This is a genomic window from Micromonospora sp. NPDC000442, from assembly GCF_042898635.1.
Classification (GTDB): domain Bacteria; phylum Actinomycetota; class Actinomycetes; order Mycobacteriales; family Micromonosporaceae; genus Micromonospora.
The window spans coordinates 1-57,671 of sequence record NZ_JBIAYZ010000020.1 but is presented as its reverse complement, the minus strand read 5'-3'; the positions used below and the strand labels follow the sequence as shown (position 1 = coordinate 57,671).

Annotated in this window: 47 protein-coding genes and 2 pseudogenes (1 of these 49 running past the window's edge); 22 read left to right on the top strand and 27 right to left on the bottom strand. The window is 69.4% G+C overall.

The features are described from left to right. The 6 genes from ACFY2A_RS25280 to ACFY2A_RS25255 all read left to right on the top strand — a co-directional run. A protein-coding gene (locus ACFY2A_RS25280; protein ID WP_387175114.1) for an LVIVD repeat-containing protein crosses the window boundary here: on the top strand, positions 1-787 show its 3' portion. The gene continues 683 nt to the left of window position 1, outside the view; only the last 787 of its 1,470 coding nucleotides appear in the window; the start codon falls outside the window, past its left edge; its stop codon occupies positions 785-787. 105 nt (positions 788-892) lie between these two features. After that, a complete protein-coding gene (locus tag ACFY2A_RS25275; RefSeq protein ID WP_387175112.1) occupies positions 893-2,260 on the top strand; it encodes a rhodanese-like domain-containing protein in 1,368 nt (455 codons plus the stop codon). Continuing rightward, the gene (locus tag ACFY2A_RS25270) at positions 2,257-3,507 is read left to right on the top strand and encodes an MFS transporter (protein WP_387175110.1); all 1,251 of its coding nucleotides are present in this window, start codon (positions 2,257-2,259) and stop codon (positions 3,505-3,507) included. The genes ACFY2A_RS25275 and ACFY2A_RS25270 overlap by 4 nt, the downstream gene beginning before the upstream one ends. A 165-nt stretch (positions 3,508-3,672) precedes the next feature. Beyond that, on the top strand, positions 3,673-5,133 hold the full coding sequence (locus tag ACFY2A_RS25265) for an SDR family NAD(P)-dependent oxidoreductase (protein WP_387175108.1): 1,461 nt from the start codon (positions 3,673-3,675) through the stop codon (positions 5,131-5,133). 759 nt (positions 5,134-5,892) lie between these two features. Further along, a complete protein-coding gene (locus ACFY2A_RS25260; protein ID WP_387175106.1) occupies positions 5,893-6,972 on the top strand; it encodes a trypsin-like serine peptidase in 1,080 nt (359 codons plus the stop codon). Positions 6,973-7,354: 382 nt separating this feature from the next. Then, positions 7,355-9,088, top strand: a complete 1,734-nt coding sequence (locus tag ACFY2A_RS25255) for a tetratricopeptide repeat protein (RefSeq protein WP_387175104.1) — start codon at positions 7,355-7,357, stop codon at positions 9,086-9,088. A gap of 182 nt (positions 9,089-9,270) precedes the next feature. On the opposite strand, the gene ACFY2A_RS25250 is transcribed toward ACFY2A_RS25255, so the two are convergent. Further along, positions 9,271-10,017 (bottom strand): TetR/AcrR family transcriptional regulator C-terminal domain-containing protein, encoded by a 747-nt coding sequence (locus tag ACFY2A_RS25250; RefSeq protein ID WP_387175102.1) that lies wholly within the window; start codon positions 10,015-10,017, stop codon positions 9,271-9,273. A 77-nt stretch (positions 10,018-10,094) separates the two neighbouring features. Here ACFY2A_RS25250 and ACFY2A_RS25245 point away from each other — a divergent pair, with 77 nt between their 5' ends. The 4 genes from ACFY2A_RS25245 to ACFY2A_RS25230 all read left to right on the top strand — a co-directional run bounded on the left by ACFY2A_RS25245 (position 10,095) and on the right by ACFY2A_RS25230 (position 13,498). Beyond that, positions 10,095-11,042 carry an ATP-binding cassette domain-containing protein gene (locus tag ACFY2A_RS25245; RefSeq protein WP_387175100.1) on the top strand — a complete coding sequence of 316 codons (948 nt, stop codon included), beginning with the start codon at positions 10,095-10,097 and terminating at the stop codon, positions 11,040-11,042. After that, complete coding sequence (locus tag ACFY2A_RS25240; RefSeq protein ID WP_363920154.1) at positions 11,039-11,818, top strand: ABC transporter permease; 780 nt, start codon at positions 11,039-11,041, stop codon at positions 11,816-11,818. Before ACFY2A_RS25245 ends, ACFY2A_RS25240 begins: the two co-directional genes overlap by 4 nt. 116 nt (positions 11,819-11,934) lie before the next feature. Then, positions 11,935-12,555: a DUF5701 family protein gene (locus tag ACFY2A_RS25235; protein WP_387175097.1), complete on the top strand. Its 621-nt coding sequence runs from the start codon at positions 11,935-11,937 to the stop codon at positions 12,553-12,555. 547 nt (positions 12,556-13,102) lie between these two features. Then, positions 13,103-13,498: a VOC family protein gene (locus tag ACFY2A_RS25230; RefSeq protein ID WP_387175171.1), complete on the top strand. Its 396-nt coding sequence runs from the start codon at positions 13,103-13,105 to the stop codon at positions 13,496-13,498. A 228-nt stretch (positions 13,499-13,726) separates the two neighbouring features. Here the strand turns inward: ACFY2A_RS25230 and ACFY2A_RS25225 are convergent, their stop codons facing one another. Further along, positions 13,727-14,866 (bottom strand): hypothetical protein, encoded by a 1,140-nt coding sequence (locus ACFY2A_RS25225; protein ID WP_387175095.1) that lies wholly within the window; start codon positions 14,864-14,866, stop codon positions 13,727-13,729. On the opposite strand from ACFY2A_RS25225, the gene ACFY2A_RS25220 reads away from it, so the two are divergent. Continuing rightward, positions 14,750-15,001, top strand: a complete 252-nt coding sequence (locus ACFY2A_RS25220; RefSeq protein ID WP_387175169.1) for a DUF664 domain-containing protein — start codon at positions 14,750-14,752, stop codon at positions 14,999-15,001. The two genes, ACFY2A_RS25225 and ACFY2A_RS25220, sit on opposite strands and share 117 nt — an antisense overlap. 153 nt (positions 15,002-15,154) lie before the next feature. On the opposite strand, the gene ACFY2A_RS25215 is transcribed toward ACFY2A_RS25220, so the two are convergent. The 4 genes from ACFY2A_RS25215 to ACFY2A_RS25200 all read right to left on the bottom strand — a co-directional run bounded on the left by ACFY2A_RS25215 (position 15,155) and on the right by ACFY2A_RS25200 (position 20,882). Further along, a complete protein-coding gene (locus tag ACFY2A_RS25215) occupies positions 15,155-16,171 on the bottom strand; it encodes a LacI family DNA-binding transcriptional regulator (RefSeq protein WP_387175093.1) in 1,017 nt (338 codons plus the stop codon). A 147-nt stretch (positions 16,172-16,318) separates the two neighbouring features. Continuing rightward, positions 16,319-18,802 carry an alpha/beta hydrolase-fold protein gene (locus ACFY2A_RS25210; protein WP_387175091.1) on the bottom strand — a complete coding sequence of 828 codons (2,484 nt, stop codon included), beginning with the start codon at positions 18,800-18,802 and terminating at the stop codon, positions 16,319-16,321. A gap of 344 nt (positions 18,803-19,146) precedes the next feature. Next, a complete protein-coding gene (locus ACFY2A_RS25205; protein WP_387175089.1) occupies positions 19,147-19,803 on the bottom strand; it encodes a response regulator transcription factor in 657 nt (218 codons plus the stop codon). Further along, positions 19,800-20,882 (bottom strand): sensor histidine kinase, encoded by a 1,083-nt coding sequence (locus tag ACFY2A_RS25200; protein ID WP_387175087.1) that lies wholly within the window; start codon positions 20,880-20,882, stop codon positions 19,800-19,802. Before ACFY2A_RS25200 ends, ACFY2A_RS25205 begins: the two co-directional genes overlap by 4 nt. A gap of 152 nt (positions 20,883-21,034) precedes the next feature. Between ACFY2A_RS25200 and ACFY2A_RS25195 the strand changes: the two genes are divergently transcribed. The 6 genes from ACFY2A_RS25195 (at position 21,035) to ACFY2A_RS25170 (ending at position 26,108) form a co-directional block, all read left to right on the top strand. After that, entirely contained in the window at positions 21,035-22,522 is a 1,488-nt protein-coding gene (locus ACFY2A_RS25195; protein WP_387175085.1) for a hypothetical protein, read from the top strand. Between the two features lie 105 nt (positions 22,523-22,627). Beyond that, the gene (locus ACFY2A_RS25190; protein ID WP_387175083.1) at positions 22,628-22,786 is read left to right on the top strand and encodes a hypothetical protein; all 159 of its coding nucleotides are present in this window, start codon (positions 22,628-22,630) and stop codon (positions 22,784-22,786) included. A gap of 7 nt (positions 22,787-22,793) precedes the next feature. Further along, complete coding sequence (locus ACFY2A_RS25185) at positions 22,794-22,955, top strand: hypothetical protein (RefSeq protein ID WP_363920170.1); 162 nt, start codon at positions 22,794-22,796, stop codon at positions 22,953-22,955. A gap of 83 nt (positions 22,956-23,038) precedes the next feature. Continuing rightward, positions 23,039-23,329, top strand: a complete 291-nt coding sequence (locus ACFY2A_RS25180) for an acyl carrier protein (protein ID WP_363920173.1) — start codon at positions 23,039-23,041, stop codon at positions 23,327-23,329. Continuing rightward, entirely contained in the window at positions 23,326-24,681 is a 1,356-nt protein-coding gene (locus ACFY2A_RS25175) for an NAD(P)/FAD-dependent oxidoreductase (RefSeq protein ID WP_387175080.1), read from the top strand. The genes ACFY2A_RS25180 and ACFY2A_RS25175 overlap by 4 nt, the downstream gene beginning before the upstream one ends. Before the next feature lie 8 nt (positions 24,682-24,689). Then, positions 24,690-26,108 carry an amino acid adenylation domain-containing protein gene (locus ACFY2A_RS25170; protein WP_387175077.1) on the top strand — a complete coding sequence of 473 codons (1,419 nt, stop codon included), beginning with the start codon at positions 24,690-24,692 and terminating at the stop codon, positions 26,106-26,108. Here ACFY2A_RS25170 and ACFY2A_RS25165 read toward each other — a convergent pair. Then, positions 26,071-26,319 carry a hypothetical protein gene (locus ACFY2A_RS25165; protein WP_387175075.1) on the bottom strand — a complete coding sequence of 83 codons (249 nt, stop codon included), beginning with the start codon at positions 26,317-26,319 and terminating at the stop codon, positions 26,071-26,073. The genes ACFY2A_RS25170 and ACFY2A_RS25165 overlap by 38 nt on opposite strands. Positions 26,320-26,393: 74 nt before the next feature. On the opposite strand from ACFY2A_RS25165, the gene ACFY2A_RS25160 reads away from it, so the two are divergent. Then, a complete protein-coding gene (locus ACFY2A_RS25160) occupies positions 26,394-27,497 on the top strand; it encodes an alpha-hydroxy acid oxidase (protein WP_387175073.1) in 1,104 nt (367 codons plus the stop codon). On the opposite strand, the gene ACFY2A_RS25155 is transcribed toward ACFY2A_RS25160, so the two are convergent. The 11 genes from ACFY2A_RS25155 to ACFY2A_RS25105 form a co-directional block, all read right to left on the bottom strand. Continuing rightward, entirely contained in the window at positions 27,491-28,774 is a 1,284-nt protein-coding gene (locus ACFY2A_RS25155) for a PLP-dependent aminotransferase family protein (RefSeq protein ID WP_387175071.1), read from the bottom strand. The genes ACFY2A_RS25160 and ACFY2A_RS25155 overlap by 7 nt on opposite strands. Before the next feature lies 1 nt (position 28,775). Then, positions 28,776-29,141 (bottom strand): GTP cyclohydrolase I, encoded by a 366-nt coding sequence (locus ACFY2A_RS25150; RefSeq protein ID WP_387175069.1) that lies wholly within the window; start codon positions 29,139-29,141, stop codon positions 28,776-28,778. Beyond that, on the bottom strand, positions 29,138-30,493 hold the full coding sequence (locus tag ACFY2A_RS25145; RefSeq protein WP_387175067.1) for a cation:proton antiporter: 1,356 nt from the start codon (positions 30,491-30,493) through the stop codon (positions 29,138-29,140). Before ACFY2A_RS25145 ends, ACFY2A_RS25150 begins: the two co-directional genes overlap by 4 nt. A gap of 24 nt (positions 30,494-30,517) precedes the next feature. Next, a complete protein-coding gene (dpgD, locus tag ACFY2A_RS25140) occupies positions 30,518-31,306 on the bottom strand; it encodes an enoyl-CoA-hydratase DpgD (protein WP_387175065.1) in 789 nt (262 codons plus the stop codon). Then, complete coding sequence (dpgC, locus tag ACFY2A_RS25135; protein ID WP_387175063.1) at positions 31,303-32,604, bottom strand: (3,5-dihydroxyphenyl)acetyl-CoA 1,2-dioxygenase DpgC; 1,302 nt, start codon at positions 32,602-32,604, stop codon at positions 31,303-31,305. The genes dpgD and dpgC overlap by 4 nt, the downstream gene beginning before the upstream one ends. Then, a complete protein-coding gene (dpgB, locus tag ACFY2A_RS25130) occupies positions 32,601-33,260 on the bottom strand; it encodes an enoyl-CoA-hydratase DpgB (RefSeq protein ID WP_363920192.1) in 660 nt (219 codons plus the stop codon). The genes dpgC and dpgB overlap by 4 nt, the downstream gene beginning before the upstream one ends. Then, positions 33,257-34,363, bottom strand: coding sequence for a 3,5-dihydroxyphenylacetyl-CoA synthase DpgA (dpgA, locus tag ACFY2A_RS25125; RefSeq protein ID WP_387175060.1), 1,107 nt, complete (start codon positions 34,361-34,363; stop codon positions 33,257-33,259). Before dpgA ends, dpgB begins: the two co-directional genes overlap by 4 nt. Positions 34,364-34,492: 129 nt before the next feature. After that, positions 34,493-34,663 carry a LuxR C-terminal-related transcriptional regulator gene (locus ACFY2A_RS25120; protein WP_387175058.1) on the bottom strand — a complete coding sequence of 57 codons (171 nt, stop codon included), beginning with the start codon at positions 34,661-34,663 and terminating at the stop codon, positions 34,493-34,495. Positions 34,664-34,880: 217 nt separating this feature from the next. Next, positions 34,881-35,810 carry a transcriptional regulator gene (locus ACFY2A_RS25115; RefSeq protein WP_387175056.1) on the bottom strand — a complete coding sequence of 310 codons (930 nt, stop codon included), beginning with the start codon at positions 35,808-35,810 and terminating at the stop codon, positions 34,881-34,883. An 886-nt stretch (positions 35,811-36,696) separates the two neighbouring features. Continuing rightward, entirely contained in the window at positions 36,697-37,698 is a 1,002-nt protein-coding gene (locus ACFY2A_RS25110) for a ParB N-terminal domain-containing protein (protein WP_363920200.1), read from the bottom strand. A gap of 23 nt (positions 37,699-37,721) precedes the next feature. Next, positions 37,722-37,988, bottom strand: coding sequence for a hypothetical protein (locus tag ACFY2A_RS25105; protein ID WP_387175053.1), 267 nt, complete (start codon positions 37,986-37,988; stop codon positions 37,722-37,724). 22 nt (positions 37,989-38,010) lie between these two features. Between ACFY2A_RS25105 and ACFY2A_RS25100 the strand changes: the two are divergent. The 3 genes and pseudogenes from ACFY2A_RS25100 to ACFY2A_RS25090 form a co-directional block, all read left to right on the top strand. After that, positions 38,011-38,220: pseudogene (locus ACFY2A_RS25100) on the top strand (alpha-hydroxy-acid oxidizing protein); the annotation flags it as partial. A gap of 12 nt (positions 38,221-38,232) precedes the next feature. Beyond that, positions 38,233-38,352: pseudogene (locus ACFY2A_RS25095) on the top strand (alpha-hydroxy-acid oxidizing protein); the annotation flags it as partial. Between the two features lie 44 nt (positions 38,353-38,396). Further along, positions 38,397-38,552, top strand: a complete 156-nt coding sequence (locus ACFY2A_RS25090; protein WP_387175051.1) for a hypothetical protein — start codon at positions 38,397-38,399, stop codon at positions 38,550-38,552. 22 nt (positions 38,553-38,574) lie between these two features. On the opposite strand, the gene ACFY2A_RS25085 is transcribed toward ACFY2A_RS25090, so the two are convergent. From ACFY2A_RS25085 to ACFY2A_RS25065, 5 genes are all read right to left on the bottom strand, one after another. Then, a complete protein-coding gene (locus ACFY2A_RS25085) occupies positions 38,575-48,108 on the bottom strand; it encodes an amino acid adenylation domain-containing protein (RefSeq protein ID WP_387175049.1) in 9,534 nt (3,177 codons plus the stop codon). Beyond that, positions 48,108-48,422: a phosphopantetheine-binding protein gene (locus ACFY2A_RS25080; RefSeq protein WP_363920205.1), complete on the bottom strand. Its 315-nt coding sequence runs from the start codon at positions 48,420-48,422 to the stop codon at positions 48,108-48,110. The genes ACFY2A_RS25085 and ACFY2A_RS25080 overlap by 1 nt, the downstream gene beginning before the upstream one ends. 49 nt (positions 48,423-48,471) lie before the next feature. Continuing rightward, entirely contained in the window at positions 48,472-49,605 is a 1,134-nt protein-coding gene (locus ACFY2A_RS25075) for an acyl-CoA dehydrogenase family protein (protein ID WP_387175047.1), read from the bottom strand. An 8-nt stretch (positions 49,606-49,613) separates the two neighbouring features. Continuing rightward, positions 49,614-50,624: a ketoacyl-ACP synthase III family protein gene (locus tag ACFY2A_RS25070; RefSeq protein ID WP_387175045.1), complete on the bottom strand. Its 1,011-nt coding sequence runs from the start codon at positions 50,622-50,624 to the stop codon at positions 49,614-49,616. Positions 50,625-50,720: 96 nt separating this feature from the next. Further along, positions 50,721-50,933: an MbtH family protein gene (locus ACFY2A_RS25065; protein WP_387175167.1), complete on the bottom strand. Its 213-nt coding sequence runs from the start codon at positions 50,931-50,933 to the stop codon at positions 50,721-50,723. A gap of 181 nt (positions 50,934-51,114) precedes the next feature. Here ACFY2A_RS25065 and ACFY2A_RS25060 point away from each other — a divergent pair, with 181 nt between their 5' ends. Then, entirely contained in the window at positions 51,115-52,056 is a 942-nt protein-coding gene (locus ACFY2A_RS25060) for a TauD/TfdA family dioxygenase (protein ID WP_363920211.1), read from the top strand. A gap of 60 nt (positions 52,057-52,116) precedes the next feature. On the opposite strand, the gene ACFY2A_RS25055 is transcribed toward ACFY2A_RS25060, so the two are convergent. The 4 genes from ACFY2A_RS25055 to ACFY2A_RS25040 all read right to left on the bottom strand — a co-directional run. Next, positions 52,117-53,955 (bottom strand): ABC transporter ATP-binding protein, encoded by a 1,839-nt coding sequence (locus ACFY2A_RS25055; protein WP_363920213.1) that lies wholly within the window; start codon positions 53,953-53,955, stop codon positions 52,117-52,119. Positions 53,956-54,063: 108 nt separating this feature from the next. Further along, the gene (locus ACFY2A_RS25050; protein WP_363920215.1) at positions 54,064-54,861 is read right to left on the bottom strand and encodes an alpha/beta hydrolase; all 798 of its coding nucleotides are present in this window, start codon (positions 54,859-54,861) and stop codon (positions 54,064-54,066) included. Between the two features lie 9 nt (positions 54,862-54,870). Continuing rightward, positions 54,871-56,451 (bottom strand): MBL fold metallo-hydrolase, encoded by a 1,581-nt coding sequence (locus ACFY2A_RS25045; protein ID WP_387175165.1) that lies wholly within the window; start codon positions 56,449-56,451, stop codon positions 54,871-54,873. A gap of 135 nt (positions 56,452-56,586) precedes the next feature. Continuing rightward, the coding region (locus ACFY2A_RS25040; protein WP_387175042.1) for an alpha/beta fold hydrolase at positions 56,587-57,671 on the bottom strand (1,085 nt) is incomplete at its 5' end.

Below are 57,671 nucleotides of genomic sequence, written 5' to 3'. Positions count from 1 at the left end.
CCGGGTGCCCCTGCACGATCCGGCCGCCGCGGCCGTCGTCGCCAAGCCGGTGCTGTTTCCCTACGGAGGCAACCCGGGCCGCCCCGGTGAGCGCCCCGTCACACAGACAACTGGCTGCCACGACATCACCGTGCTGCCGACACACCACCTCGCCGCCGCCGCGTGCATGGGTGACGGACTGTTGCTGGACATCGCCAACCCGTACCGCCCCCGCGTCATCCACCGGGTCCGCGACGACCGGCACTTCTCCTTCTGGCACTCGGCCACCTTCAACGCGACCGGCCGCAAGGTGGTGTTCGTCGACGAACTCGGCGGCGGAATGGCTGCCACCTGCAACCCCGAGGTCGGCCCGAAACACGGGGCGAGCGCCGTGTACGACATCGTCGGCGTGGGCCACCATCGACGACTGCGGTTCGCCTCCTACTTCAAGATCCCACGCATCCAGAGCCCGGTGGAAAACTGCGTCGCCCACAACGCCTCACTCATCCCCGCCCGTGGCCGCGACATCCTGGTACAGGCCTTCTACCAGGGCGGCGTGAGCGTGTGGGACTTCACGAACTCCCGGCGCCCACGCGAGATCGGCTACTTCGACCGGGGTCCACTACCGCCCGGCGGGCTGCCGGCCGGCGGCTCGTGGTCGGCCTACTACTACAACGGATACATCTACTCCAGCGACCTGCAGAAGGGACTCGACGTCCTCGCCATCGACGACCGGCGGACCGCGTCGGCCGCCTCGGTACGGCTGACCGAGTTCAACGCCCAGACACAACCCGACTACCGCCGCTGACGCGCCCCCATACCCGGGTGACCGGGGACACCCCCTCTTCATCCAGGCTTTCATGGAATATTGTGAGAGCCTCGTACGGAGGAGCGACCGCCGAGAGGGGTTGCGGTGGGTGTCGAAGTGGGCCGGCTGGTGCCATTGGTCGACGAAGGTCTCGGCAACAGCGCCTATCTGCTCGACGTCGGGAGCGGCCGGGCGCTGGCGGTGGACCCGCCGCGCGACCTTCGAGCCCTACGCGCGGAGGCCCGTCGACGCCGCCTCACCGTGACCTGGGTGGCGGAGACACACCTGCACGCCGACTTCCTCTCCGGAGCCGTGCAGTTGGCCGCGACCGACGGCGCGACGATCCTGGCGTCGACGACCGGGCGGCGGACGTTCCCCCACCACGGGCTCACCGACGGCGACGAAATCGATCTTGGCGGGTTGACCCTACAGGCGTGGTCGACCCCCGGGCACACCGACGAGCACCTGTCCTACCTGTTGCGGGACGGCCCCACCGCAGTGGGAGTGTTCACCGGCGGGTCGCTGATCGTGGGATCGGTCGCCCGCACCGACCTGCTCGGCGAGGACCGGACCGTCGAACTCGCGCACGCCCAGTATGCGTCGTTGCATCGCCTGGCCGCACTCCCCGACCCGACGGAAATCTGGCCGACCCACGGCAGCGGTTCGTTCTGCTCCGCACCGCCCGGTTCGGCTCGGACCACCACGGTCGGCGCCGAGAAGACGACCAACCCGCTGCTGCGCGCACCCGACGTCGACACGTTCACCACGCGTCTGCTCACGTCGTTGGGCTCCTATCCGGCGTACTTCCGTTGGTTGGCCGAGATGAACCGCCACGGCCCGCAGGTGGTGACCGGCACTCCCGAGCTGGCCCGGCTTTCCGCCGACGAGGTACGACGGCTGCTCGCCCACGGTGCCGTCCTGGTGGATGTGCGGCCGGTGACCGACGTGGCGGCGGGGCACGTCCCCCAGGCGCTCGCCATCCCGCTGCGAGCACAGTTCGCGACCTGGCTGGGCTGGCTGGTGCCCCCGGAACAGCCGGTGGTCATCGTCCGTAACCCCGACCAGGCTGAGGAGGACATCCTCTGGCCCGCACTGACGGTCGGGATCGAACACATCGCCGGCGAGCTGGACGGTGGAATGAGCGCCTGGATCGCCGACGGCGGGCCGGTGACCCGTACGGCACTGATCCGAGCACCCGAGATCTCCGGGCCGGTGCTCGACGTCCGGCAGGCCGGCGAGTACGCCGCCGGGCACCTGCCCGGAGCCGTCCACCTCGAACTGGGCGATCTGGCCGCCGCGGCCCCCGACGCCGTGCCAGCCGGACCGACCGTCGTGATGTGCGGTCACGGTGAGCGGGCCATGACCGCGGTCACCCTGCTTGAACGCGCCGGCCGGGCCGACCTCGCCGTCCTGGTCGGCGGCCCGCAGGACTGGGTCGCCGTAACCGGTCAGCGGCTGCGGGAGGGGACGTGAGCGACCGGCAGGCCCCGTTGCGGCTCGGGCTGCGCGCCAACGCCGTCCAGTTCACCTTGCTGGTGGCGGTCAACGCCCTGGTCGGCGGAGTCCTCGGCTCGGAACGCACCGTCCTGCCGCTGATCGCGGAGCAGGAGTTCCAACTCGCCGCGTACACGGCCGCGATGACCTACATCGTGGCCTTCGGGCTCACCAAGGCCGTGACCAACTTCTTTGCCGGTACGTTGTCCGACCGGTACGGCCGCAAGCCGGTGCTCATCGCCGGTTGGCTGGCAGGCATTCCCGTGCCATTGATAATCATCTGGGCCCCCGCGTGGGAGTGGGTGGTCGCGGCGAACGTCCTGCTCGGCGTCAGTCAGGGCCTGGCCTGGTCGACCACGGTGATCATGAAGATCGACCTGGCCGGCCCGCAGCGGCGCGGACTGGCCATGGGTCTCAACGAGGCCGCCGGTTACGCGGCGGTCGCCACCACCGCGCTGGCCACCGGGTGGTTGGCCGCCGAACACGGCCTGCGGACCGCGCCGTTCCTGCTCGCCCTGGCCTACGCCGCCCTGGGCCTCGGCCTGTCCCTGGTGTTCGTGCGGGAGACCCACGGTTACGCCCGGTTCGAGGCGACCACCCATCACGGTCGGCACGAGCAAGGACTGGCCAACACCCGGATTCTCGCCCTGACCTCCTGGCGGGAACCGGCGCTCGCCTCGGCCAGTCACGCCGGGATGGTCAACAACCTCAACGACGGCCTCGCCTGGGGCCTGTTCCCGCTGCTCTTCGCCGCCGCCGGCCTGTCACTGACCGAGATCGGGCTGCTCAGCGCCCTCTATCCCGCCGTCTGGGGGCTCGGCCAACTCGTCACCGGCCCGGCCTCGGACCGCTACGGCCGCAAGCCGTTCATCGTCGTCGGCATGTTCACCCAAGCCGTCGCCCTCGCGCTGGTCGCCATGGTCGACAGCCGCACCGGCTGGGCCGCCGCCGCGGTGCTGCTCGGCGCCGGCACCGCCGCGGTCTACCCCACGCTGCTGGCCGCCGTCGGCGACGTCGCCCACCCCGCATGGCGTGCCCGCGCCGTCGGCGTGTACCGGCTGTGGCGCGACGGCGGATTCGCCGTCGGTGCGCTCCTCGCCGGGGCGGTCGCCGACCTGGCCGGCATTCGGGCCGCCATCTGGGTGGTCGCCGCCGTCACCGCCGCCGCGGGCGTCCTTGCCTGGGTCCGCATGTACGAGACCCACTCCCGCTCAACGCTCGCGTGACCGCAGCGACCGTCGAGGGACAGCGAAGCCAGTTCCCTCTACGGTCTTCGGGCTGGTGAACAGGCGCGGGATGCGTCGAAGCCCGCGCGGTGCGTACAGTTCCGGGTCGGACTTGGGGTGGGCCGGATAGCTCCGGCGCAGGGAACGGGACGAGACAGCGACAACATGACGGCGGACAGAATTACGGAAAACGGTCAATACCGCATTGACCCGGCCCGGCTGGAGACCTGTCTCAGCGTCTTCGAGGCGTTGGAGGACCTGCCTCCCGACCACCCCGACGTGGTGCGGGTGCAGCGGGCCACCGCGAAGCTCTACAAAATGATCAAGCAGCGGCGACGTGAGGAACGGCGGGATGCCATCGCGGCGGCCGACCGCGCGGTGACGGCGGCCACCGCCACCGGCGCCCCGGGCCGGATCGACGATGAGACCCAGGGCAACCCGCTCGCCTCCCCCACCGTAGGTGCCACGGCCGGCGTCCTACACAAACCGCGCGGCTGCTACATCTGCAAGCAGCGCTACCGCGATGTGGACGCCTTCTACCATCAGCTCTGCCCGCCCTGCGCCGCGCTGAACCGGGAGCGCCGCAACGCCCGCACCGACCTGACCGGCCGACGTGCGCTGCTCACCGGCGGCCGAGCGAAGATCGGCATGTACATCGCGCTGCGGCTGCTGCGCGACGGCGCGCACACCACGGTGACCACACGGTTTCCCCACGACGCGGTCCGCCGATTCGCCGCGATGCCCGACAGCGCGGAGTGGCTCCACCGCCTGCGGATCGTCGGGATCGACCTGCGCGACCCCGCCCAGGTAATCGCCCTCGCTGACTCGGTCAGCGGCCAGGGACCACTCGACATCCTGATCAACAACGCGGCGCAGACCGTCCGCCGCACGCCTGCGGCGTACGCGCAACTCGTCGCCGCGGAGGCGGCGGCCCTGCCGGACGGCCCGCTGCCGGAGATGATCACATTCGCCAAACCGGCCGGCCGGGGCGACCCGGCGGGCAGCCTCATAGCCCCACTGAACTCGCCCACCATCACCCCGCACGCGCTCACCGCGCTGGCGCTGACCAGCGGCTCCGTCTCACCGGAACGGATCGCGACAGCCAGCGCCATCGACGCCGGCGGTCTGGTCCCGGACCTCGACCCGGTCAACAGCTGGGTGCAGCGGGTGCACGAAGTGAACCCGGTCGAGCTGCTCGAAGTGCAGCTGTGCAACGTGACCGCGCCGTTCGTACTGATCAGCCGACTGCGACCGGCGATGGCCGCAGCGACCGCCCGCCGCAAGTACGTGGTGAACGTGTCGGCGATGGAGGGCCAGTTCGCCCGCGGCTACAAAGGGCCAGGGCACCCGCACACCAACATGGCCAAGGCCGCGCTGAACATGCTGACCCGCACCAGCGCCCAGGAGATGCTGGCCGACGGCATCCTCATGACCAGCGTCGACACCGGCTGGATCACCGACGAGCGGCCACACCCGACGAAGATGCGGCTGGCGGACGCCGGCTTCCACGCCCCGCTGGACCTCGTCGACGGCGCGGCCCGGGTCTACGACCCGATCATCCGCGGCGAACAGGGCGAAGACCTGCACGGCTGCTTCCTCAAGGACTACACACCCTGCGCCTGGTGATCGCTGCTGCCCTGCCGAAAACCTCATAGTTGCGGGGACCTGCCCGCCCGCACCGACGCCCGCTCGGAGCGGCCCGAACTGGTTCCGACCTTAGGCGGCGCCAGGCCTCTGCCCATTACGAACTACTGGCCTTATGGCAGTAAGCGTGACAATTGGTACGGCTCGAACTCGGGTGGACCATTCTTGGCAGAGTCCGAACCACATTCCCCCAGCTCAGGAACCGATCGTAACGGTTACGGCGGTACGTAGACGCACGGTCTGACACGGCCCGTCATCGTGACACGGCAGAGTCTCCGGACTCGCCGGAGACCCTGCATGATCCTCGATCACTTATTGGTAGGCAACGAAGCAAATTTCAGGCGACAAAGTTTCTCAACGTAGACGAAATCCTTGCCATCAGGCGATGGACTGGGATGGCACGCAGGGCCATTGTGTGTTCGACGGGCAGCCGCTTGAGCTGGGTTGTCGGGGTGATTGGCCGCTGTGGAAGATGCATTGGCGGGTAGCCCAGTCACGTCTTCCCTCATCGATGCGCTTGCCGACATCGGGCCCCGCCGGGCGGGCCACGACAACGACGACTGATCGGCGACTTTGAATCGGTAACTGATCGACGGACGTCTGTCTGCTTTTCGACAGCGGCAGTCCAACGGTGTCCTACCTAGTCCAGGATGGCCGCATGACCAACCGTAGGGGACCGAAACTCGATATCGACCGGGGCAATCCCCGGTATCTCACACGATCCGGGAAGAGGGATGTTCGATGAGAGCAAGAACAATCGGTGGTCGGCGCCTAACGTACCCCATTCTGGCCCTGGCCCTGGCCCTGCCGCTGCTGACCGTCGGCCAGCCGGCGCAGGCGGCTCCGCACGCCGACGCTGACAGCATCCGTCAGGTGGGCACGGCCGTCAGCGCCGAGGCGTGGGCGGCCGGCAGGCAGCGGTACGGCGCGCAGGTGACTGCCGACACGGCGATCGAGGCGTACTGGACGCCCGAGCGGATGCGCAATGCCAGGCCCGTCGAGGAGTCTCCCTCGTACAAGGCCGCGGCACGGCGTTTCGCCCAGAGTGGAGGTACCTCGTCTGCCGCGCCGACCAACCGGTCCAAGCCGGTGGATGTGCCTCCGGTGGCGGGCCTGATGGGTACCCCGGGCATGTCCACGCAGGCCATCAACCCGAACCTCGGCTCCAACCACCCGACCGCCCGGTCCAACGGCAAGGTCTTCTTCAACATGGACGGCGGATCGTGGGTCTGCTCCGGCGCGGTCATCAACTCGGTCGGCTTCAACACCGTGTGGACGGCTGGCCACTGCATCCACGGCGGCCCCGGCAGCAGTCTCGCCACCAACTGGTCGTTCGTCCCAGCGTACGACGATGACCTGGTCAACCCCCGGCCGCACGGCACCTGGACGGCCCGCGAGCTGTGGACCTGGAGCAGTTGGATCGACAGCTCCAACTGGGAGGCCGACATGGCCGTGGCCATCATGAACACCCGGAACGGCGTCCGCATCGTGAACCAGTTCGGGGGCCACGGCTTCCGTACGCACCAGGGCTTCACGGTCGGCATCAACAACTTCGGCTACCCGAGCGGCGCACCGTTCGACGGCGGCAACCTGTTGAGGTGCAGCGGCAACTCGACCCAGTCCGGGGCGCGGATCCGCATCAACTGCGACCTGACCGCAGGCGCCAGCGGCGGCCCGTGGTTGATCAACTGGGATGGGAACTGGGGCTACCTCAACGGGGTCAACAGCACGCTCAACTCGTACACGGCACCGACCTTGTGGTGGTCACCCTATTTCGACGACACCGCGTCGGAGTTGTACAACTTCACCGCCACTCACTGACCGATGTCCGGCGACAGATATCTCGTCCCGGTAGTGCGCCCCTGACCTGAGCGGGCCTTCTCCAATGGCAAATGATCAAGCGACTGGTCGCCATTGGAGCCGGCCCGCGGCGTATCGGACGAGCCGCGGCCAACCCGCCCGCCGGCAACCCCGCCGCACCCTTCACCTGGACCTGATCAACCCCATCTCAAACACGCTCTGAGGCGGCGGGGTACGCGTGTCAGGCGGAACAGTCCCGGGAACTTGCAGCATCACCTGAACAGCGGATCTGGCTCCACCCACAGTCCTCATAATCTGATCCATTGTGGCAGATGAAAAATTCCGGGTGTCAGTGACCGGAGCACACGGGGTAACGGTCGGCAACAGCAACATCCAGCACAATGTGTTTGGCGAACGGTCGACCTTCGGCGCAACCCCCACCGCCGGGCGGCGGGTGCAACTGGTCTATGCGCCGGAGCTCGCGGAGTACCCGGCTAACGGCCCGTTCGCCGAAGCCGCGCGAGCGGCGGTTCGGCAGGCCGGGCACGAGATCGTCGCTCCGGCCGGTGCGGGCTTGGTGGTCTGCATCGTGGGCTTCCACTGGGATCCCCGCGTTGCCGAGGCGTTCGAGGTCGCGAGAGCCACCAATCGTCCCCTGGTCGTCCTGCTGCTGGCGGAGGATTTGATCATTCCGGTCCCCCGCCGGTTCTACGTCGACGACGAGGCTGGCGAGCGGCAGCTCGGGTTCCGGGACCATCTGCGCCGGGTGTCGCACGTCGTCGAGGTCAGCAGTCCCGGCGAGCTCCGTGACCGGCTGTACCGGGCATTGGTGGAGCTGTCCTCCGCGATTCCGGCGGTCGACGACCCGGAACGCCGGGTGCGCGACCTCGACCAGCGGCTGGCCGACCAGGAGCGGCGGCTCGGCCCGGACCATCCAGAGACGCAAGTTGTCCGGAACGAACTGGCCGGCGCCTATCGTGCAGCAGGACAGCTCCGGCGGGCGATCTCCCTGTACGAGCGGACGCTCGCCGATAGCATGCGCGTTCTCGGCCCGGACCATCTAGACACACTGCGTACCCGCAGCAATCTCGCTGGCGCCTACCGGGCCGTCGGTGACGTGCCTCGCGCGCGGGACGAGTATGTCCGGGTCCTACAAAATCGTGAACGTATCCTCGGACCCGATCACCCCGATACGCTGCGTACCCGCAACGACTTGGCCGGCGTGCTGGAGTCCCGCGGCGACTACGAGGAGTCGACGGCCCTCTACCGCGAGGTGCTCGCAGATCGCACGCGGATCCTGGGTCGGGACCATCCCGACACCCTGCGCACCCGCAATGACCTCGCCCACGCGTACGTCTCCCTCGGCCGGTTGGAGGAGGCGATCTCCTTCTACCGCAAGGTACTCGACGACCGGGTTCGCGTACTCCGGCCGGACCATCCGGATACGCTGCGCACCCGAAACAACCTTGCCAGCGTCCTGGAGTCCACCGGCCGGCTCGACGAAGCCACCGCGATCTTCGAGCGCACCCTTGCCGACAGCATCCGCGCCCTCGGCCCTGACCACCCAGACACGTTGCGCACGCGCAACGACCTCGCCGGGGTCTATCGACGGCAGGGCAAGCTCAAGCGGGCCATCCCGATGTATGAGGAGACCCTCGCCGCCTCGATGCGGGTCCTCGGCCGTAATCACCCGAGTACGCTGATCTCCCAGAGCGACCTGGCCGGCTCCTATCAGGACGCCGGTGACCTGACCCGAGCCATCGAGCTGTACACCGAGACGTACGAGGAGAGCGCCCGGGTCCTGGGCCGTGACCACCCCAGCACGCTGGTGATCGAGCAGAATCTCGCGGTGTCCCTGGTGCTGGCAGGCCGCCGGAGCGAGGCGCTGGAACGGCTCAATGACGTGTTGGAGCGCGCCGAGCGGGTGCTGGGCACACATCATCCGGACACCCTCGCTGTGCTCGCCACCCTCGGGACGACGCTGGTGCGGATGGATGAGCTGCCACGCGCCTTGGAGGTGTTCGAATCTGGATTGCGGCGTAGCAGGGAGGCGCGTGGGCCGCAGCACCCACACACAAAGACGATGCGCCACAACGTCGACCTGGTTCGTGAGGCAATGGTCGGCGAGGAGTCCTGACGATGGCCGACTCCGACAACCTGTTCAGCGAGTTCGAGCCCGAGGATTACGTCGACAACAAGCCGATGATCCGGGTGCTGGCGCTGTCCGAGGGGAAGGCCCAGGAGACCATCATCCAGCTGCGCGCCCAGCATGAGACCGGATTTCAAGTGGCATGTGTTGGCGACGGCCGCGGTGGGCGGCTACCCGTTGAGAAACTGCTCCAGTCCGTCCAGAAGGCGGTCGAGCCCGAACCGGAACGAACGTTCCGGATCGCCGATCGCGTTGTACTCCTCGCCGGCCACCTGCCCGACCCGGCCGGAGAGCGGATAGGCGTCGGCGGGCATCACTCGCTCGAGAATCGGCGCGTTGATCTCCCACCATTCGGCGTCGGAGATGCCGGACCGCTCCGCCGTACGGCGTGCGTCCACCGATGCCCGCGCCATCCCGGCGGTGAACCCACTTAGCAGCGTGACCACCTGGTCCATTTGGAGATCGGTGAAACCGGCACCTTCGATGGCCGCGAGCTGCCACTCGTACCGGTCGGAGACGTTCGGACCGATCCACGGCCGGCTGTTCTCCACCTGCAGCAGCCAGGGATGCCGGTGGAACTCATCCCACAACTGCTCGGCGACCCGGGTCATCCGCTGCCGCAGCGTGCCCTCGTGCGGCGGGAGTTCCTGCTCGCCCGCCACCTCGTCCACCATCAGGCCGATCAGCTCGGAGCGGCCGGGGACGTACGTGTAGATGGACATCAGCTTCAGCCCGAGGCGATCGGCGACCTTGCGCATCGAGAAGGCCGGCAGGCCCTCCTCGTCGGCCACCGCGATCGCGGCCCGGATGACCTCGTCGATGGTGGCCCGCTGCTTCGGCCCCCGGGAGCCCTGCGGCGTGCCGAGGGTGCGCCGCCACAACAGTCCGAGCGTGCGGTCGATGTCCTGACTTTCCATGTGCGGAGATTACCCCGTGAGGTGTACGGTGTACCGCGCGACCATTTCCGTAAGGCATACGGAGTTAGGAGCCTGTGTTGACCAACCACGCCTTGACCGCCGACGGGCTACGCAAGAGGTACGGCGACGTGCACGCGCTGGACGGCTTCGACCTGAGCGTGCCCCCCGGTGTCATCCATGGGCTGCTCGGTCCCAACGGTGCCGGCAAGACCACCGCGGTCATGGCGCTGGCCACCCTGATCGACGTGGACGGCGGCAGCGCCAGCGTCGCCGGGTTCGACGTGCGCACCCAGGCCCGTCAGGTCCGGCGCCGCATCGGACTGGTCGGGCAGCATGCCGCCGTCGACGAGATCCTCGGCGGCCGGCAGAACCTGGTGATGTTCGGCCGACTCTACGGCCTGAACTCCGCCGACGCCCGGGTGCGGGCCGACCAGTTGCTCGACGCCTTCGGCCTGACGGACGCGGCGACCCGGGCGGTCTCCACCTACAGCGGCGGGATGCGCCGCCGACTCGACATCGCCGCCGGCCTCATCCTGACCCCTGCGGTGCTGTTCCTCGACGAACCGACCAGCGGCCTGGATCCCCGCGGCCGCAACGAAGTCTGGGCCGCCGTCCGCGAGATCGCCGACCGCGGCACAACGGTCCTGCTGACCACGCAGTACCTCGATGAGGCCGACCAGTTGGCCGCCCGGATCTCCGTCATGAACCACGGCAGGATCATCGCCAGCGGTACGCCGGACGCCCTCAAACGCCAGGTCGGCGGCGACCGGGTGAGCGTCACGGTGCCGCTGCGCGAGCCACTGGCGTCCATCGCGCAGCGGATGTCGGCCGCCGTCGGGGCGCCGCCCGCGATCGACGTCGACACCCGCACCATCACCTTCGAAGTCGGCACCGGCGTGGTCGCGATCGCCGAGATCGTCCGCGCCCTGGACGAGCTCGGCGTCACTCCGGAGGACCTGATGCTGCGCCGCCCCACCCTCGACGAGGTGTTCCTGACCCTGACCGACAAGGAGGTGGCACGATGACGACACTGCGCGCCGGCTGGGTCATCACCCAGCGGGATCTGGCCCACTGGGTACGCCAACCGTGGGCGCCCATCTTCGGCCTGCTCTTCTCGATCATGCTGCTGTTGGTCTTCGGCTTCCTGTTCGGCGGCGCGATAAGCGTCCCGGGCGGCGGCGACTACATCAGCTTCCTGCTGCCCGGGATGCTGGCACTGAGCATGATGTTCGGGGTGGAGGCCACCGCGACCGCGATGGCCAACGACGCCCGCAAGGGCATCACCGACCGGTTCCGCTCGATGCCGATCGGCAGTGCGTCGGTGGCGCTGGGCCGCGTCGGCGCCGACATGGCCAACTCGGCTGTCGAACTGCTGGTCCTGATCCTCGGCGGCCTGCTCATCGGTTGGCGGATCTCGTCGGATCCGGCATCGGCGGCCCTGGCCGTGCTGCTCCTGCTCCTGCTGCGGTTCGCCGTCCTGTGGATCGGCATCTTCCTGGGGCTGACCTTCCGCGGCGAGGGCGCGACGATGGCGGTGCAGGTGCTGGTCTGGCCGATCGGCTTCCTGTCCACCGCGATCGTGTCCGCCGAGACGATGCCCGGCTGGCTCGGCGCCATCGCGGCCTGGAACCCGTTGTCCGCGACCGCGTCCGCCGCCCGTCAGCTTTTCGGCAACCCGACCGGCATCACCGAGGGGCCGCTTGTCGACGGGGCGGTGTGGCTGGCGGTCGGCTGGCCGCTCCTGCTGACCGCCGTCTTCGTGCCGCTGTCGGCGCGTGCGTACCGCAGACTGCGCCACTGAAACCGGCAACGCAGCGTTCGTGCGCCACCGTGGTCCGCGCCGCTCGGCCCACAGCTCAAGCAGTTTTGCCGATGATCCGTGTACCACTTCACGGTCCCGACCCCACAGGAGAGCACATGAGCTTGACCGACCAACTCCACCGCCTGCTCGACGCCGGACTCGCCGACATCACCGGCAGCAGTCCGGCGGAACTCGCCGCCTGCGTCGCCGCGCTGCCGGACGAACCCCAGTCCGTGCTGGCCGTGCACCCCGAGTTGGCCACCGCGCGTCAGCTGGCACCGCTGCTGCGCCGGCACGACAAACCCGGCTTCGTCGTCGACGACATGGTCGACCTCGAGCAGTTCGTACCCATTGACGGCATCGCCCTACCCGACCGCCCGCTCTATCTCGTCCGCGACCCCGACCGCGGCGACGACATGCGCAACTGGAGTCCCAACGAGGCGCTACCGGCCATCCTCGAACGCGGACGAACACCGCTCACCATCAACGAGGGGATCAGCTGGCTGCTCCAGGAACCGAAGGTGCTCGAACCTAGTCACTGCTTCATGACCATCGGCTCTCGCAAACGCACCGGCCACACCCTCGACGCCCGGACCCCCGCCATCTGGATCAGCAGCGGAACCGGACGCGATGGCACCGCCCGACGCAGAGCGCCAAAGATCGGATGGTGCTGGGCCGGCAACCGGCATACCTGGCTCGGTTTCGCCTCCGCGTGCCACCGCAATCCAGTCGATTGATGACGCGACGGCGGCAGCGAATTCGGTCTCCACAGAACCCGGGGGCGGTTCATTCCGCTGCCTGCGCATCCGCTGGGAAATCCGCGACGACATCCGCGAAGCCTTCCTCACCCTCACCTGCGCCATCATCTGCTGCGGTCACGCACAGGGCTCATAAGGGGCCAGACCACCGATGGTGATGGCAACGAGGAACCAGCCGGCAGCCCCAGCACTGCAAACAATGCACCCTGCTGCGAAGAGGGAGCGGACCGGCGATTCGCCGAGTGCGGGTGCCGCTCCTGGGGTGGTGGCTGATCGACGGGATGCTCGATAGTTGGCCGCTGGTCGGGCAGGCCTTCGCTGTCAGCGCCCGCCGGGGACCTCTGACCCGTCGATGACACCCCAGCCTTCATCGCGGTGATAGATCAAACGACTCCTGAGCCTGCCACCCGATCATTCTGCCCGACGCCCGCCAGCATCGCGAAGTACACCGCCCCGCCGCCACACTTGCATGCCGCAGGTGGTGCGCGCGTGCGGCGGGCAGGAGGCGATCCCCGCGTACGCTGCCGTGGTGCAGATCGACCTGGTTGCCCTGATTGTCGAGGAGTACGACCCCGCGATCGCGTTCTTCACCGACGTGCTCGGCTTCGACCTCGTCGAGGACTCCCCATCGCTGACCAATGACGGGCGACCCAAACGGTGGGTCGTCGTCCGGCCCCCGGGTGCCCAGACCGGGATTCTGCTCGCCCGCGCCGACGGAGAACACCAGCGCACCGCCGTCGGTAAACAGGTAGCCGGCCGGGTCGGGTTCTTCCTCCGCGTCGACGACTTCGAGGCGGCCTACCGGCGGATGGGCGAGGCCGGTGTCACCTTCGTCCGGGAACCACGGACCGAACCCTACGGCCGGGTCGCGGTCTTCCTCGACATCGCCGGCAACCGGTGGGACCTCCTCGGCGCCACCTGACATCACCGCACTTGCCAGCCAAACCGCCGGAGTCACACATCCTGATTTGCCGCGGATCGGACTCGGCGCAACGGATTGAGGGGGCACTCCCCCGGTGACCGCCGGGCTGCCTGAGGCCCCGAAGCCTGACCGGCCACGGGCGCAGGTCATTGAAACAAATAGCCGGCGACCGCACGCCCGATCAGCATCCGCCCATCCCGACGACCGGAGCTGATGGCTTGGCTGCCTTCAGTCCTCGAGTGGATCCCAGTGGTTGCTGTAGCGCAGCAGTGATTGGGCCAGGTCGGAGTGAGCGGTCGCCCACACGCTGTCGAAGAGGAACCACTGCTGGTACCCGAATGACCCACCACAGTGCATGGCGACTTGGGCAAGATGGTCGTCGACCTCGATGCGCGATTCGCCGGGGCGTCGACCGTCGACGTACCGGCCCGTCGTGAGAATCGCCATGGCTTCGTGGTGGGCGAGGGTGTGCTCGTTGGACAGGTTGGGCCACGGGTCGGCGTTGAGGTTGAAGCCGGGCCATCTGTTGCATCGCTCCAGCGCCGGCCTGATGGCGTCGTCTTCAGGCGCGACGAGTGCTCGCAAGACCAGCAACTCGGGTGGCCATGCTGCACCGCTGCCGGGGTCCGCGGTCCGCAGATGTCCGGGCAGTTCCCACAACCCGACCCCCGGGAATACCAGCGGCTGGGAGCAAGCGAGGCTCGCGCCGTCGTAAAACGTGAGGAACACCGCGTACGTGCTGGCGCCACCGGTACCGGCGGACGTAACGACTGTCACTGGCACATCCGCGACGAACGACGTCGACTCACCGCCCGCGCCGGGCAACGGCCACGACTGGAGCAGGTATGCCAACCGATCGAGGGCGGTCGCGACCACCTCGTCATCGAGGAAAAAGTAGGCCAGTTCCACCTCGTCGTCATCAGTCCGTACCCGGAGGCTGTGATCGTCGAGGCGGATGAAATCCTCGTCACCCTCGACGTACAAGTGCTCACGCAGGAGCTCGCGCAGCTCGCTGGTCGTTGCCGCCCAAGACAGCACGTGCTTCCGTGCCGCCTCGAAGATCGAATCGAAGCCGTAGACGTCACCGCCCAACTCGTTCTCAACCCACGACTCCGGATCGTCGCAGTCCCAACCTCGTTGGAACCAACTCAGCACCGTCTCGTCCGGCAGCCGCCGGACCCGCTTACTCAACTGACCCGCGACGACATCATCGGCCTGTGGCACCGAGCCTGGGCACACGCCGACGTCACGATCGAGACGCTCCCGATCGACGCGCCCGGCTCGGTGCGGTGGTGGCAACACACGCCGGTGACGCTTCACCACATCCTCGTGCACGTGCTCGCCGAGGTGAACCGGCACGCCGGGCACGCCGATATCGTGCGCGAGCTGATTGACGGCCGGGTCGGCTGGCGACGGCCGAGCGACAACGTGGTCCAGGGCGACGACGCGTGGTGGGCCGACTACCGCGAGAGGCTGGAATCCACCGCACGAGAGTTTGCCTGAGGACGCGCCATCGCGCAGAGAGCAGCGAAATCAAAGCTGACCGAGTGGTAGCAAGAAACCGCGTTTTCCCAGTTCACGGCCCAGATGTGCCAGTCACAGCAGTACGCCGACGGGCGCCATCGGCAATTGCGCAACCGGTGTGGCAGGACGGCCTCAGCGCAGCGTCGACTGCCGCTGGATCAGTTCGAAGTCGACGACTATCCTCCGGGGCGCCGGCTGTTCCTCTCGCGGCACACCGTCGAACTGGAGCTGGATCCGCTCTTCCAACAGGGCGACTGCCTGGTGTGCGATCACGTCGCGTCCGGGGTCGATGGTGCTCAGCGGAGGTCGGGAGTAGTTCGCTTCGTCGATGTTGTCGAAGCCGATCAGCAGGACGTCCTCGGGAACCCGTAGGCCCCGGTCCTGAAAGGCGGCGAGCGCACCCAGCGCGAGTGTGTCGGCGAACGCCACAACCGCGTCGGGCTTGACGCCGCTGTCAAGGATGCGAGCGATCGTCGTGGCGCCGGTGGAGTGGAAATAGTCGGGTACACCGATGATCGCGCGTGGGTCGACGTCGAACCCTCGTGACTGGAGGGCGTCCCGGAAGCCCTGGAACCGCAGCGTTCCGCTGCTCGGCGATGGGTCGTCCTTAACTCCCAGGGGAACTACCGTGGTCGCACCTCGGCCCAGGACGTGCTCGGTCGCCGCACGTGCTCCCTCGACGTTGCTCATCGTGACGTGGTCGAGGCCGCCATCGAACACCCGCTCGCCCAGGAGCACGACGGGGAAGTCGACGTCGAACAGCGGGAGGTCTTTCTGGCCCAGCGCGAGCGGGGAGTACAGCACGCCGTCGAAGCGTGACCGGTAGCTGCCGTCCAGTACCCGCAACTCGCGGTCGCGCTCAGCGTTGGTCTGCTCGATGAAGACGGTCAGGCCTCGCCTCGATGCCTCTCGCATGACGGCGTCCGCAAGTTCGGCGAAGTACACAACGCGCAGCGACGGCAGCACCAAAGCGATCGCCCCGGTCCGGCCTCGGCTCAGGTTCCGCGCCGACACATTCACGTGGTAGCCCAGCTCACGGATCGCGTCGTCCACCCGCTCGCGGGTTTCCGGACGCACGTACTGATAGCCGTTGAGGATGTTGGACACCGTCTTGATCGACACCCCGGCGAGTCGGGCGACGTCGCGCATCGTCGCCGACCTGTTGGTCTTGCGTGCCACAGCCCCTCCCGCCGCTCGTCGATTCGTCGGCCAGCGTATAAGACTGCACCATTCACAACCCCAGGACGCAGCGGCCGGCCCGCCCGATCCGGGGCGCGCCGGCCGCGTGACGCGAGGTCAGTTGATGGTCAGGGCGATGGTTTGAACGGAGCCGCGGACCGGGTCGATCTGCAACTCGTAGGCACCCGGGGCGAGCCCGGTGGTGTCCCAGTGGAAGATGTACTGGTTTCTTGCGGCGCTGTAGCGTGCGGTGTTGTCCGCCCTCTTCTGGACAGGTGTGGCCGGAGCGCGGTTGCCGGCCACGCCGTCGGTCTTCTTCACGAGGTAGAGGCGCGGCCGCGCGTCGGTGGCCGTCTCGCCGTCTGCGTCGGTCAGGGTGAACTTGACCGGCACGGGGTGTCCGGCCTTGACGATGTCGGAGCCGTCGCCGACCAGCGGTGGTCGCACCCCGCCGAACCGGTACTCGGGCGCGAAGATCCGCGGCACGAAGTCGATCAGATTCGCCATCCAGATGTCGAAGCCATGCGGTCCGACCCAGGTGCCGGCGTACTCGTATTCGATGCCCTGGGAGGTCAGCCACTGCATCGTGTTCTGGGTGAACGTGTACGTGAAGTCGACGTCACCGGAGTACAGCCTTGCCAGCTTGGTGCTTTCGTTGACCGCCTGGACGTCGACGATGGGGTAGGAGAACAGGAACCCCGAGAAGACACCGACGTAGGCGAACTCGCCCGGGTGGCCGAGCCAGGTGCCGAGGGTGTTCATGCCTCCCCACGACAGACCGGCGAGCGCCTGCTCATCCGGATCAGTCGAGATGTTGTACTTTGCCGCCGCGGTTGGCATCACGTGCCGGCTGAGGTCGGTCCAGAAGTCGACGCCGTTCTGGTCGGGCATGACCACAACCATCGGCACCATTGTCCCGTTGAGGTAGCTGTTGTCGAGGATCTGCTTGGCACGCCCGGTTTCGAGCCAGCTGCCGTAGTTCTGGCCCCCGCCGTGGTACAGGTACAGCACGGGGTAGGCAGCTTCGCGGTCAGCATCGTAGCCTGGCGGCGTCCAGACGTACGCGTAGCGCTCTGCGCCCTGACCTCCGTCGTAGGTCATCAGCGAGACCGTGCCGCCCCTGCCTTCGGGGACATCGGCCAGCATCGCATCGGACTTACCGGGCACGAAAAGCTGCGACTCCATCACGTGGGTGTTGACGGTGTCGGCCGGGTCCTTCATGTCGACGCCGTCGACCACGTACCGGTAGTAGTGGTAGCCGTCGAGCGGTCCAATCGTCATTCGCCAGCGGCCGTCGGGCTGCTTGTTCATCGGGATCCGGAACCATTGGCCATTCGGAGCCCAGTTGCCCCAGATCGTGACGTCCTTGGCGCCAGCCCACTGGGTGCCGGTCTCGAACGTGACGATGCCGTGCGGGTCGATGTGCGGGGTCGTGATCGACCCGGCCGCAGGGGGCTCGTACGGCCGGGTCAGCGCGCGGTGTCCCTTGCTGGCGCCGTGGCGGACGACCTTCTGTCCGAAGAGCCGAGCGGCGAAGTTGCGCAGGTTCTCCCGCCACGCGTCCCAGGTGGCGCCGTCGTCGGGGTTGACGCCGTCGAACTCGAACTTCACTCCAGACTTCTTCAGGTCCACCAGCAGGTCGTAGTTGTCGTTGTAGGACGGATCGAGCGTGTTGCCGACGTATACCCGGAGCAGTTTGGTGCCCTTCTTGATCGCCTTGGCCTCCGCCTTGGTGATCGGGCCGTCGACAGAGCCGGAGAAGGAGCCGACGTAGGCGAATGCGCCGGGATCGCTGCGGAGGATGCTGATCGCCTGCTCGGCACCCGTGGCGACACCTGCCAGCGCCTGACTCTTGGGCCGGGACGAGATGTTGTAGCCGGCCCGTGCTGCGGGGACGATGGCGTTGAGCAGCTCGGCGCGGGGGTCGGCGGAATTGGCGTCAGCCATTACGACCACCATCGGCTTGGCGTCCCCGCCTGCGACCAGGTTGTCGAGGATCTGCTTCGCCCGGCCAAGTTCCAGCCACTCACGAGCGGTCTGACCCTCGCTGCTCAGCAGGTACAGGACCGGGTACGCCTCGGCCCGGGCGGAGTCGTAGCCGGGCGGCGTCCACACCAAGGCGGTGCGGCCCTCCGCCGCCGCTGCGCTCATGTAGGACAGTTCCTCCACCGTCCCGGCCGCAGCGATGTCGTCCATCCACGCGACCGACTCACCCGGCACGAAGAAGGTGTTCCAGTTTGGCTTCGACGTCACCGCCACCGGGCTGTCAGGCTGGCGGAAGGACACCTTCGACCTGTCCTGCATGGTCGCGGTGTACTGGTAGTAGTACAGCCCGGGCTCGAGCGGACCGACGTTCGCGGCGTAGTCAGAGCCGCTCGGGTCGAGCGCGAGCGCCGACCAGGTGCCGCTCGGGCCGATGTTCGCCTCCAGTTCGAGCGTCGCCGGCGTTCCGCCGACGATGCTGCTGGCCTGCGACTGCGGCACCTTGAAGTAGTGGTAGACGTCGTCGTTCGAATGCCACGTGTCGGCCGCGGCAGCCGCCGGGGCGGCCGCGATGACTGACACCACCACCAAAGCCGCGGCTGCGACAAGGCTGGTCATTCGGGGGCCACTGCTGTGCGACATCGCGTTGCTGCTCCTCTCAGAGCGTCAAGGCCTCCCGCATCGAAGGCACGCGCCTCACCATCGAGATCGGCCACCGAAACCTTCCCGACAGCCGTGACAGCCCACATTCACACCAGCGCACTACATTTCCTACACCGGTGTAGAGCGGATGGCAAGAGACCTCTTCATGCCCCCACGACCTCCATCGTGGACCCAGGTCAGCGGCTCATCCATTGAGGAGCGTCGACGCCGGTTCGGCGACGTTGACGTCCGTTGGCGGCCCCACCTGCAATTCCACCCGCCTGACAGCCCGCTGAGCTGCACTGTCTATGAAACACGCCTTAGGCGATCCGGTAGCCGACTCCCGGTGTCGTGGCGATGATTGGTGGGTTGCCGAGTTTGCGGCGTAACCGGCTCACGGTCACGGTGACGGTGTTGGTGAACGGGTCGGCGTTCTCGTCCCAGACCTGTTCGAGCAGGGCCTCGGTGCTCAGGAAGCCTGGGCTGGCCCGTAGCAGCGCCTGCAGCACGGCGAACTCCTTCACCGAGAGGTTGAGTTGCCGTCCGTCGCGAACGGCGGTCCGGCGTATCGGATCCAGCGCGATCCCGGCCGCGTGAAGTGTCCGCGGCCGTGCGTCTGGTTTGCGACGTGCGAGGGCCTGGATCCGCAGGATCAGCTCGGGAAAGTGGAAGGGTTTGGCGAGGTAGTCGTCCGCGCCCAGGGTCAGTCCGCTGACCCGGTCGCCGGGAGCGCTCGCCGCGGTCAGCATCAGCACCATCGGCCGGTCCGCCCGCTCGGTGATCATCTGGCACAGCGCGTCGCCGTGGAGGCCTGGCAGGTCCCGGTCCAGGACCACCACGTCGTAGCCGGCGATGTCCAGTTTGGTGGCCGCGGTGAGTCCGTCGTGAGCGAGGTCGACTGCTATCCCCTGGTCACCCAGTCCTTCCGCGATGACCTCCGCCAAGGCATGATCATCTTCGATGACGAGCACTCTCATGCCGCCGCCGGCACCTTCGAGACCGGGAGCGTGATCGAGACACACAGGCCGCCTTCTGGCCGGGCGAGCAGGGCGAGCCGGCCCCCATGCGCGGCGGCGACGGCGGCCACGATAGATAGGCCCAGTCCCGAGGATCCGATCCGCTCGCCGCCGAGCCGCTCGAAGGGCTGCGACAGCCGGTCAACCTCCTGCTGGTCGAGGACTCGCCCGCCGGTCTCGACGACGAGCACCGTCTCCTCCTCGCTTGCGGATCCGGTGATCTCAATCCATCCGCCGTGCTCGTTATGTGTCACGGCGTTGTCGATGACGTTGGCCACCATCCGCGCCAGCAGCGCCGGGCTGCCCTGGGTCGCCGTTGCCGGTGGTACGTCGACCGTCACCTTCAGCCGCTTCGTCTTCGCGTCGGTGGTCCTTTCATGCAGGGCCGTGCCGATGAGGTCGCCGAGATCGACCATGGTGGCGTCGGCCGGCGTGCCGTGCTGTGCCCGGGCCAGTACGAGGAACCCGTCGAGTAGGTGATCGACGCGGTCCAGCTGGGTACGTACCCGGTCCGCGAGCGCCACCGTCGACGGGGCCGGGTCGGGCTTGGCGCCCGCGACGTCCAGCGACGCCCGGATCGTGGCCAGTGGCGTACGCAGCTCATGGGATGCGTTGGCGACGAAGCGGCGTTGTGCGGCGAACGAGGCTTCGAGTCGTTCGAGCAGTTCGTCGATGGTGTCGCCGAGGTCTTTCACCTCGTCGGCCGGGCCGGTGACGGCAAGCCGCCGATCCAGGCTGTCGGCGGAGATGCGCCGGGTGGCGCTGGTGATCAGCCGTAACGGTCGCAGTACGCGTTTGGCCAGCACCCGACCGAGCAGGAGTGACACCACCGCCATCACGATCAGCGCCACCATCGAGCCGGCCAACAGCTGGCGGGACTGCTGCGTGTGCACCGTGGCCAGCTGGTCCTCCAGCTGCTGGATACGCTGCTGGGCCGGATCCGCACTCCGCTGGACCGGGGGATTTCCGGCGGGTGCGACGCGGCTGATGCTGCCGCCGGAGAGCAGGAAGGTCAGTCCCAGAAGCCCGGTACCGGACACGAGAAACACAACAGCATAGAGGATCGTGAACCTTGCCCGCACGGTACCCCTGGACAGCCTGACCATTCCTACAGCATGCCCTGGGCAACCTAACAACAGCATGACAGTGGCAGTTCGGGTGGCGTTACGGGTCGATCCGTAGAACCGACGGTATGTCGACCACCGAACTCCTCCGGCGGGAATGGACCGCGTTCCGCCGCCCGGGCCGCCTGACCGCGCTGGCCGCCGCAGCCCTCACCGTCATCGCGCTGGGTCTGTTGTACGCATTCGGCGACCAGTCGTCCTGCCCGGGGCCGTGCCCGGCCGCTCCCGTCGCCAGCGACGGCGCTACCGTCAGCGACCGGTTCTGGTTCCTGCATCGCGACCTGGGCCGCGAGGGCAGCATCACGGTCCGGATGACCGCGATGACCGGGACGATCACCTACCCTCCGCCGAACCACGACCAGATCGTGTCCGGGCTGGTGCCGTGGGCGAAGGCTGGGATCATCATCAAGGACGGCGTGCGGCCGGGCTCCCAGTACGCGGCGCTGATGATGACCGGCGGGCACGGTGTGCGCTTCCAGCACGACTACCGCCACGACGTCTCTGGAGACGCGGGCAAGGTATCGGCGGAGTCCCCGCGTTGGCTGCGCCTGACCCGCTCCGACGACACCATCACCGGCTTTGAGTCGGCCGACGGCAAGCAGTGGCGCACCGTCGCAACGGCGAAGCTCGACCGGCTGCCGGACACCGTGCAGGTCGGTCTCTTCGCCACCTCCCCCGGCGACCGCACGCTCCGGAAGGTCGGCCTCGGCGGTGCGATCGAGGAGGTCCGGTTCACTCAGGCCGTCGGCGTCTTCGACAACGTCGCCGTCGAAGGGGGCGCCACCGGCGGGTGGGCCAGCGACCCAGTCGGCGAAATGAACCACACCGACTGGGAGAAGCACCACAACGCGTCGGGGGCCGTCGAGAAAGACGGCATCATCACAGTCAGCGGAACCGGCGACATCGGGCCGCTCGGCGAGGAGGGTGCGCGTAGCGTCGAGAAGACCCTGTCCGGCCTGACGGTCGCGCTGATCATCGTGCTCATCGTCGCGGCCCGCTACGGCGCCGGCGGGGTTCGCAAGGCGGCCTCCGGGCGGGTGATCGCCGCCCGGGCGGTCGTCGTGGGGGCGACCACCTTCGTCACCGGTCTGGTCGCCGTGGGTGTCGTCTTCCCGCTTTCCATCGCGATCCTGAAGGGCAACGGCATCCCGGTGCAACCGGTGCCGGTGCTGACCGGCACTCGGGTGATCCTCGGCGTCCCGGCGGTGCTCGCCCTCTGCGCCGTCCTCGCCTACGGGCTTGGCGTGTGGCTGCGGCGCAGCGGGGCGACGATCGTCGTCGGGCTGTCGCTGGTCGCCCTGCCCTACGCCGTCACGGCTGTCCCACTCCTGCCCGACACGGTCTCCGAGTGGCTGCTGCGGCTCACGCCGACCGCCGGCTTCGCCGTCAAGCAGACGATGCAGGAGTACCCACAAGTAACCGCGCATTACGTGCCGTCGGCCGGGTACTTCCCACTTCCTTGGTGGGCCGGGCTCGCCGTACTCTGCGCGTACACCGTGATCGTGATGCGGATGGCCCTCGGCCGCAACCGGGCCGCGGACATCGACTGGCGATAGCAGACGGCACGTGTGATACCCACATATCCACAATGGCAGCCGACGGTTGAGGCGGCCTCTCGCGCGGCTGAGTACATCGCTGGCCTTTCGCCGGACCGGGCGATCATGCCCGAACTGCGCTTCGAAGGGGCGGTTGGATTCGCGCAGTTCGAGGTGAGCGCGATGAACTGGACCCGGCACGTATGGGACCTCAGCGATGAAGAACTCGCGGCAGTTGGCAAGATCCTGGGACATCCGGTGACGCAGATCCACGCTCACTACTGAAGACGAGTTGTGGCGACAGCTCGCCCACCGCGCCCGCGAGTGGGGACCGGCCTGGGTCGTCGGCGCGATCGGCATCGCCCTGCCGGCGCTCACCCACCTCGCCGCGAGGATCAGCCGGGGTCACGTCCGGCACGCCGACGATGTGGAGGCATTGTCCGTGTGCAACTGAATAGATTGTGCTGGTTGGACGAGCGGCGGCCACCGCCGCCCACGCCCTAGCCTCGGCTCGAGATAGCCTCCTAAGGGGATTCGATGCCGACAGACCAGCACACCCAGATTCTCGAAGTCCTGACCGAATACGTATCCGTTCGGCTGCTCGGTGTGGAAAACGCCACCGACCTCACCAAGAACACGCCGCTGCTCGAACTCGGCGTGCTGAACTCGATCGAGACGGCCCGGCTGGTGGCGTACATCCGCGAGACGTTCGGCGTGCGGCTATCGCCGGCCGCCATGACCGCGCGCAACTTCCGTGACCTGGAGACCATCGCCGGTCTGGTGGCCGGTGTCCCGGTTTCGGCCGCTGCGAGCGAGGAGTCCGCATGAACGAGAACACCGCGTACGACGTCGGCATCATCGGCGGCGGTCCGGCCGGATCGACGATGGCGTCCTATCTCGCGAAGGCCGGGCTCAAGGTCGCGGTGTTCGAGGCGTCCGCGTTCCCGCGCGAGCACGTCGGCGAGTCGCTGGTGCCGGCCACCACGCCGGTGCTGCGGGAGATCGGCGCGCTCGAAAAGATCGACCAGGGCGGCTTCCCGCGCAAGTACGGCGCCGCCTGGACATCCGCCGACTCGCGGCCGGCCTCGCCGATGAACTTCCAGGTCAGCTCGCACGGGTGGGGCGTGGCCGAGATCAGCTACGAGGAGCGCAAGCAGAAGGGGGTGGAGCAGCCGTACTCGTACCACGTCGACCGCGGCCGGTTCGACCTCATCCTGCTCGAGCACGCCCGGGAGCTCGGCGCCACGGTGCACACCGAGACGCGGGTGAACCGCGTCGACTTCACCGACCCCGACCGGCCGGTGCTACACGTGACCGCCGACGGCGAGAAGCGCCAGGTGCCGGTCCGGATGGTGGTCGACGCCAGTGGGCGGCAGACCCACCTCGGCAATCAGTTGAAGATCAAGGTGCCGGACCCGGTGTTCAACCAGTATGCGGTCCACACCTGGTTCGAAGGGCTGGACCGGGAGGCGCTGGCCCGCGACGAGAGCCAGTCCGACTTCATCCACGTGCACTTCCTGCCGCTCGAGGACACGTGGGTCTGGCAGATCCCGATCACCGACACCATCACGTCGATCGGAGTGGTCACTCAGAAGAAGCGCTTCAAGGCGGCCAAGGACGACCTGGAGACCTTCTTCTGGGACACGGTCAGCAGCCGGCCCGACCTGCACAAGCAGCTCCAGCAGTGCGAACGGCTGCGGCCGTTCAAGACCGAGGGCGACTACAGCTACGCCATGCGCGCCGTCGCGGGCGACGGCATGGTGCTGATCGGCGACGCCGCCCGGTTCGTCGACCCAATCTTCTCCAGTGGCGTGAGCGTCGCGATGAACAGCGCCCGGCTCGCCGCGGCGGACATCATCGCCGCCGCCGAGGCCGGCGACTTCCGGCGGGAGCGGTTCGACACGTACGTCGACACGCTGCGCCGCGGCGTGAACAGCTGGTACGACTTCATCTCCATCTACTACCGGCTGAACATCCTGTTCACCGCGTTCATCGACGACCCGCGCTACCGGATGGACGTCATCCGGATGCTGCAGGGCGACGTGTACGACGACGTGGAGCCGCCGGCGCTGGCCGTGATGCGGGAGTTCGTGGCGGCCGTCGAGGCCGACCCGGAGCACCTCTGGCACGGCCGCCTGGGCAACCTCAAGGCGAGCGCCGCCGCCGCGGCGTTGTTCTGAGGCGCGCCATGCTGCTGCCCGATCTGGTCCGGACCGCGGCGCGGCGCAGCCCGCACGCTCCCGCGGTCCGCGACGGCGCGGCCACCGCAACGTACGCGGAACTGGACGCTCTGGCCGACCGCTGTGCGCATGCCCTGGCCGACCTCGGCGTGCGCCCCGGGGACCGGGTGGTGCTCTGGACCTCGAAGAGCATCGACACGGTCGCCGTCATGCAGGCAGTGCTCCGGCTCGGGGCGGCCTATGTGCCGGTCGCCCCGTCGAACCCCCGCCCGCGGGTGCAGTGCATCGCCGACGGGTGCGCCGCGCGGTTGGTGCTCGCCGACGACGACCTGGCCGGGCTGCGCACGCGGCCCGGCCAGACACTGAACGACGCGGCGGCGACGCCGGCCGACTGCGCGTTCATCCTCTACACCTCCGGCTCCACGGGGGCGCCGAAGGGCGTCAGCATCAGCCACCGCAACGCGCTGTCCTTCGTGTGCTGGGCCGCCGAAGAGACCGGCCTCGATGCCAGTGACCGGCTCGCCAACCACGCGCCGTTCAACTTCGACCTGTCGGTGTTCGACCTGTACGGCGCGTTTCTGGCCGGCGCCTGCGTCGACCTGGTGCCGGCGACGCTCGCGTTCGCCCCGGAGGCGCTGACCCGTTTCCTATTCGAGCGCGAAATCACCGTGTGGTATTCGGTGCCCTCAGCCCTCCAGTTGATGACCGCGGACGGCGGCCTGCTCGACGGCGATCCGCCGCCGGCGCTGCGGGTCTGCGTATTCGCCGGCGAACCGTTCCCGATCGCCGACGTGCTGCGCCTACGCGCGGCCTGGCCCGCCGTCCGGCTGTTCAACTGGTACGGACCCACCGAGACGAACGTGTGCACCTCATACGAGGTGACCGCCCACGACCTGACCCGGACCCGGCCGCTGCCGATCGGCCAGGCGTGCAGCGGCGACCAGGTGTGGCTGGACCCGCCCGGTGCCGACGTCGGCGAGATCGTCGTGGACGGTCCGACCGTCATGCTCGGCTACTGGGGCCAGCCCGCGCAGGACGGACCCTACCGGACCGGCGACTTCGGCCGGATCGGGCCGGACGGCAACCTGGAGTACGTGGGCCGCCGCGACCACATGGTCAAGGTGCGCGGGCACCGGGTCGAGCCGAGCGAGATCGAGGCCGTGCTGGCCACCCATCCCGCCGTGGCCGCAGCCGCCGTCGTGGTGGTCGGCGCCGGGCTGGACAGCCGCATCCACGCCGCCGTCGTGCCGGCCGGCGACGCGCGGCCCACCATGCTCGGGCTCAAGGCGCACTGCGCCGCGCACCTGCCGACGTACATGGTGGTGGATGCCGTCCGGCTCGTCGCCGAGCTGCCCCGGACCGCCAACGGCAAGGTGGACCGGGCCGCGGTCACCGCCCTGTGGGCCGAGGCGGTTGTGCGCGGCTGACGTCCCAGCCGTCCGCGTCCGGCGCCGCCCCCACGGCGCCGGCATCCGGGACCGCCAGGTCGACGACGAGCTCGCCGTCCGGGCTGAGCATCGCGCCGGCCCGATCGGGGGTGACGCCGTTCGGCGCGGCGGCCGCCAGCAGCCGGCCGAGCGCGCCCGGACCGCGCTGCAGCACCGCCTGGATCCCGGTGAGCGACTCGGCCTCGTTCACACCGCACCACACCTCGCGCAAAGTCGCCAACACCGCGAGCCCGGTCCGAGAGTCCGGGCGAGGAGGACGGCCGGATGAATGGCAGGAATGGCAAGACAGTGCCGGCGTTCGGCAGCGTCGCCGACGCCGAGCTCGCCGCCGCCACCGTGCTGCCGGCCGACGTCTGGGACTTCGTCGCCGGTGGCAGTGGCCGGGAGACCACCTTGGAGGCCAACCGGGTCGCCCTGGACCGGGTCTTCGTGGTGCCCCGCGTGCTGTGCGACGTGTCCGCCTGCGACACCGCCTCGACGCTGCTCGGCCGGCCGGTGGCACAACCCTTGGCGGTCGCGCCGGTGGCCTATCAGCAACTGCTGCACCCGGACGGGGAGGACGCGACCGCACGCGCCGCCGCAGCCGCCGGGGTGCCGTTGGTCGCCAGCACCCTGAGCAGCATCCCGATCGAGCGGATCGCCGCGGCCGGCGGGACGGTCTGGTTCCAGGTCTACTGGCTGCGGGACACCCCTGCGGTGCTCGACCTGGTGCGCCGGGCCGAGGACGCGGGCTGCCAGGCCGTCGTGGTCACGGTCGACGTGCCCTGGATGGGCCGCCGCCTGCGCGACATCCGCAACGGGTTCGCCCTGCCGCCGCACGTACGGGCGGCGAACCTTGGCGCCACCGGCGCCGCGCATCAGAGGCAGGCCGGCGCCTCGGCCGTGGCGGCGCACACCAGCCAGCTCTTCTCCCCCGCGCTCACCTGGCAGTCGATCGAGACGCTGAGGCGGCACACCCGGCTGCCGGTGGTGCTCAAGGGAGTGCTGGCCGCCGACGACGCCCGGCGCGCGGTGGAGTCCGGCGTGGACGCGGTAGTGGTCAGCAACCACGGCGGCCGTCAGTTGGACGGCGCCGTGCCGAGCGTGGACGTGCTGGCGGAGGTTGTCGAGGCGGTCGGCGGGGCCGGTGAGGTGCTGCTCGACAGCGGCATCCGCGGCGGCACCGATGTGCTCCGGGCGCTCGCGCTCGGCGCCGCCGGAGTGCTGGCCGGGCGGCCGCTGATGTGGGGCCTGGCAGCCGGCGGCGAGCCCGGGGTGCGCCGGGTGCTCGACCTGTTCGCCACCGAGCTGCGCGAGGCCATGGGCCTCGCCGGGTGCGGCACCGTCGCCGAGGCGGGAGCGCTGCGCACCGTACGACGGGGTCAGTGACTTTCGGCTTCGATGAACGCCACCAGCCGGTCGATGCCCCCGTCGATCTCCTCGGGCGACAGGTAGCTCACGGAGAGCCGGAGTGCCCGGCGACCGCCGTCGTCCGGGTGGAAGTAGCGCATCGGCGTCCAGATGACCCCGAACTCCTCGGCCGACCGAGTGAGCGCCGCGTCGTCGGCCTCGAATCCCACGGCCAGGCTGAGGAAGAAGCCACCACTGGGCTCGTTCCACCGCACACCCAGCGCCGCCCGGCGCTCCTCCGGCAGCCGCTCGGCCAGCCGGTCGAGCACCCGCCGCATGGCGTCGCCGTAGTGGCCGGCCGCCTTGGCGTTCAGCTCCGATATCCGGCCGCCGGCGGCCAGCAGCGCACCCGCCACCACCGCCTGGCTCAGCGACGAGGTGTTGACCGTGACCATGCTCTTGATTTTCGAGAGCTCGCCGGCCAGCGGCCCGCTCCGGCCGTCATCGCCGACCACCTCCTGATCGGCCACCGCGAAGCCCACCCGAGCGCCCGGGAAGAGCGTCTTCGAGTACGAGCCGAGGTGCACCACGCGGCGATGGCGGTCCAGGGCCTTGAGCGTGGGGATCGGCTTCCCCGGACTGACCAGCCGGTAAGGCGTGTCCTCCAGGATCAGCAGGTCCTCGCGCGCGGCCAGGTTCAGCAACGCGGTGCGGTCCGGCGCGGACAGCGTGGAACCGGACGGGTTGGCGTGGTCGGGCACGAGGTAGAACGCTCGCGGCCGGTGCCCGGCGGCACGCTCGACCCGGATCGTTGCCTCGATGGCGGCCAGGGAGAACCCTTCGGCGGTCTCCGGCACCGGGCTGAGCGTCACGTCCAGCAGCCGGGCCACCCCGGTGATCCCCACATAGCAGGGGGTGGAGACCAGCAGCACGTCGCGCGGATCCCGGATCAGCGCGCGGACGACCAGCATCATCGCCTCCTGTGCACCGACGGTGACCACGATGGACTCGGCCGGCACGTCGATGCCCTCGTCCCGCCGCAGCGAGTCGGCGATGATCTCGCGGATCTGGCCGGCGGTAGGTCCGTACTGGTAGACCGCCGTGCGCACCTGCGCCGGTGAGGCGCCCTGGTCGCTCAGGTGGTCGAGATAGCGGCGGAGGTGAGCGATGACCTCCTCGGTTGCGAAGAACCCGTCGTACGGGCGGCCGGGCGCGAATGAGATCGCCGCCGGATAGCGCAGGGTGATCTCGTTGAGGAAGTTCATCGCGTCCAGCACTGGATCGGACAAACTTGGATGCAGCTCGGCTCGGCGCATCTCAGCGCCCGCCCAGCCCGGCGGCGGCCAGGAACTCGCCGCGGTAACGTGCGTCGTCGCGCGGTACGTCCAACATCGTCGAGGCGGTGGTGCGCGCGCCGGCCGCCTGGACGCCGCGCAGTGTCATGCGCAGGTGCTCGGCCTCGATCACCACGCCCACCCCCGTTCGGCTCCAGTTTCCGGGTGAGCCGGTAGGCGATCTGCACTCGGGGGCGGTCAGCAGGTCGGCATCGGGCCGGGCCATCCGGGCTGGCGTCTCGTGCAGGCTCTCCGGGCTCAGGTCGACGCACAGCGCCTGGAGAAAGGTCGCGGCCCCGATGTTGCTTGCCGGGCGGGCCCGTACGACGTATTTCGCGGTGATGGTCATGCCCTCTCCTCGGGAGCCGGTGCCGGCCGGGCGGCCGGCAGACCGTTCCAGGTGTCGTGATCGATCTTGCGGAGTCGTTCATCCTCGTTGGACTCGACGCGGGCCATCGTGTAGCGCAGCAGCGGCGGCGCCATCAGCGAGGTGACGATGGCGACCAGCACGACGATCGTGTAGGTCGCGGTGTTGAGCACACCCAGGCGCAGGCCGGTGAGGGCCACCACCACCTCTACCACCCCCCGGGAGTTCATGCCCGCGCCGATTGCCAGGCCCTCCCACCGGTTCAGGCCGCTGAGCCGGGCACCGGCGTACGCGCCGGCGAACTTGCCCACGATGGCGATGGCCAGCACCAGCACTGCGGCGAGCGCGACCCGTGGCTGGGCCAGCGCGGTCAGGTCCATCCGGAACCCGGCCGTGGCCAGGAAGATCGGCGCGAAAACGCTGAGCGTCACGGTGCGCAGCGCCGCGAGTTTCGCCTGGTTCGCTGCGCGGGGAAGCCCGACCAGGATGCCGGCCACGAAGGCGCCGAAGACCGGCTCCATGCCCAGCGCCTGAGTGATGATCGCACCGGAGAGGACGAAGACGACGGCGGCCACGATGCTGGGGCCGGCCTCCGGGCTGCGGTCGACGAACCGCATGGCCCGGCGCACCAGCGGCCGGCCGACGAGCGCGGCGAGCACGACGAACGCGATCAGGTAGGCGATCGCCTTCACCACGCTGCCCGCGCTCAGCCCGGCGGTCGCGGCCATCGAAACCACCGCCAGCAGGAACCAGGCGACCGCGTCGTCGATGGTGCCGGCGGCCAGCGTCAGCTGACCGACGTCGCGGTGCAGCAGGCGCATGTCGGAGAGGGTCTTGGCGATGACCGGGATGGCGGTCACCGCCATGGCGACTCCCATGAAGCCGGCGAAGACCAGCGGGTCGGTCACCACCGACCCGCTCAGCCAGTTGGCCAGCAGGTAGCCGGTGCCGAGACCGAGGACCAGCGGCAGCAGCAGGCCGGCCAGGCTGATCCGCGCGGCGGTGGCCTTGCGCCGCCGGACCATGGCGACGTCCAGGTGGGTGCCGGTGAGTCCGACCAGCAGCAGGACGCCGATCTGGCCGACCGCGTCGAGCAGATGCATCTGCCCCGGGTCGGTCGGGAAGATCCAGGCGGTCACCCCAGGCAGAAGGTGGCCCAGCAGCGACGGTCCCAGGATGACGCCGGTGGCCAGTTCGCCGACGATGGCGGGCATGCCCACCCGTTCCGCGAGGCGGCCGAGTAGCTGGGCGACCAGCAGTAGCACGGTCACCGCCATCAGGAACACCAGGAGGGAATGCCCGCCGAGCGCTCCGGGCGGCGCGGACAACGTCATCTCGCGACTCCTCCGGTCGACCGATCACTTCCCGGACCAGGACGGCGTCCGCTTCGCCACGAAGGCCTGGATGCCCTCGACGGCGTCGGCGCTGTGCCGCCGCCGGTCCTCCCAGCGGTAGTCGGCGCCAAAGGCGTCCGGCAGCGGCAGGTCAACTGAGCGGAGCGCGGCCTCCTTGATCGACCGCACCGACAACGGCGCGCTCGCGACCAGATCGGCGACCCAGCCCGCCACGCACTCGTCCAACCGCGCGGCCGGCACCACGTCGTTGACCAGCCCGTACGTGTGGGCGGTCGCGGCATCGAAGCGCCGGCCGGTGAGCAGGTAGCCCATCGCCGCTTTCGGAGGCATCTGCCGGATCAGCCGGAAGACGCCGCCGGCGCCCGGGACGAGCCCGAGGCGTACCTCCGGAAGCCCGAACACCGACCGGTCGGAGGCGACGATCAGGTCGCAGGCGAGGGCGAGTTCGAAGCCGCCGCCGAGTGCGTACCCGTCGACCCGCGCAACCACCGGTTTGCTGAAGTCGAACCGCTCGGTGAGCCGGGGCCAGCCGGGCCGGCCCCGGCTGCCGAAGGATGATGCCGGGACGCCCGCCGCGGTGAGGCGGGCGCTCTCCTTGAGGTCCTGCCCCACCGAGAAGGCGCGGTCCCCCGCGCCGGTCAGCACCGCGACCCGAATCTCGTCGTCGGCCTCGATGTCGTCCCAGATCTCGGCCAGTTCCTCGTGCATCCGCAGGTCCATGGCGTTGAGCACCTCGGGCCGGTTCAGCGTGACCCGGGCGACGTGGCACGCCTTCGCGTAATCCACGGTCATGCCGGGCGCTCCGCGAACCGGCCGGTCTTGGCCAGCACGTCGGGGGCGTGGATGCGCAGCGCCTGCTCCAGCGCGAACTCCGCCAGGTATGCCCGCAGGTCGTCGACGGACTCCTCGGCCACGTTGATCATCCGCCGGTTGGCCACGACGGCGTCACCGGCCAGCCGGGCCAGCGCGGCCTCGACCGCCGCGTCCATCTCGCCGGACGGCACCACCTCGTCGACCAGCAGGCCGGCGGCCGGCTCGGTGGCCTCGATCCGGCGGCCGCCGAGAATGACCTGGCGAGCCAGCCGGGCACCGCCGATCCGGGCGAGGCGCAGGTTGGCGGCGCCCGGCACGATGCCCTCCTGGGCGGCGGGCAGGCTGAGGTAGGCATCGGCGGCGGCCAGCACGTGGTCGAAGACCATCAGGAGCTGGCATCCGCCGCCGATCGCGAACGTGTCGACGGCGGCGACCCACGGCTTCTGCACCGGCGGCAGCCACCGGTCCAGTTCGTCGTCGGCCAGGCCCCGGGCGAGCTTGTGCAGGTAGCCCAACTCGCGCCGGAGCAGGAACCCGGTCAGCGAGATGCGGCCGGCGCTGATGCTCTTCAGGTTGATCCCGGCGCTGAACACCCGGCGGCCCTGATAGCGGGGATGGCTCATCTCGCCGCCGCGCACCAGCCCGATCCGCACCGCCGGGTCGAGCAGGGCCAGGTCGACGGCGGTCTCCATGTCGTCCACCTGCTGCTCGTCTTCGGCGTTGAGACAGTCCTGCCGGCACAGGGTCAGCCGGGCCACCCCGTCGCGTCGTTCCAGTCGCACCGCCTCGGTCACCAGCAGCCCAGTGCGCCGGAACTCGGGAAGCAGCCGCAGTGCCCGGTCGGTGGGCCGCAGCATCGCAGTCATCAGGTGCCGCCCAGACGGCGCCGACCGCAGGATCGCCCGCAGGAAGATACCCTGGTCGATCTCGTAGCCTTCCTTGTCCGCCTGGGCCCGGGACCGCTCCACCGCCAGGTGCGCAGCCGTCGGCACCAGCCCCGGGAACGCGTTGGCAGCGGCCTCGGCGAGCTCGTCCAGCCGCAGATACCGGGTACGGCCCCCGGTGATCTCGTCGTAGACCTGATCGGCGTACGCGTCCAGGAAGCGCGCCCGCAGGCGGCGGGCCGCGTCGTGCGCGGCCGCCGCCTCGGCTCGTTGCTGCGCGGTGCGCCGGGTGGGCAACGGCAGCGCAGCCAGCACCCGGTCGACGTGGGCCGCCGCGTCAGCCAGGTGCACCCAGTAGGCGGCGATGCTCCGCGGCAGGGCCGCCGTGGTCATGAGACCACGACCCGGCGCAGGGCTCGGTCGCAGGCGGCCAGGTGCGCACCGAGCGCCTCCTCGAAGCTGCGCTCGGTGGCGTCGGCCATCAGTTGCCGCCGGATCGCCAGCTCCTTGCCGGTCAGGCCGGCCACCGCGGTGGCGACCTCGGCCAGCGCGTCGTCCGGCTGGTCGACGACCGCGTCGAGCAGGCCGGCCGCGGTGGCGGCCCCAGCGTCGACCGGCGTGCCGAGCAGCGCCGCCCGGCGCAGCCGTCCACCCTGCCGGGCGAGCCGGTACAGCGCCATCCCGGGCCAGGTCGCGTCGGCGCTCACCGACACGACGAGGCGGGTGCCCGCGACGGCGATCCGGATGTCGGTGGCCAGCAACAGGTCGAGCGCCGTGCCGCCGCAGTCGCCAGCGCTGACCGCCACGGTGACCATGCCGAGCCGCTCAAACCGGCGCACCGCCCGTTCCCATTTGGTCAGCAGCCCGACGCTGACATCGCGGGTCCAGCCCGGCTGCGGGGCGCCGGAGACGTACACCGTCAACATGCCCGCGCCGTATTCGTCCTCGGCCCGATCGCAGACGGCCAGCACCGCCTCGACGACGGCCGGCGAGACCGGCTGATGTCCGTCCACGTGCAGGACCAGATCGCCGACTCCGGCTGCGGTCACCACTGGACCAGCGCCGTCTCGATCGTCGAACCGGGACCCATGGTCATCAGAACTCCGTAGTCGCCGGGGCGGGTGACGCCCTCTTCGACCAGCCGCTCGTAGGAGAACAGGAACGAGCCGCTGGATACGTTGCCGTACTCGCGCAGGACGCGGGTGGTGTGCCGGACGTCGTGCCGGGTCAGCCCGAGGTTGACCACGACCGCGTCGATGACCTTCTTGCCGCCGGAGTGCACCAGCCACTGCGCGATGTCGCTGCGGCGCAGGCCGGTGCCGGCGAGCAGACGGTCGATCACGGTCTCGGCGTTGGCGCCCACGACGTACGGAATCTGCGGGTCGAGGAAGAAACTGAACCGGTCCAGGTCGCTGTCCCAGTCGTAGCGCATCGCGTCGATCGCGTCGGTGATCAGGAAGCTGGCGAATTTGAGGATCCGCGGGCCCGGACGGGACTCGCCCGGCCGGTCGCTGACCAGTGCCACGGCGGCCGCGCCGTCGCCGAAGAGGCTGTTGACCACCGAGGTGCGCATGGTGCCGTCGAGAGCGTACGCCGCGGAGCAGGCCTCGGTGCACAGCACCACGCCCAGCTCGCCGGGGTGCGCTGCGGACCAGCCGGCGACCACGTTGAGCGCGTTCAGACCGGCGTTGCAGCCCATCCCCACGATGTCCGAACGGCCGCAGTGCGGGTCGATGCCGAGTTCCTTGATAAGCAGCGCGCTGAGGCCGGGGGTGAGGAAGCCGGTTGACGTCACGCAGCAGAGGTGGCGCAGGTCGGAGAGGGCGGCACCGGCCCGCTTGAGGCAGGCCTGGAGGGCCTGACTGCCCATCTCGATGGCGAGGCGGCGGTGTTTCGCCAACAGCTCACCCTGCGGCTCGGGACGGCGCAGGCCGGTCGCGTCGGGTTCCGGCAGAGTGAGGCGGCGCGTGTCGATCGCACTGTTCAGGTAAACCGACCGGACCCGGGGGTCGTCGATTCGGAGCAGTTCCAGCAATTCAGGTTGGGTGACCATCGCTCCGGTCACCGCGGTGCCTACCCCGACAATTCTCGAAATGGCGGGCGGGACCCCGGTGGATACCGAATCGCCGGGCTTCTCGAGGGTGGCCGTCATCGGTACATCCACCCCCACATCCGGCGCTTGGTACGAATGAGCTCCTTGACCGATGCCGCAGACATCCCGACCTCCGAGGAATGTGAAGAACCCTGACCCTGCGACCGTAAGGAGGCACCTCAGAAAACGTCAAACGCCTGTCCAACCGCCCATCAGGCGTTGAAGTTCGGCGCGGCTGAGCATATTTAATTTGAGATACACCTTGGTTGGATGCTGTTCCACCGTGCTCACCGTGCTGGAGAAACGCTCGGCGATCTGCCGGTTGGTGTGGTCGCGCCGGTCCAGGCTGGCGCGGATCACGACCGACAGCGGCAGGCCACCACCACGCCCCACGCGGGCGGCGGCACGGCGTGGAAAACTTCCTGGACTGTTCAACCGGGGCCCGCACGCCGGTTGAACAGGATGGCTCGGCCGGTCACCGCACCGCGGTCCCGGCCTTCAGCTGACCCCACTACTCGTCGCCGGGCCCGCGGCACCAGGATCCGGAGACCGACAGCCCGGCCGCGGATGGGCTTACCTAACGACTTGCGGTGCGCCGTCGAACACCCCGCGGGGCGTTTCCCATGTCAGCCCGCCACACGTTGTCCCGGACCGACCGGGTGGCGAGATCGGCCCACAGATCGGCGAACTGGCCGGCCAGGTCGGCCACCACGTCGGTACAGTGCGGCGGCACGTTGTCGACGATGTTGTCCCATTCCTCGGCCCAGCGGGCGTGCAGGGTCAGCAGCCGGAGCAGATTGCGCCCGGTCTCGGAGTAGCGCAGCGCCGGATCGGCCATCAGGCGGTCAACCAGGGCGGAACGGTCGATCGCCGACGCCGACGCCGGCCCGCCGCCGGAGCGGATGAGATTCAGCGGCGGCTCCCGGTCGCCGCTGGGCGGCGCTGCCGCCGGGGCGGCGCCCCGAGGCCGCCGGGCCGGAACCACTTCCGCGCCACTAAGCAGGCGGTTGCGGACATCGCGGGCCGTCTCCGGGGATATCGCGGCGGCCTTGGCGACCTGCCGGAGGGACATGTTCGGGTTGTCGGTCATCAACTGGCCGGCCAGCCGACGGCCCGCGCTGCTGTCCAGCGGACGCACCCGGCCGTCCTGGCCGATCCGGCTGGCGTCGGGCGCGGCAGCCCCGGCCACCCGCCGGCGGATGTAGCCAACGGTGCCCGGCGAGATGCCGGCCACGGCGGCGACCCGGCGGTCCGACCACTGCGGATAGAGGGTGGCGATGCGCTCCGCCGCGCGTTTGCGATCGGCGAGGGCGAGCGGCAGGCCGTGAGCGACGTTGAGCGACACCGACAGCACGAACGCCTCGGCCTCGGAACCATCAAAGAATCGCCCGGTGATGGAGGTTTCGCCGCGCTGGAGCGCCGCCCGGACGCGGTGGGCGCCGTCGATGACACGCATCGTCGGCCGGTGCACCACTATCGGCGGCAGATCACTCTGCGCGGCCACCATGTTCTGAACATGGTCCGGACACGGGCCGGCGAGCCGGGGGGATCCGTCCAGGCACAGCGCACTGATATCCATTCGGACCAGGGGTCTACGGCTTAATTCCTCTTCCTCGGCTGACAAATGAACTCCAAGGCTAAGACGTATGTGTTCGAAGCGGCATCCGGAAACACACGAGAGCCAGGTGCGAGCGGCATGGATCAGACGGCCGAATGCAGAATCGTTCCGGCCCCTTGGATAAGACAATGTGAAAGCGACTCGCTTAACTACCCCCCAGGACCATGCACTTCTCCCCCGCGGTCGTCACGCGCTCTGTTTGATTCCATCGCGCACTGGGTAACAAGGATTTAATCGGCCCGAAGATAACATCGACCGAAGACGATCACAACCCCTGTCGGAAGGGCGACAGTGATTCCTAACCGCTCACCCTGGCCTGGAATGCTGCTTTTTGCTGCTCTTCCGGGCGCCGATCCGGCGGAACTGCCGAATTCCGGCAAATAGAACAACCGACTAGCTAGTAACCTACCGGAATCTCCTCGAATTCGCTCGGCGGCTCTGCCAGGACCAGCCCCATGAGACGCCGACCTCAGAGGGCGTTGTGGTACCTCGACTTTATTATTCGCTGACCGTGTCAGCGAAAATCACGAGTGTGTCGTTTTGTCTGCAAACCGACGTACGAGTCGTCGCTGACAGATCCGCAGGCGATGGTGATCGAGCCACTGCTCCCGTAACGGGGAGCACACGGGGTTGGACGGCTGCCGCGCTATCCGCGTCGGCTGGTCGACTGCCGCCATACCGTGCCGGTACTTAGCACGTAAAACATGGTGTCAGGAGCGCGCCGGGGCGAAGCTGGTCCAGGCCCGGAGTAGCCCTCCAGTTACCTCACGCCTTTTCAGGCCGGGCGGGTGGTGCGCTGCTCAAGTTCCTCGGCGATCTGAAGCCACTCGTCGGCACAGGAGCGGGCCACATTGGCGAGGATGTAAGCGCAGTGCGCCGGCACCTTGTGCTCGACCTCGGCCCACTCCTCCGCCCGGATCGCCCGCGAGTGCACCCACCGCAGCACGGTCCGGCCCGATTCGGTGAACCGCAGCGACGGGTCGCTCTGCAGTCCCTGAAGCATGCGCGAGACCGCCTCCCGGACGGCCGGCTTCTCCCGGCGCTGACGCACCTGCGGCAGCGGGTCCTCGCCGCGCTCGAGCCGCAGCCGCACGTCGCGCACCGTCGACGGCGAGACGCCCACCTCGCGGGCGATCTCCCGCAACGAGGCCTCGGGACGCTGCTTGATGAGGGCGTACGCCCGCAACCGACCCACGCTGTTGTCCACTGGGCGCACGCGGCCGTCCCGGCCGGTGCGGGCGGTGACCGACTCCACCTCGGCCTGGTCCTGCATACGGCGGCGGATGTTGCCGACGGTCCGCGCGCCGAGGCCGACCGCCACCGCGATGGCCCGGTCCGACCAGGTCGGCTGCGAGGCGATGATGCGTTCGGTGGCCAGCGCCCGGTCGCCGATGGACAGCGGCAGGCCGTGGGTAGTGTTGGCGGTGACCGCCAACACGAAGGCCTCCTGCTCGCTGCCGTCGAAGAAGCGGACCTCGACCCGGTCGTCGCCACGCAGCTTCGCCGCCCGCAGGCGGTGCATGCCATCGATGACGCGCATGGTCTCGCGGTGCACCACGATCGGCGGCAGCCGATCCTCGATGGACGCGAGCATCTCGATGTGGCCGATGTCCTCGCCTGCGCGCCGCGGTGAGTCCGCCGGCCGTAGCGCGGTCACCGGCAGCCAATGCGAATCGTGGCTGTCGCTGGTTCGCATCGCTTCCCGCTCCGGCACGACATCGTCGTCGAACGCCGAAGCAACCGTCCGAAGCACTGTCCTGTTCATTGTTTCAGCCATGCTGAGCTCCCCCGAGGCACAGTTCAATCCGCCGAGCCGGGTGAATAGTAAGCACGGGGGACAGGGCCTGCGACGGTGTCCGACTGTCCAAGATGAACGATCACCGGCCGTTCATACGGATGCCCTGCGGAAATGATTTGGAAACCTGTGAGCAGTCGGACAAAGGTCGGCCAGACGGATAATGTCCAGTCGCCTTTTGGCCACAACTTCCACAGACGTTGGTGCAGGGCCAGGATGACCTGCACGATCGCGGTGGCGCGGCGAGGGCAGTAGCGCAGTTTGCTCAGCAATCGCCAGGTCCTGGGGGTGGCGATGGTGCGTTCATCGAGCGCACGGATGGGGGTATGGGATCAATTCACCATCATTTCACCGCCTTCTCCCGCGGGACACGTCTCTATCCTGCTCAGGATGCTGCGGGACGTCTCGGCGTGCACCACCCGCTCGACCGTGCTCGGCCGGTCGGTGGAGCTGCCGGTCGCCGCCGCGCCGGTGGCCTGTCAGCAGCTCATCCACCGCGACGGTGAATCGGCCGGCGCCCCGGACGACGCGCGGCAGGCGGTCGAGCACGGCGTCGACGCAATCGTGGTGTCCAACCACGGCGGTCGCCAACTCGACGACGCGGTCGCCAGCATCGACGCGCTCGCCGACATCGTCGAGCCGTCGGCGGCGAGCGCGGCGCGCGGCGGGTCCTGCGGCTGATGCAGGCCGAGCCACACGACGCGACGGGCCTCGCCGAACGCGTCGACGTCGCCGCCGCCCGCCGGCTCCCCACCGTCCGTTCGGCGGCGGGCTGGCGTCCGACCATCGATCTCGTACGGTTGGACACCCCGCCCGCCCGCCGCGGCCTTCGCTGACCGGGTTTGGTGCTCACCCGGCTCAGTCCCGCCGCATCGGCCGCAGCGCCGGCCGTTCCGAGCGCGCGCCGAGGTGACCCACCAGCAGCGCCACGGTCGGCGCATCGAAGAGCACCTGGATGTCCACCTCCACACCGAGCGTGGCCCGGATCCGGGAGATGAGCCGCACCGCGAGCAACGAGTGCCCGCCCAGGTCGAAGAAGCCGTCGTCCAGCCCCACCGAGTCGACGCCGAGGATGTGGGCGAACGCCTCGCACAGCTTCTCCTCGTCCGGTGTTGTCGGTGCCCGCCGGGTCACACCGGCGCCCACCGCGCTCGGGGCGGGCAGCGCGTTGCGGTCGAGTTTGCCGCTGGCGGTCAACGGAATGGCGGTCAGGACGACCACCGAGGCCGGCGCCAGGTGGTCCGGCAGGCGCTGGGCGACGAACTTGCGGACGGAGGAGACCAGCTCGCCGTCCGCGTCGGTGTCGCCGTCGGCCGCCACGATGTAGGCGACAAGCCGTTTGTCGCCGACGTTGTCCTCCCGGGCAATCACCGCCGCCTGCACCACCGCAGGGTGGCTGCGCAACGTGTTCTCGACCTCGCCCGGCTCGATCCGGTAACCACGCACCTTGATCTGGTCGTCGGCCCGGCCGACGATCACCACCTGCCCGTCGGCGGTCCACCGCACCAGGTCGCCGGTCCGGTACATCCGCTCGCCGGTGCCGAAGGGGCAGGCGACGAACCGCTCCGCCGTCAGGTCGGCCCGGCCCACGTAACCGCGCGCCAGTCCGTCACCGGAGACGTACAGCTCGCCGACGACGCCGACCGGCACCGGTGCCAGGCCGCCGTCGAGCACGAAGAACCGGGTGTTCATGATCGCCGTGCCGGCCCGCACCACCTCACCGGTGAGCCCCACCGCGGTCAGTTCGGTGGTGGCCACACCGATGGTGGTCTCGGTCGGACCGTAGTGGTTGAAGACCTTCGTGCCATGCTCCGCGGCCGCCGCCAGCAGTTCGCCCAGCCACGCTGCGGGCGCCGCCTCGCCGCCCAGCACCAGCGACCGGGCCGGCAGGATGCCGTCCATGCCACGGCCGGCCGACAGCGCCATCAGGTGTGACGGGACCGCCTTGACGCAGTCGATCCGGTGCGTCACCAGATAGTCGGCCACCGCGTCCGGGTTCACCACCGCGCCCTCGTCGAGCACGTGCAACTGGCCGCCGGTCATCAGGCTGACGAAGACCACCGTGTTGCCCAGGTCGGTGACCTGCGGCTGGAAGAGCCCGTACCGGGTGCCAGCGCCGGACCAGCCGAGCCGCGCCGATGCGCTGATCACGTAGTTCGCCAGCGATCCGTGCGTCACCGCCACGCCCTTGGGGACGCCGGTCGAGCCGGACGTGTACATCACGTAGGCCAGGTTGCGGCCGTCCACCGGCACGTCGGGCACCGATGCCGGCGCTGCGGCGAGCACGGCCCGCACCATCGGATCGTCGAGCGCCACCAGCCGGACCAGGCCCGCCGGCAGGTCGTCGAGCACGTCCTCGACGCCCATCAGCAACGTCGCCCGGCTGTCGGCCAGCATGAACGAGATCCGCTCCACCGGCAGCGCCGGATCGACCGGCAGGTACGCCGCACCGGCCTTCCAGACGCCGAGGATCGCCCCGATCATCTCCACCCCGCGCGGCAAGCACAGCCCGACCACCGAGTCCACGCCGACACCCTGCTCGCGCAGGTACCACGCCAGGCGATCGGCCCGGGCGTCGAGATCCGCGTAGGTCAGCTCCACGCCGCCGGACACCACTGCGACGGCGTCGGGAGTGGACTCGACGCGATCGCGGAACATCTCGCCGAACGTCGCCGCCGGTACCGCCGCGGTGGTGTCGTTCCAGCCGTGCAGGACCAGCAACCGCTCGGCCGGGTCCAGCACCTCGACCTCATGCAGCCGCAGGTCGGGCGTCGCGGTCACCACGTCGAGCACATGCGCGAACCAGCCGACGATCCGCTCGACGGTCGAGGTGTCGAACAGGTCCGCCGAAGCGGTCACCGCGCCGTACAGCCCGGCCGGGCGGCCGGACGCGTCGAAGGTCTCACCGACCAGCACGTCCAGGTCGAACTTCGCGGCCTGCTTGCCGGCGAACAACGCAGTCGACTCGACGCCGGCGAACTCCGGGGTGTCGTCGGTCGTCCGCCCCGCGGTCATCGGGTTGAGGATCGTGAGGATCACCTGGAAGAGCGGGTGCCGGGCCAGCGACCGGGACGGCGCGAGCTCCTCCACCAGCCGCTCGAACGGGACGTCCTGGTGCGCCAGTGCACCCAGCGTGGCGTCCCGCACCCGGGTCAGCACCTGCCGGAACTCTGGGTCGCCGGTGAGGTCGGTGCGGATCACCAGCGAATTGACAAAGCAACCCACCAGGTGGTTGAGGGCGTCGTCGGTGCGCCCCGCCACGGCCGACCCGATCGGAATGTCGGGACCGGCGCCGAGCCGGGAGAACAACACCGCGAGCGCCGCCTGGAGCACCATGAACGGGGTCGCGCCCTCGGTCCGGGCCAGATCCACCAGACGCTGGTGCACCTCCGCCGGGACATGCACCGGCACGCTGTGCCCGCGGTGACTCGCGACCGCCGGGCGGGGCCGGTCCACCGGCAACGCCAACTCCTCCGGCATGCCGGACAGGGTCTGCCGCCAGTAGTCGGTCTGCTGCGACATCAGGCTGGCCGGATCCTCCGGGTCACCGAGCAGCTCCCGCTGCCAGAGCGCGTAGTCTGCGTACTGCACCGGCAACGGCTCCCACAGTGGCACGTTGCCGTGCTGCCGGGCCGCGTACGCCGCCGACAGGTCCCGGACCAGCGGGCCGATCGACAGCCCGTCGTCGGCAATGTGGTGCAGCACCAGGACGAGCACCCGATCGTCCGGCGCGACCTCGAACAGCCAGGCCCGGATCGGCAGTTCGGCGGACACGTCGAACTCGTACCGCGTCACGCCGACCACCGCGTCGGACAGGTCGGCGACGGCGAGCGCAACGGGCGAGAGGTCGGTGGCCGGCTCGACCACATCGATCGCCAGCGACGGCAGGTCCGCCATCCCGGCGAAGCTCGGGAAGCGCAAATCGGTGTGGGTGCGCTGGTTCGGCACCCGGGTCAGCACCGAGGTGAGACCGGCCGGTTCGATGATCTGCTGATAGGGCTCGCCCATGACGGACGGAAACACCGTGCGCAGCGACTCGTGCCGGACGATCACGTCGAGCAGCGCCTTGTCCAGCGCGGCCTCGTCCAGCGGGCCGCCGAGCCGGATCACCATCGGCATGTTGTAGCTCGGGTTCGAGCCCTGCAACTGGCCGAGGAACCACAGCCGCCGCTGGGCAAACGACAGCGGGATGCGCTGCGGCCGCTCGGTCGCACGCAGCGCCAGCCGGGCGCGGTCCACGTCGCCCACCGCGAGCCAGTGCGCCAGCCCGGCCACCGTCGGCGTCGCGAACAGTTGCCGTAGCGGCACTTCGACGTCGAGCACCACCCGGATCCGCGACACCAGCCGCACAGCGAGCAGAGAGTGCCCGCCGAGCCGGAAGAAGTCGTCGTCGACGCCGACCCGCGTGAGGCCGCAGACCTCGGCGAACATCGAGCAGAGAAGTTCCTCCCGTACGGTCGCCGGGCCGCGTCCGGACCCGGCGTCGTCCGGGTACGCGGGTGCGGGCATCGAGTGTCGGTCGAGTTTGCCGCTGGGGGTCAGGGGCAGCCGGTCCAGGATGACCAGCGCCGCGGGGACCATGTAGCCGGGCAGTCGCTGCGCCAGGTACTGGAGCAACTCGCCGTCGGTGAGCTCGGAGACAGCGTAGGCGACGAGTTGCTTGTTGCCGGGGGTGTCCTCACGGACGATGACCGCGGCCTCGGCCACCTGCGGGTGGGCGCCGAGCAGTGCCTGGACCTCGCCGGGCTCGACCCGGAACCCGCGGATCTTCACCTGCTCGTCCGCGCGCCCCAGGAACGCCAACTGCCCGTCAGCCGTCCACATCACCACGTCGCCGGTGCGGTACATCCGCTCGCCCGACCCGAACGGGCACGCCACGAACCGCTGCGCCGTCAGCCCCGTCCGCTGGATATAGCCGCGGCCAAGGCTCGAGCCGGCCACGTAGAGCTCACCGGCCACCCCCACCGGAGACGGAGAGAGAGTGCTGTCCAAGACGTAGGCGCGAGTATTGCGGATCGGGGTACCGATCACCGGCTCGTCGCCCGACGCCAGCGGCTGCGAAGTCGCCGCCGCCACAGTGGTCTCGGTCGGACCGTAGCCATTGAAGAACGCCCGACCCGCCGACCAACCACGAACCAACTCCGGACCCAGCGCCTCACCCGACGAGATCAACGCCGTCACCGACGCCAGATCCGTAGACTCCAGCCGCGCCAGCACCGCCGGCGGCAGACACGCGTACGTGACCTGATGCCGCTCCACCACTTCCGCCAGACCCGCGCCCGGCAACAACTCGTCCGCCGACGCGACCACAAGAGTCGCACCCGAACACAACGAATTGACGACCTCCCAGGTCGCCGAGTCGAACCCGATCGACGCGAACTGCAACACCCGATGCCCCGGCCCCGCACCCATCCGCTGCTGGAACGCCGCCGCCAGATTCACCACACCGCCGTGCGTCAGCGCCACACCTTTCGGCACACCGGTCGACCCCGACGTGTAGATCACATAGGCGAGGCCACCCGAGGACACCTCCACCGACGTCTCCGGCCCACTCACCACCGCCGGATCGTCCAAACGGACCGTCGCCACACCCGGCACCTCGACACCCGAGGTCACCAACAGACTCGCCCCACTGTCGGCGACCATGAACTCGATCCGCTCCATCGGGTAACGCGGATCCACCGGCAGATACGCCCCACCCGCCTTCCACACACCCAGCACCGCGACCACAAAATCGACACCACGCTCCAACAGCAACGCCACCACCGAGTCCGCGCCCACCCCACGACCACGCAGACAACCCGCCAGCCGACTCGCCCGAGCGTCCAACTCCGCATACGTCAACTCGACGCCATCACCCACCACCGCAACCGCATCCGGCGCCCGCTGCACATGAGCCTCGAACAACCCATGCGCGTTCATGGCCGTCTCCGGCTCAGCCGGCACATTCCACTCAACCAGCAAGCGGTTCAACTGGGCCGAATCGAGGACGTCGACCAAGTGCAGCGGCGTGGCCGGCCGGTCGTCCACCGCGGTGAGCACGGTCGCGAGTGCAGTGTTCAGGAGCCGGCCCACCTCGTCAGGGTCGATCGGCGCGATCGCCTGCACCCGCAGGCTCAGCCCGCCGCCGCCGAAGTCGTCCGCGGCCACCGCCAGCGGGTAGTTGGTGCGGTCGTGGACGCGCACGGTGCGTACGCCCTCGACCGCCCGGTCCCAGATGTCCTCGCCGTCGCGGTCCCGGTCCTCGTGCTCGATGAAGCGGTAGTTGAACAGCGACGTGAACAGCGGCGTGTTCTCGCCGACGCCGCTGGCCTGCTGCGCGGTGGCGAGCGGCGCGTGCTCATGCTCGACCAGCGCGGCCAACTGGGCGCGCATGCCCTCGATCGCGGCCCGCACGCCGAGGCGGCCAGTCTGCACCCGCACCGGAAGCGTGTTGATGAACGGACCGACCACCCGGTCCGCGCCGAAGCCGGCGGTCATCCGCCCGGACAGCACCGTGCCGAACACGACGTCGTCGCGGCCGGACAGCGCCGCCACGACCCGGCCCCAGGCGACGTGCAGGACCGTCGCCGCGCTGACGCCGAGCCGCCGGGACACGTCGCGCAGCCGGTCGACGACGTCGTCCGGCACCGCCACCACCCCGGTCACGGGGTCCGGGCCGTCGCCGCGGACGTCCATCAGGCCGTACGGGGCGGTCGGCTCCTCGACGTCGCCGAGCAACCCGGCAAAGAACCGTTCGTGTTCCGCCTGCGGGATGCTGCGGGCCCGGGCGACGAAGTCCCGGAACGGCAGCGTCGGCGGGAGTTGGTCGCCGCGCCCGGCCAGGATCTCCCGCAGCTCGCGCATGAGCACCTCGGTGCCCTGCTGGTCCTGCACGATGTGGTGCATGCGCAGGTACGCCAGCCAGCAGCCGCCGCTGGACTCGGTGAGATGCAGGTCCATCAGCGGGGGCCGGCGCAGGTCCATGGCTGGGCCGGCCAGCTCGACCAGCCGCCCGGCCGGATCGGGGTGGTCGGCGTCCAGCACATGGGTGACCACCGGCAGGGTGGCCGTCCGGCGCACGACCTGCACGGGCTCGGGCAGCCCGTCCCACACCACCGCGGTGCGGTAGACGTCGTGCCGGTCCACCAGGTGCTGGAGGGCGTCCACGAGCCGGTCGAGCACCGGGCGCGACGTGAACTCGAGCATCCAAGCCGTGATGTACGGGTCGTCGCCGCCCGCGGCCAGCAGGTGGTGGAAGAGCAGGCCTTCCTGCACCGGCGCCAGCGGATAGACATGCGCCACGTCGCCGCCGACGGCGGCCACCGCCCGCTGGAGGTCAGCTTCGGACAGGCCGAGGAGGAGATCGGCCGGTACGGCCACCGGCTCGGCCGACGCGGCCCGGGCCAGCCCGGCCGGGGTCGGCGCCTCGAACAGGGCCCGGATGGTCAGCTCCACGCCGAGCCTGGTGCGGACCTGCGAGAGCAGCTCGACGGCCAGCAGCGAATGTCCGCCGAGTCGGAAGAAGTCGTCGTCCACGCCGACCCGGTCGCGGCCGAGGACCCGCGCGAAGACCTCGCACAGGACGGCCTCGCGCTCGTCGGCCGGCGCTCGGTCGGCGTCCAAGCCGGTCACCTGGGCGGGTGCGGGCATCGAGTGTCGGTCGAGTTTGCCGCTGGGGGTCAGGGGCAGCCGGTCCAGGATGACCAGCGCCGCGGGGACCATGTAGCCGGGCAGTCGCTGCGCCAGGTACTGGAGCAACTCGCCGTCGGTGAGCTCGGAGACAGCGTAGGCGACGAGTTGCTTGTTGCCGGGGGTGTCCTCACGGACGATGACCGCGGCCTCGGCCACCTGCGGGTGGGCGCCGAGCAGTGCCTGGACCTCGCCGGGCTCGACCCGGAACCCGCGGATCTTCACCTGCTCGTCCGCGCGCCCCAGGAACGCCAACTGCCCGTCAGCCGTCCACATCACCACGTCGCCGGTGCGGTACATCCGCTCGCCCGACCCGAACGGGCACGCCACGAACCGCTGCGCCGTCAGCCCCGTCCGCTGGATATAGCCGCGGCCAAGGCTCGAGCCGGCCACGTAGAGCTCACCGGCCACCCCCACCGGAGACGGAGAGAGAGTGCTGTCCAAGACGTAGGCGCGAGTATTGCGGATCGGGGTACCGATCACCGGCTCGTCGCCCGACGCCAGCGGCTGCGAAGTCGCCGCCGCCACAGTGGTCTCGGTCGGACCGTAGCCATTGAAGAACGCCCGACCCGCCGACCAACCACGAACCAACTCCGGACCCAGCGCCTCACCCGACGAGATCAACGCCGTCACCGACGCCAGATCCGTAGACTCCAGCCGCGCCAGCACCGCCGGCGGCAGACACGCGTACGTGACCTGATGCCGCTCCACCACTTCCGCCAGACCCGCGCCCGGCAACAACTCGTCCGCCGACGCGACCACAAGAGTCGCACCCGAACACAACGAATTGACGACCTCCCAGGTCGCCGAGTCGAACCCGATCGACGCGAACTGCAACACCCGATGCCCCGGCCCCGCACCCATCCGCTGCTGGAACGCCGCCGCCAGATTCACCACACCGCCGTGCGTCAGCGCCACACCTTTCGGCACACCGGTCGACCCCGACGTGTAGATCACATAGGCGAGGCCACCCGAGGACACCTCCACCGACGTCTCCGGCCCACTCACCACCGCCGGATCGTCCAAACGGACCGTCGCCACACCCGGCACCTCGACACCCGAGGTCACCAACAGACTCGCCCCACTGTCGGCGACCATGAACTCGATCCGCTCCATCGGGTAACGCGGATCCACCGGCAGATACGCCCCACCCGCCTTCCACACACCCAGCACCGCGACCACAAAATCGACACCACGCTCCAACAGCAACGCCACCACCGAGTCCGCGCCCACCCCACGACCACGCAGACAACCCGCCAGCCGACTCGCCCGAGCGTCCAACTCCGCATACGTCAACTCGACGCCATCACCCACCACCGCAACCGCATCCGGCGCCCGCTGCACATGAGCCTCGAACAACCCATGCGCGTTCATGGCCGTCTCCGGCTCAGCCGGCACATTCCACTCAACCAGCACCCGCCGGCGTTCGTCCTCGGTCAGGAGGCTCGTGCTGCTGACCGGCTCGCCGGGCGCCGCGTCGGTCAACGACTGCAACGCGGCGGCGAACCGGTGGGAGAGCAGCTCGGCGTCGGCTTCTGCGTACCGGTCGCCGTTGACCTCGGCCTCGACGTGCAGCTCGGCCACTCCGGGCCGGTCGTAGACGTTGACCCGCAGGTCGTGGACCGGGCCTGAGCACAGGGTCCGGATCGTGACGGTGCAGTCGCCGAACCGGCTCGGGTAGTCGAACGACATGACGTTGACGCTCAGCTGGAACAGCGGGGCGGTGTCGACGGCATTGCGGTCACGGAGCATGTCCTCGTAGCGGTATCGCTGGTGGCGCAACGCGGCCAGCACGGTCCGGGAGGTGCGGGCCACGAATCCGGCACGGGACTCCCCCGGGTCGATCCGGAGCCGCACCGGCATCACGTTCGCGGCCATGCCCAGGGTGGCGAACTCGCGGGCGGTCTCCCGGCCCAGGGTGGGGACGCCGAGCACGATGTCGCGCTCCCCGGTGAGGCGGAACTGGTGCAGGGCGCCGGCGGCGATGGCCAGCCCGCCGATGCTGGTGCCGAGCCCGGCCGCGGCGGCGCGCAGGCCGGCCGCCACCGGTCCGCCGATCAGGTGCCGGTGCCGCGCCACCGTGCCCGGCAGCCACCGGCGCCGGCCGGCCGGGAGGGCGCTGTTCGGGAGATCCATCAGCTCGCCGGACCAGAACTCGCGGTCGCGGGCAGGCCGGCTGGACTCCCGGTACTCGCGGTCGGCGTCGATCAGCACCGAGAACGGTTCGGTGCCGCCGGCCGGGGACAGCCCGGCCAGGGCGTCGTACGCGTCGGCCACCGCGGTGGCGAACAGGGCGAGGCTGTACCCGTCGACGATGAGGTGGTGCAGCCGCTGGTACCAGAGGAACCGCTGCGGACCGAGCACGAACAGGACGTGGCTGCACAGCGGGGCGTCGAGCAATTCCATCCGCTGCCGGACATCGGCGCGCATCGCGGCCTCGGCGGCCGCTCGCGGGTCGGGTTCGGCGCTGAGGTCGACAAGCACCGGGTCGACGACGTCGCCGACGTACTGCCGGGGAACGCCGTCTACCAGCCGGATCCGCAGCCGGCATGCCTCGGCGCCGGTCACCGCGTGGCGCAGGGCCGCGATGAAGGCGGCCACGTCCAGGTCGCCGCGGATGTCGGCGTACTCGGCGACGTTGAACGCGACGTTGTCCGGTTCGAGTTGCTGGGCGTTCCAGACACCCCACTGACCGCTCGTCAACTCGCGCAGCTCACCCATCACCGGTCCCCAAGCCCACTCGTGTCGTGCGTGTCCAGATATGCGCGCCCGGCCCGGTCCAGGTCCGTTGCGGACGCCCCCAGGCCCCGCAGGTTGCCCGCCAGCGCGGCGATGGTGCGGCTCTCCAGCACCGCCAGGTAGGGCACCTCGTGGCCGAAGATGCTCCGCAGCCGGTGCGCGATCTTCATGGCCACCAGCGAATGGCCGCCGAGCGCGTAGAAATCGTCGTGCACGTCGATCGGCCGACGCCGCAGCGCGGTTTCCCAGCAGTGCACGAGCACCGCCTCCAGAACGTCGTTTTCCGGTTTGGCCATCGGAGCAGCCTTTCGATGCAAGCGGCGGTGGATGTGCGTACGAGGGCGGTCAGAGCCCGAGCTCGCGGGCGATGATCTGGCGCTGGATGTCGGACGTGCCGGAGAAGATCGTTCCGCCGACCGCGTCCCGCAGCGCGGCCTCGAAGCCGTGCTGGGTCAGATAGCCGCGACCGGCGAGCACCTGGACGGCGTCGGTGGCGCCGGCGACGGCGGCCTCGGAGACGGCCAGCTTCGACAGCGCGGACGGCAGCGCGCCGGGCTCGTCGCGGTCGAGCAGCCAGCAGGCGCGGTACAGCAGCAGCCGGCTGCTCTCCAGGCGGAGCTTCATCTCCACGATGCGGTTGGTCACCGACTGGAACTCGGTCAGCTTCCGCCCGAACTGGCTGCGCTGCTGGACGTGCTCGATGACCTGCTCGACGAGCCGTTCCTGGAGTCCGACGTAGAGCGCGAACAGGCACGTGCGCTCCCAGCGCATCGACTCCTGGAACACGACCGAGCCCTGGCCGCGTTCGCCGAGCACCTGGTCTCCGGGCACGAAGCAGTCGGTGAACGTGACCTGGCCGGCCGGGCACGACTTCATGCCGAGCTTGCCGAACGGCTCGCCCACTCCGATCCCGGCGGTACGGCGCTCGACCGCGAACGCGGTCACCGCGAAGTGCCCGGCCGCCGGGTCGGTGGTGGCGTAGGTGACGAGCACGTCGGCGAGGGGCCCGTTGCTGACGAAGCTCTTCACACCGTTCAGCAGGTAGCCGCCGTCGACCGGGGTGGCCGTGGTGGCCAGCCTCGCGACGTCCGAGCCGGCGTCCGGCTCGGTCATCGCGTTGGCGGCGACGGTACGCCCCGCGCACATGTCCGGCAGCAGCCGCTCCTTCAGCGGGGCGTCGCCGAATTCCGCGATCGGCATCGCGCACGCGAAGAGGTGGGCGGCGGCGGCGAAGACCAGGCCGGTGTCGGGGCAGCCGCGGCCGAACGCCTCGAACAGCAGCGCGGTATCGAGAGCGCCGTGACCGCCGCCGCCGAACTTGGGTTCGACGCTCGCGCCGAGCAGCCCGAGCTCGCCCAGCGCCCGCCAGTCCGCGGGTGCGATCCCCGGCGCGCCGCTCTCCGGCGCGAACCGCTGCCGGGCCGCGGCGAGGGCGGTGTCGTACCGCGCTCGTTGCTCGGGTGTCCAGCCGAACTCCATGAAGCCTCCTAAAACACCCGCATGACGGCGCCGGCGATGTTGACGCCGGGCCCGACACCGAGCAACAGCACGTGGTCGCCGGGCCCGATCGCCCCACCGGCCAGCAAATGGTCGACGGCGATGACGTGGTCGGCCGCGCCGGCGTGGCCCACCGTGCTGCCGAACTCCCACGTGGTGTCGTCGAGCTTGATGCCCAGCGGTCCGAGCCGGTCCTCGACGACCTCGCGGCCGGCATGGTTGAACAGCACCCGGGCCACCTGCCGCAGGTCGACGCCGGCCTCGTCGAGCAACCGGTCGACCAGCCCGATGAACTGCTGCACGAACTCCAGCCCGCTGCCCGGCCCGAGGCCGCCTGATGCGGCGAACTCGGCGAACCGCGCGTCGAAGTCCGGTGCGCGCCCGGTGCTCGCGTCGGCCGGATGCAGCGGCGTGGCGCCGCGGTGCATGCCCTCCAGGCCGGACAGCGTCACCGAGCCGACTGACAGCACCTCGGCGATGCCGTGTTCCCGGCTCAGCACCAGCGCCCCGGCGCCGTCGGCCATCACCAGGCCGGGGTTGCACCGCCAGCGATCCAGCGTCGGCGAGCCGAAGTTGTCGGCGGCCACGACCAGCGCGTGCCGGCCGGCCGTAGCGGTGCGCAGGGCGGCGTCGGTCAGCGCGAGCGCACCGAACATGCCGTTACAGCCCTGCCGGATGCCGGCGGCGAACACGTGCCCGGCCGCCAGGTGCCGTTGGAGGTACGAGTGCGGGAGCCAGCCCTCCGGACCGGAGTGGTAGACGTCGACGTAGAGGAGATGGCTGAGCGACGCGGCCGGCGCGCTCGCGTGCTCGAGCGCGGCGCGGGACGCCTGAAGCGCCAGGTCGACGGCGGGCACGTCGCCGGCCACCGCGATGCTCACGAAGCCGGACGACTCGGCATCCTCCGCGTCGTACCACCCGGCGGCGACGGCGTCGGCGACCGCGACCCGGTCCGGCACGCATGCGCCTATCCCATTGACGAACAATCCCCGCGTCCGCATGGCCGGAACACTATCTTCGAGTCCCCCGGAAACCGAGTGCGGCGCTAAACACCGAAGGGGCCGGGAATCTTCCCCGGCCCCTTCCACAACTCGCTGCTAGTTGTTTTCCATCGCAGCAATAAGGCTCTTGGGCCGCAGATCGGTCCACGACTTTTCGATGTAGTCCAGACACTCCTGGCGTCCAGCCTCGCCGAAAACCACGTTCCATCCGGCCGGCACGTCGATGAACTTGGGCCAGAGCGAGTGCTGGCCCTCGTCGTTGACCAGGACCAGATACGAAGCGTCGGGATCCTCGAACGGATTCACCACCGTACCCGCCTTTCCATCTTTGATCCGCAGACGCCGCGTCTGCGCCGTCATACTCCCCCGACGGGTTCGCCGTGCGCCACACCGCGCAACCGACGCTTCGCCGCAGTTGGACACCCATTCTGGACAGCCGCCGGACCGCGGGAGACTGGCCGGAATTCGGCAGTTCGAATGGGAGGACTAGATGGACGACACCATAGCGGTGGACCGGTCCTGGAGACCACACGAGATCGGCACCGCATTCGCCGGCACGAGGGATCTGGCGGGCTGGCTCGACGACCTGGGCCCGACCCGGCTCGCCGAGCTGCTGGTCGACCGGAAGGCGCTGGTGTTCCGGGACTTCGACGTCACACCGGAGTCCATCGACGCGGTCTTCGACCGGCTCGTCCCGAACCGTCTCCCCTACGTCCACGGCAACTCGCCGCGTACCCGGGTGGGACGCAACCTCTACACCTCGACCGAGTACCCGCAGCAGTTCACCATCTCGATGCACAACGAACTCAGCTACGCCCACCGGTGGCCGGCTCGACTCGCGTTCTTCTGCGAGAAGGCGGCTGAGAGCGGCGGGGCGACGCCGGTGCTGGACGGCGCGCTGTGGCTCGGCTCGCTCGACGCCGAGGTCCGCGAGGCGTTCGCCGGCGGCGTCCGCTACGTGCAGAACCTGCATGACGGGTTCGGCTTCGGGAAGAGCTGGCAGCAGACCTTCGAGACTGAGGACCGGGCCGCGGTCGAGGAGTTCCTCGGCCGGTCCGAGGCCGAATGGGAGTGGGGCCCGGACGGGCTGCGCATCACGCAGCACCGCGCCGCTGTCACGACGCACCCGGTCACCGGCGCCACGGTCTGGTTCAACCAGGCCGACCAGTGGCATCCGGCCGGGCTCGGCGACAAGGCGTCCGCCGACATGTACGCGATCCTCGAGCCGGGCGAGTTCCCGCAGCACGTGACGTTCGCCGACGGCAGCCCGATCCCGGACGCGTACGTGGAGCATATCCAGCGCCGCGCGCTCGACAACGCCGTCGACGTGGACTGGCGGGCCGGCGACGTCCTGCTCATCGACAACGTGCTCACCGCGCACGGCCGGCGGCCGTTCGAGGGCACCCGCCGGGTCCTCGTCGCGATGGCCTGACACCGAGAGCGAAGCGGCCCCGTGGAGGCATCCACGGGACCGTTTCGCTCTGGTGGGGTGTCAGTCGGCCGCCGCCACCGGCTCGTTCTGATGGGCGAACTGGATCCGGTACAGGTCCGCATACAGTCCGCCGCTGGCCAGCAGTTCGTCGTGTGTTCCGCGCTGGCTGATCTGGCCGGCGTCGACCACCAGAATCTGGTCGGCCTGCCGGATCGTCGACAGCCGGTGCGCGATCACGATGGACGTGCGGCCGGCCAGCGCGGTGGCGAGCGCCCGTTGAACCGCCGCCTCCGACTCCGAGTCCAGGTGCGCGGTGGCCTCGTCGAGCACCACCACCGGCGGCGATTTGAGGAGCAGCCGGGCCAGCGCGATCCGCTGCTTCTCCCCGCCGGACAGCCGGTAGCCCCGCTCGCCGACCATCGTGTTGAGGCCGTCCGGAAGCGTCGAGATGACGTCCCACACCCGGGCCGCGTCGCAGGCCTCAATCAGCTCTCGCTCCGTCGCGTCCGGACGGGCGTACAGCAGATTGGCTCTTAGGCTCTCGTGGAACAGGTGCGGGTCCTGGGTGACCACGCCGATGTTCGCGGCCAGTGAGCGCAGGCTGATGTCGCGGATGTCCTCGCCGCCGACGCGCACCGTGCCGGACACCGGCTCGTAGAGCCGGGAGACCAGGTTGGTGAGCGTCGTCTTGCCGGCCCCGGACGGGCCGACCAGCGCGGTCAGCTTGCCACCAGGAGCGCGGAAGCTGACATCGCGCAGGATCCACGCGTCGGTCGGCGGCTTCGGCGGCGCGACCGGCAAGGGTGACACGGGCGGTGCGAACTCGGGCGGCTCGAACTCGGATCGTGGCGGCATCGACTCCAGCGAGGCGAGCGACACGTCCTCCGCCTTCGGGAAGCGGAACGAGACGTTGTCGAACTCGATGTCCGGCGCCCCGCCCGCGGACACGTCGGCGACCGGCAGGGCACGCGCGCCGGGCCGGTCCACGATCAGCGGCTTGTGGTCCAGGACCTCGAAGATCCGGTCGAAGCTGACCAGCGCCACCACGGACTGGCTGTAGATGTTGGAGAGTTGGTTGATCGGCCCGAACAGGCGCTGCAGCAGCGTCGCGAGGGCCACCAGGGTCCCCACCTCGATTGCGCCGTTGATGGCCAGCCCGCCGCCGAACCCGTACACCAGCGCGAGGGTGATGGCGGTGAGCACGGTGACGATCGCCGCCATCGACTGGCCCCAGACGGTCGTCACGACCGCGATGTCCCGCACGTCGGCGGCCCGGCCGGCGAACGTTTTCGCGTCCCGGTCCGGTTCGCCGTAGAGCTTCGAGAGCATGGCGCCGGACACGTTGAACCGTTCGTTCATCAGCGTCGCCATCTCGGCGTCGTTCTCCATCTGCCGCCGGGTGAGCCGCTGCATCCGCCGCCCGACCGTCTTGGCCGGCAGCATGAACAACGGAATCATCACCAGGACGGCGAGGGTGATCTGCCAGGACAGCACGAACATCGTGGCGATCACCAGGACGAGCGTCAGCACGGTGGAGGTCACCTGGGACAGCAGGGTGGTGACCGCCGCCTGGGCACCGATCACATCCGTGTTGAGCCGGCTGACCAGCGCGCCGGTCTGGGTCCGCAGGAAGAACGCCAGCGGCTGCCGCTGGACGTGCGCGAACACCTCGGTGCGCAGGTCGTAGAGCAGCCCCTGGCCGACCCGGCCGGACAGCCAGGCCTGGATGAACATCGTCCCGGCGTCCACCACGGCGAGCCCCACGAAGAGCAGGGCCAGCGTCGTGACGACAGACAGTTCCCCGGGGATGATGCCGTCGTCGATGATGTATTTGAGAATCAGCGGGGTCAGCGCGGTGATGGCCGCGTGCACCGCCGTCATCAGAAGCAGTAGCACCACCAGAAAGCGATAGCGCTTCAGGTATCGGAAGCCCCGCTTGAATGTGCCGGGGCGAACCCTGTCGCCTCTCTTGGACACGTAATCCATCCTTTGATTCGTGCGGAGCGACTAGTACTTGTCGAGAAACTCGATGATCGCCGCGTTCACCTCGTCCGGGCGTTCCAGATGGCCAAGGTGGCCGCACTGGGGAATCTCCACATAGTCACTGTTCGGGATTGCCTCAGCGACCTCGGCGCCGAGATGCGGTGGCGCGATGAGGTCGTCGGAGAATGCGATGACCCGGCACGGGGCGGTGACGGCGCGCAGCATGGCGCGCCGGTCGGTGGACAGGTCGACGAAGGTCTGGCCGGCCGCGCCGGTCTCGCCGGCCAGTTCCAGCACCTCCAGCCACGACGACACGACCGCGTCGTCGTTCAGGGTCGCCGGCGACAGCATCTGCAACGCCGTGGTCACGGCGGCGTAGCTCCGCGGGAGCTTGAGGCCGCTCTCCTGCAATGCTCGCTCGGCGGCCATCTGGGCGCTCCGGAGGACGTCCGGCCGGCTGCGCGTGGCCACCAGCACCGCGCTGCGCACCAGCCCGGGCCACTTGACCGCGAGTTCCTGGGCGATCATCGCGCCGAGCGAGTAGCCGACGATCCGGCAGGGGCCGAGACCCAGTGCCTCGATGAGACCCCGCGTGTCGCCCACCATCTGGTTCAGCGTGTACCGGCCCTCGGGCGCGTCGGTGGGCGGGATGCCACGGTTGTTGAACGTGATCGTGTGGTATCCCGCCCGGTGCAGCGCCGGCGTCTGGTAGGTCGACCAGACGTGCCCGGCCGCGCCCGATCCCATGATCATCAGGACGTTCTCGCCGGATCCGGACCGCTGGTAGGCGATCCGGATGCCGTTGGCGGTCAGTTGCGGCATGGCGGTCGGCTACCAGACCCACTCGCGCTTGTTGAACAGGTGCTCGGCGGAGATGCCGTGGTCCTTGCACCAGGTGAGGAACTCGTCGATCTGCTGGAGCTGGTACGAGTCGGCGTTGTACGACGTCGCCATCACGTGCCCCTGCCAGCTTTCCTCGCCCATCGCGTAGATGTAGGCCTCGTCGGCGCCCAGTTCCTGCAGGATCGCCGCCGCCTGAGCCGCGTTGGAGCCGGACAGCTTGCGCGAGTCGCTCATCTTCTTCGTCACCGGGCGGGTCAGCAGACCCTGGTACAGCCAGGTGAGGGGCGCGCCGTCGCACTCCATGCCGAGGAACGCGAGGTCGATCTTGCCGAGGTGCTCGCGTACGTACCGGTAGAGGACCGGGTCGATGCCGGACGAGTCGGCGCCGATGTAGACGGACGCGCCGGCGATCTGCACCCAGTACGTCGACTTCGCGCGGATGTCAAGATCGGCGTGCTCGCCGAGGAACGGCGTGGCCACCAGCCGCCCGCCGGGCAGCGGCACCTCGTCGAAGTCGTCGACCTCGATGACGTTGAAGCCGGCGTGCCGCAGGTACAACGCGATCGACGGGTCGGCCAGGTTGCCCCGGGAGGACTTCGGCACCACCACCGCGTCCACCCGCGGGCGCAGCATCATCAGGGTCTCCAGCACGATGTGGTCCTGGTGCCCGTGCGTGATGACCACGTAGTCGATGTGGTCCGGCAGGTCGTCCAGCGTGTACCGGTCGCCGTGCCGGTTGTCGGTGCTGATGAACGGGTCGGTGACGATGCACGCCTCCGGCGTCTGCAGGACGAGGCAGGCGTGCCCGAAGTAGCGGATCCGGCCGCCGCGCTCGATGTGCCGGTCGGGCGCCAGGCTCGGCGCCGGCGCGAGCAGCCGGTCCAACTGCACCGCCTGCGCGTCGTTCAGCTCGAGCGCCTCGCGCAGCTTCGCCAGCGTCGTCGGCTGCGTGCGCGCCCGGAAGTACTCGTCGAGGCCCGGATGCGTAAAGCTGTGCGGAAGGTCGATGACGTCCGGACCCGGCAGCCGCGGGGTACTCAGGATGAACGGGCGCTCGACGCCGGTGTCGAGGGACAACTGCACCGACTGACGGCGTACGTCGTATATCGGGCTTCGATACGTCAGCGGCTCGATGTAGTGCATCGACGCCTGGTTGCTGGTGTCGTAGGCCAGCTCCACGAGCCCGTTCAGAGCAGCCGGCAGCTTGGGATAGAACGGGGTGAGGTCGAAGCCGGTCGCGCCCTGCCGCAGCAGCTCCTCGGCGTCGGCGATCGCGGCCGCGAAGTTCAGCATGTCGGCCCGGTCGCGCTTGATGATGTCGAGAAGCTCGGCGATCTCGGTGCTGCGCTCCTCTTCGATGTTGACGAAGTATCCGCCCCGCAGCTCCGGGTTGACGCTGGCCGCCACATGCACCTTCGGGGCGTGGAGGTACGACTCCAGCAGCGGAACCTGAACGTTTGCGAGATTCATCGAGGCCTGGACCGGGGCGACTATGTAAAGCCACGCATAGAACCGATCGACCAAAGGCTCAATTATCGCATTCGAGCGTAGAAACCTCGGCTCATTCATGTCGCCCATCCGCTTTCCCTCCGCAGGAAACACCTAGTCGTCGCGCCGCACCCATTTCAGCGCAGCCGAACAGGCCCGTCAATGTTGCTCTAATTCAGTGGCGTACAACCGGCGCGCCCGCGCAGTTGAACACCGTCAGGCGGTGCGCGCCAACCACGCCTCGGTGGCCGCCCAGACCTGGCCCAGCGTCTCGGGCAGGACCAGGTCGGAGTGGTCGCAGTCCACGATGACCTCGGTGATCGAGCCGCGCACGTAGGGCTCCCATTGGAGCCGGCCGAACCCGCTGTCGCGGGAATTGTTCGCCACGAAGATCAACAGATCCTGACCGAACACCCGATGCTCGTGCCGGTCGCGTATCTGCCGGTTGTTCAGCGCCGCCCGGACGACCGGCCGCAATGTCTCGTCCGGCATATCACGGAAAAGTGCCGCGGTCTCCCCCCGTACGCGCGCAGCCATCTCGTCGATCTCGGTTTCCGGGTCCCGCTCGGGAAGTTCCTCGGCCTCCGGGGCACCGGGGTAGGTGTCCATGATCACGAGGGCGACCTGCTCGCCTGCGGCTTCCAGTTGGACGGCGATCTCGTGCGCGGCGGCCCCGCCGAAGGAGAAACCGAGCAGGTGGTAGGGGCCGGCCGGTTGCAGCTGGCGGATCTGTTCGATGTATCCGGCGGCCATCTCCTCGATAGAGCCGAACAGCGCGCCCGTTCCGTCGAGGCCGCGCGGTTGCAGGCCGTACAGCGGAATGTCGTCCGGGACGAACCGCGCCAGTGGCATGTAGCACCAGCTGAGGCCGCCGCCCGGATGGATGCAGAAGAGCGGCGGCCGGGTTCCCTGGGTGCGGATCGGTAGGAGCATGCTGAGCGAGTTCCGCAGCGACGAGAGGCTCATCTGAGCGATGAGGCCGGCCACCGTCGGAGCGCTGAACACGTCCCGCGCGGAGACCTTCACACCGCGCGCCTTCAGCCGCGCGATGAGCGTGACCACCATCAGCGAGTGGCCGCCGAGCGTGAAGAAGTTGTCCTCCAGGCCGACCTCGGGGACGCCGAGCACGTCGGCGAACACGTCGCAGAGGACGAACTCGAGCGCGGTGGTGCGGCTGACCTTCCGGGTCACCGGCGCCGCCTCCGGCTCCGGCGCCGGCAACGCCTGCCGGTCGAGTTTGCCGGTGGCGGTCAGTGGTAGCCGGTCGAGCGTGACCACCACGGAGGGCACCATGTACTCAG

What these genes read in the sequence shown, in the direction of transcription:
- ACFY2A_RS25060 (WP_363920211.1), top strand. Translation starts at nt 51,115, where the DNA reads ATGGACGACACCATAGCGGTGGACCGGTCCTGGAGACCACACGAGATC.
- ACFY2A_RS25160 (WP_387175073.1), top strand. Translation starts at nt 26,394, where the DNA reads ATGAATGGCAGGAATGGCAAGACAGTGCCGGCGTTCGGCAGCGTCGCC.
- ACFY2A_RS25180 (WP_363920173.1), top strand. Translation starts at nt 23,039, where the DNA reads ATGCCGACAGACCAGCACACCCAGATTCTCGAAGTCCTGACCGAATAC.
- ACFY2A_RS25170 (WP_387175077.1), top strand. Translation starts at nt 24,690, where the DNA reads ATGCTGCTGCCCGATCTGGTCCGGACCGCGGCGCGGCGCAGCCCGCAC.
- ACFY2A_RS25115 (WP_387175056.1), bottom strand. Translation starts at nt 35,810, where the DNA reads ATGGTGGCCGCGCAGAGTGATCTGCCGCCGATAGTGGTGCACCGGCCG.
- ACFY2A_RS25080 (WP_363920205.1), bottom strand. Translation starts at nt 48,422, where the DNA reads ATGGCCAAACCGGAAAACGACGTTCTGGAGGCGGTGCTCGTGCACTGC.
- ACFY2A_RS25075 (WP_387175047.1), bottom strand. Translation starts at nt 49,605, where the DNA reads ATGGAGTTCGGCTGGACACCCGAGCAACGAGCGCGGTACGACACCGCC.
- ACFY2A_RS25050 (WP_363920215.1), bottom strand. Translation starts at nt 54,861, where the DNA reads ATGCCGCAACTGACCGCCAACGGCATCCGGATCGCCTACCAGCGGTCC.
- ACFY2A_RS25070 (WP_387175045.1), bottom strand. Translation starts at nt 50,624, where the DNA reads ATGCGGACGCGGGGATTGTTCGTCAATGGGATAGGCGCATGCGTGCCG.
- ACFY2A_RS25155 (WP_387175071.1), bottom strand. Translation starts at nt 28,774, where the DNA reads ATGCGCCGAGCCGAGCTGCATCCAAGTTTGTCCGATCCAGTGCTGGAC.
- ACFY2A_RS25215 (WP_387175093.1), bottom strand. Translation starts at nt 16,171, where the DNA reads ATGCGCGACGTCGCCCGACTCGCCGGGGTGTCGATCAAGACGGTGTCC.
- ACFY2A_RS25090 (WP_387175051.1), top strand. Translation starts at nt 38,397, where the DNA reads ATGCAGGCCGAGCCACACGACGCGACGGGCCTCGCCGAACGCGTCGAC.
- ACFY2A_RS25150 (WP_387175069.1), bottom strand. Translation starts at nt 29,141, where the DNA reads ATGACCATCACCGCGAAATACGTCGTACGGGCCCGCCCGGCAAGCAAC.
- dpgC (WP_387175063.1), bottom strand. Translation starts at nt 32,604, where the DNA reads ATGACCACGGCGGCCCTGCCGCGGAGCATCGCCGCCTACTGGGTGCAC.
- ACFY2A_RS25190 (WP_387175083.1), top strand. Translation starts at nt 22,628, where the DNA reads ATGCCCGAACTGCGCTTCGAAGGGGCGGTTGGATTCGCGCAGTTCGAG.
- ACFY2A_RS25210 (WP_387175091.1), bottom strand. Translation starts at nt 18,802, where the DNA reads ATGACCAGCCTTGTCGCAGCCGCGGCTTTGGTGGTGGTGTCAGTCATC.
- ACFY2A_RS25250 (WP_387175102.1), bottom strand. Translation starts at nt 10,017, where the DNA reads ATGGAAAGTCAGGACATCGACCGCACGCTCGGACTGTTGTGGCGGCGC.
- ACFY2A_RS25085 (WP_387175049.1), bottom strand. Translation starts at nt 48,108, where the DNA reads ATGGGTGAGCTGCGCGAGTTGACGAGCGGTCAGTGGGGTGTCTGGAAC.
- ACFY2A_RS25195 (WP_387175085.1), top strand. Translation starts at nt 21,035, where the DNA reads ATGTCGACCACCGAACTCCTCCGGCGGGAATGGACCGCGTTCCGCCGC.
- dpgD (WP_387175065.1), bottom strand. Translation starts at nt 31,306, where the DNA reads ATGACCGTGGATTACGCGAAGGCGTGCCACGTCGCCCGGGTCACGCTG.
- ACFY2A_RS25235 (WP_387175097.1), top strand. Translation starts at nt 11,935, where the DNA reads ATGAGCTTGACCGACCAACTCCACCGCCTGCTCGACGCCGGACTCGCC.
- ACFY2A_RS25110 (WP_363920200.1), bottom strand. Translation starts at nt 37,698, where the DNA reads ATGGCTGAAACAATGAACAGGACAGTGCTTCGGACGGTTGCTTCGGCG.
- ACFY2A_RS25045 (WP_387175165.1), bottom strand. Translation starts at nt 56,451, where the DNA reads ATGAATGAGCCGAGGTTTCTACGCTCGAATGCGATAATTGAGCCTTTG.
- ACFY2A_RS25175 (WP_387175080.1), top strand. Translation starts at nt 23,326, where the DNA reads ATGAACGAGAACACCGCGTACGACGTCGGCATCATCGGCGGCGGTCCG.
- ACFY2A_RS25265 (WP_387175108.1), top strand. Translation starts at nt 3,673, where the DNA reads ATGACGGCGGACAGAATTACGGAAAACGGTCAATACCGCATTGACCCG.
- ACFY2A_RS25240 (WP_363920154.1), top strand. Translation starts at nt 11,039, where the DNA reads ATGACGACACTGCGCGCCGGCTGGGTCATCACCCAGCGGGATCTGGCC.
- ACFY2A_RS25260 (WP_387175106.1), top strand. Translation starts at nt 5,893, where the DNA reads ATGAGAGCAAGAACAATCGGTGGTCGGCGCCTAACGTACCCCATTCTG.
- ACFY2A_RS25205 (WP_387175089.1), bottom strand. Translation starts at nt 19,803, where the DNA reads ATGAGAGTGCTCGTCATCGAAGATGATCATGCCTTGGCGGAGGTCATC.
- dpgA (WP_387175060.1), bottom strand. Translation starts at nt 34,363, where the DNA reads ATGACGGCCACCCTCGAGAAGCCCGGCGATTCGGTATCCACCGGGGTC.
- ACFY2A_RS25145 (WP_387175067.1), bottom strand. Translation starts at nt 30,493, where the DNA reads ATGACGTTGTCCGCGCCGCCCGGAGCGCTCGGCGGGCATTCCCTCCTG.